Source organism: Actinoplanes sp. NPDC049599 (genome assembly GCF_044465625.1).
Classification (GTDB): Bacteria; Actinomycetota; Actinomycetes; order Mycobacteriales; family Micromonosporaceae; genus Actinoplanes.
In genome coordinates this window covers 1-43,660 of sequence record NZ_JBITLX010000020.1, presented here as the reverse complement: position 1 = coordinate 43,660, position 43,660 = coordinate 1, and the positions used below count along the sequence as shown (strand labels likewise).

Annotated in this window: 43 protein-coding genes; 16 read left to right on the top strand and 27 right to left on the bottom strand. The window is 72.8% G+C overall.

Translation table 11 applies throughout. The annotated features are described in order from the left end of the window. Window positions 1–526 precede the first annotated feature (526 nt). From ACIBQZ_RS29310 to ACIBQZ_RS29255, 12 genes are all read right to left on the bottom strand, one after another. The gene (locus tag ACIBQZ_RS29310) at window positions 527–1,555 is read right to left on the bottom strand and encodes an AraC family transcriptional regulator (protein WP_396092036.1); all 1,029 of its coding nucleotides are present in this window, start codon (window positions 1,553–1,555) and stop codon (window positions 527–529) included. Between the two features lie 36 nt (window positions 1,556–1,591). Then, a complete protein-coding gene (locus tag ACIBQZ_RS29305) occupies window positions 1,592–1,921 on the bottom strand; it encodes a phospholipase (RefSeq protein ID WP_396092035.1) in 330 nt (109 codons plus the stop codon). Between the two features lie 8 nt (window positions 1,922–1,929). Next, window positions 1,930–3,339 (bottom strand): DUF4331 domain-containing protein, encoded by a 1,410-nt coding sequence (locus ACIBQZ_RS29300; RefSeq protein ID WP_396092034.1) that lies wholly within the window; start codon window positions 3,337–3,339, stop codon window positions 1,930–1,932. A 48-nt stretch (window positions 3,340–3,387) separates the two neighbouring features. Next, entirely contained in the window at window positions 3,388–3,591 is a 204-nt protein-coding gene (locus ACIBQZ_RS29295) for a hypothetical protein (protein ID WP_396092033.1), read from the bottom strand. A gap of 337 nt (window positions 3,592–3,928) precedes the next feature. Next, window positions 3,929–4,975, bottom strand: coding sequence for a hypothetical protein (locus ACIBQZ_RS29290; RefSeq protein WP_396092032.1), 1,047 nt, complete (start codon window positions 4,973–4,975; stop codon window positions 3,929–3,931). After that, window positions 4,972–5,370 (bottom strand): DUF6232 family protein, encoded by a 399-nt coding sequence (locus tag ACIBQZ_RS29285; RefSeq protein WP_396092031.1) that lies wholly within the window; start codon window positions 5,368–5,370, stop codon window positions 4,972–4,974. Before ACIBQZ_RS29285 ends, ACIBQZ_RS29290 begins: the two co-directional genes overlap by 4 nt. A gap of 43 nt (window positions 5,371–5,413) precedes the next feature. Continuing rightward, a complete protein-coding gene (locus tag ACIBQZ_RS29280) occupies window positions 5,414–6,445 on the bottom strand; it encodes an ABC transporter ATP-binding protein (RefSeq protein WP_396092030.1) in 1,032 nt (343 codons plus the stop codon). Further along, entirely contained in the window at window positions 6,442–7,236 is a 795-nt protein-coding gene (locus tag ACIBQZ_RS29275; RefSeq protein WP_396092029.1) for an ABC transporter permease, read from the bottom strand. The genes ACIBQZ_RS29280 and ACIBQZ_RS29275 overlap by 4 nt, the downstream gene beginning before the upstream one ends. Next, on the bottom strand, window positions 7,224–8,144 hold the full coding sequence (locus ACIBQZ_RS29270) for an ABC transporter permease (protein ID WP_396092028.1): 921 nt from the start codon (window positions 8,142–8,144) through the stop codon (window positions 7,224–7,226). Before ACIBQZ_RS29270 ends, ACIBQZ_RS29275 begins: the two co-directional genes overlap by 13 nt. Window positions 8,145–8,146: 2 nt before the next feature. Then, on the bottom strand, window positions 8,147–9,274 hold the full coding sequence (locus tag ACIBQZ_RS29265; protein ID WP_396092027.1) for an ABC transporter substrate-binding protein: 1,128 nt from the start codon (window positions 9,272–9,274) through the stop codon (window positions 8,147–8,149). 96 nt (window positions 9,275–9,370) lie between these two features. Then, complete coding sequence (locus ACIBQZ_RS29260; RefSeq protein WP_396092026.1) at window positions 9,371–10,471, bottom strand: serine hydrolase domain-containing protein; 1,101 nt, start codon at window positions 10,469–10,471, stop codon at window positions 9,371–9,373. A gap of 110 nt (window positions 10,472–10,581) precedes the next feature. Next, complete coding sequence (locus tag ACIBQZ_RS29255) at window positions 10,582–11,070, bottom strand: MarR family winged helix-turn-helix transcriptional regulator (RefSeq protein ID WP_396092025.1); 489 nt, start codon at window positions 11,068–11,070, stop codon at window positions 10,582–10,584. A 73-nt stretch (window positions 11,071–11,143) separates the two neighbouring features. On the opposite strand from ACIBQZ_RS29255, the gene ACIBQZ_RS29250 reads away from it, so the two are divergent. Both ACIBQZ_RS29250 and ACIBQZ_RS29245 read left to right on the top strand, forming a co-directional pair. Beyond that, window positions 11,144–13,213, top strand: a complete 2,070-nt coding sequence (locus tag ACIBQZ_RS29250) for an MMPL family transporter (RefSeq protein WP_396092024.1) — start codon at window positions 11,144–11,146, stop codon at window positions 13,211–13,213. Further along, complete coding sequence (locus ACIBQZ_RS29245; RefSeq protein WP_396092023.1) at window positions 13,210–14,052, top strand: polyprenyl synthetase family protein; 843 nt, start codon at window positions 13,210–13,212, stop codon at window positions 14,050–14,052. Before ACIBQZ_RS29250 ends, ACIBQZ_RS29245 begins: the two co-directional genes overlap by 4 nt. On the opposite strand, the gene ACIBQZ_RS29240 is transcribed toward ACIBQZ_RS29245, so the two are convergent. Together ACIBQZ_RS29240 and ACIBQZ_RS29235 are read right to left on the bottom strand one after the other, a co-directional pair. Beyond that, complete coding sequence (locus ACIBQZ_RS29240) at window positions 14,042–14,728, bottom strand: anti-sigma factor (protein ID WP_396092022.1); 687 nt, start codon at window positions 14,726–14,728, stop codon at window positions 14,042–14,044. The two genes, ACIBQZ_RS29245 and ACIBQZ_RS29240, sit on opposite strands and share 11 nt — an antisense overlap. Next, complete coding sequence (locus ACIBQZ_RS29235; RefSeq protein ID WP_396092021.1) at window positions 14,682–15,254, bottom strand: RNA polymerase sigma factor; 573 nt, start codon at window positions 15,252–15,254, stop codon at window positions 14,682–14,684. The genes ACIBQZ_RS29240 and ACIBQZ_RS29235 overlap by 47 nt, the downstream gene beginning before the upstream one ends. Window positions 15,255–15,400: 146 nt before the next feature. Between ACIBQZ_RS29235 and ACIBQZ_RS29230 the strand changes: the two genes are divergently transcribed. From ACIBQZ_RS29230 to ACIBQZ_RS29210, 5 genes are all read left to right on the top strand, one after another. After that, window positions 15,401–16,222, top strand: coding sequence for a DUF4397 domain-containing protein (locus ACIBQZ_RS29230; protein WP_396092020.1), 822 nt, complete (start codon window positions 15,401–15,403; stop codon window positions 16,220–16,222). Then, window positions 16,219–16,878: a class F sortase gene (locus tag ACIBQZ_RS29225; RefSeq protein WP_396092019.1), complete on the top strand. Its 660-nt coding sequence runs from the start codon at window positions 16,219–16,221 to the stop codon at window positions 16,876–16,878. Before ACIBQZ_RS29230 ends, ACIBQZ_RS29225 begins: the two co-directional genes overlap by 4 nt. A gap of 314 nt (window positions 16,879–17,192) precedes the next feature. After that, window positions 17,193–18,725 carry a hypothetical protein gene (locus ACIBQZ_RS29220; RefSeq protein WP_396092018.1) on the top strand — a complete coding sequence of 511 codons (1,533 nt, stop codon included), beginning with the start codon at window positions 17,193–17,195 and terminating at the stop codon, window positions 18,723–18,725. A 128-nt stretch (window positions 18,726–18,853) separates the two neighbouring features. Beyond that, window positions 18,854–19,198: a hypothetical protein gene (locus ACIBQZ_RS29215; protein WP_396092017.1), complete on the top strand. Its 345-nt coding sequence runs from the start codon at window positions 18,854–18,856 to the stop codon at window positions 19,196–19,198. Between the two features lie 85 nt (window positions 19,199–19,283). After that, the gene (locus ACIBQZ_RS29210) at window positions 19,284–19,886 is read left to right on the top strand and encodes a class I SAM-dependent DNA methyltransferase (RefSeq protein WP_396092016.1); all 603 of its coding nucleotides are present in this window, start codon (window positions 19,284–19,286) and stop codon (window positions 19,884–19,886) included. 53 nt (window positions 19,887–19,939) lie between these two features. On the opposite strand, the gene ACIBQZ_RS29205 is transcribed toward ACIBQZ_RS29210, so the two are convergent. Both ACIBQZ_RS29205 and ACIBQZ_RS29200 read right to left on the bottom strand, forming a co-directional pair. Then, entirely contained in the window at window positions 19,940–22,147 is a 2,208-nt protein-coding gene (locus ACIBQZ_RS29205) for a putative bifunctional diguanylate cyclase/phosphodiesterase (protein ID WP_396092015.1), read from the bottom strand. Between the two features lie 64 nt (window positions 22,148–22,211). Then, window positions 22,212–23,192, bottom strand: a complete 981-nt coding sequence (locus tag ACIBQZ_RS29200; RefSeq protein WP_396092014.1) for an aldo/keto reductase — start codon at window positions 23,190–23,192, stop codon at window positions 22,212–22,214. Between the two features lie 177 nt (window positions 23,193–23,369). Here ACIBQZ_RS29200 and ACIBQZ_RS29195 point away from each other — a divergent pair, with 177 nt between their 5' ends. After that, complete coding sequence (locus ACIBQZ_RS29195; protein WP_396092013.1) at window positions 23,370–24,233, top strand: ArsR/SmtB family transcription factor; 864 nt, start codon at window positions 23,370–23,372, stop codon at window positions 24,231–24,233. A 152-nt stretch (window positions 24,234–24,385) separates the two neighbouring features. On the opposite strand, the gene ACIBQZ_RS29190 is transcribed toward ACIBQZ_RS29195, so the two are convergent. The 10 genes from ACIBQZ_RS29190 to paaN form a co-directional block, all read right to left on the bottom strand. After that, on the bottom strand, window positions 24,386–25,084 hold the full coding sequence (locus tag ACIBQZ_RS29190; protein ID WP_396092012.1) for a cutinase family protein: 699 nt from the start codon (window positions 25,082–25,084) through the stop codon (window positions 24,386–24,388). Window positions 25,085–25,967: 883 nt separating this feature from the next. Then, window positions 25,968–27,026 (bottom strand): 1,2-phenylacetyl-CoA epoxidase subunit PaaE, encoded by a 1,059-nt coding sequence (gene paaE, locus ACIBQZ_RS29185; RefSeq protein ID WP_396092011.1) that lies wholly within the window; start codon window positions 27,024–27,026, stop codon window positions 25,968–25,970. 1 nt (window position 27,027) lies between these two features. Next, complete coding sequence (gene paaD / locus ACIBQZ_RS29180; protein WP_396092010.1) at window positions 27,028–27,519, bottom strand: 1,2-phenylacetyl-CoA epoxidase subunit PaaD; 492 nt, start codon at window positions 27,517–27,519, stop codon at window positions 27,028–27,030. Beyond that, entirely contained in the window at window positions 27,513–28,613 is a 1,101-nt protein-coding gene (gene paaC / locus ACIBQZ_RS29175; RefSeq protein ID WP_396092009.1) for a 1,2-phenylacetyl-CoA epoxidase subunit PaaC, read from the bottom strand. Before paaC ends, paaD begins: the two co-directional genes overlap by 7 nt. A gap of 9 nt (window positions 28,614–28,622) precedes the next feature. Continuing rightward, entirely contained in the window at window positions 28,623–28,919 is a 297-nt protein-coding gene (gene paaB, locus ACIBQZ_RS29170; protein WP_396092008.1) for a 1,2-phenylacetyl-CoA epoxidase subunit PaaB, read from the bottom strand. Then, a complete protein-coding gene (paaA, locus tag ACIBQZ_RS29165; RefSeq protein ID WP_396092007.1) occupies window positions 28,916–29,863 on the bottom strand; it encodes a 1,2-phenylacetyl-CoA epoxidase subunit PaaA in 948 nt (315 codons plus the stop codon). Before paaA ends, paaB begins: the two co-directional genes overlap by 4 nt. Further along, on the bottom strand, window positions 29,860–30,744 hold the full coding sequence (locus ACIBQZ_RS29160) for a 3-hydroxyacyl-CoA dehydrogenase family protein (RefSeq protein WP_396092006.1): 885 nt from the start codon (window positions 30,742–30,744) through the stop codon (window positions 29,860–29,862). The genes paaA and ACIBQZ_RS29160 overlap by 4 nt, the downstream gene beginning before the upstream one ends. Next, complete coding sequence (locus tag ACIBQZ_RS29155) at window positions 30,741–31,502, bottom strand: enoyl-CoA hydratase/isomerase family protein (protein ID WP_396092005.1); 762 nt, start codon at window positions 31,500–31,502, stop codon at window positions 30,741–30,743. Before ACIBQZ_RS29155 ends, ACIBQZ_RS29160 begins: the two co-directional genes overlap by 4 nt. Next, the gene (locus tag ACIBQZ_RS29150) at window positions 31,502–32,716 is read right to left on the bottom strand and encodes a thiolase family protein (protein ID WP_396092004.1); all 1,215 of its coding nucleotides are present in this window, start codon (window positions 32,714–32,716) and stop codon (window positions 31,502–31,504) included. The genes ACIBQZ_RS29155 and ACIBQZ_RS29150 overlap by 1 nt, the downstream gene beginning before the upstream one ends. Then, window positions 32,709–34,397 (bottom strand): phenylacetic acid degradation protein PaaN, encoded by a 1,689-nt coding sequence (gene paaN / locus ACIBQZ_RS29145; RefSeq protein WP_396092003.1) that lies wholly within the window; start codon window positions 34,395–34,397, stop codon window positions 32,709–32,711. The genes ACIBQZ_RS29150 and paaN overlap by 8 nt, the downstream gene beginning before the upstream one ends. A gap of 83 nt (window positions 34,398–34,480) precedes the next feature. Between paaN and paaI the strand changes: the two genes are divergently transcribed. From paaI to paaK, 3 genes are read left to right on the top strand one after another with little or no spacing between them, the layout of a single operon-like run. Continuing rightward, a complete protein-coding gene (gene paaI, locus ACIBQZ_RS29140; RefSeq protein ID WP_396092002.1) occupies window positions 34,481–34,894 on the top strand; it encodes a hydroxyphenylacetyl-CoA thioesterase PaaI in 414 nt (137 codons plus the stop codon). Continuing rightward, a complete protein-coding gene (locus ACIBQZ_RS29135; RefSeq protein WP_396092001.1) occupies window positions 34,891–35,553 on the top strand; it encodes a TetR/AcrR family transcriptional regulator in 663 nt (220 codons plus the stop codon). Before paaI ends, ACIBQZ_RS29135 begins: the two co-directional genes overlap by 4 nt. Window positions 35,554–35,568: 15 nt before the next feature. Continuing rightward, window positions 35,569–36,876 (top strand): phenylacetate--CoA ligase PaaK, encoded by a 1,308-nt coding sequence (paaK, locus tag ACIBQZ_RS29130; protein WP_396092000.1) that lies wholly within the window; start codon window positions 35,569–35,571, stop codon window positions 36,874–36,876. 137 nt (window positions 36,877–37,013) lie between these two features. Here paaK and ACIBQZ_RS29125 read toward each other — a convergent pair whose 3' ends face one another. After that, window positions 37,014–38,039, bottom strand: a complete 1,026-nt coding sequence (locus tag ACIBQZ_RS29125; RefSeq protein WP_396091999.1) for a LacI family DNA-binding transcriptional regulator — start codon at window positions 38,037–38,039, stop codon at window positions 37,014–37,016. 136 nt (window positions 38,040–38,175) lie between these two features. Between ACIBQZ_RS29125 and ACIBQZ_RS29120 the strand changes: the two genes are divergently transcribed. From ACIBQZ_RS29120 to ACIBQZ_RS29100, 5 genes are all read left to right on the top strand, one after another. Next, window positions 38,176–39,345, top strand: coding sequence for a Gfo/Idh/MocA family protein (locus ACIBQZ_RS29120; protein ID WP_396091998.1), 1,170 nt, complete (start codon window positions 38,176–38,178; stop codon window positions 39,343–39,345). A gap of 24 nt (window positions 39,346–39,369) precedes the next feature. After that, window positions 39,370–40,392, top strand: coding sequence for a sugar phosphate isomerase/epimerase family protein (locus ACIBQZ_RS29115; protein ID WP_396091997.1), 1,023 nt, complete (start codon window positions 39,370–39,372; stop codon window positions 40,390–40,392). A 424-nt stretch (window positions 40,393–40,816) separates the two neighbouring features. After that, on the top strand, window positions 40,817–42,346 hold the full coding sequence (locus tag ACIBQZ_RS29110) for an OmpA family protein (protein WP_396091996.1): 1,530 nt from the start codon (window positions 40,817–40,819) through the stop codon (window positions 42,344–42,346). A gap of 291 nt (window positions 42,347–42,637) precedes the next feature. After that, entirely contained in the window at window positions 42,638–42,844 is a 207-nt protein-coding gene (locus tag ACIBQZ_RS29105; protein ID WP_396091995.1) for a hypothetical protein, read from the top strand. A 242-nt stretch (window positions 42,845–43,086) separates the two neighbouring features. Beyond that, on the top strand, window positions 43,087–43,551 hold the full coding sequence (locus tag ACIBQZ_RS29100) for a transposase (protein WP_396092161.1): 465 nt from the start codon (window positions 43,087–43,089) through the stop codon (window positions 43,549–43,551). Window positions 43,552–43,660 lie beyond the last annotated feature (109 nt).

The window sequence follows — 43,660 nt, the reverse complement described above, 5'->3', positions numbered from 1 at the left end:
CGACCCTAGCGCCACCCTCCGACAACTTTGCGCCGCGCCGCCCACCCTGCGCCGCCCTACTTCGCGTCGCCCTACTTCGCGCCGCCCCGCCTCAACCCGGCCCCTCGCGGATCTTGTCGCGTTGGGGTGCGGAGCTGACCGCCACGCAACAAGGTCCACACCGAAGCGCCTTGCCATGGCGAATTCGCCTCCATCGACCCCTTTGTCGCGCGATGAGTGGATCTTGTCGAAGTGGAAGCGCACAGGAGGTGTGGGGGCGGGTTTCGCCGGGGCTCGAGCGCAACGCGATTCCGCAACGCGATTCCGGCGCTCGGGGCGAGCTCGGACAGGCGTGCCAGGTCCGCGCGGAGGTCACGGGTTGTGGCCAGGGTGAGCGCGGGGCCGCACGTCGCAGCCGGGCCGACGCGAGGCCATAGTTGCGGCCTGGCCAGCGCGGGGCGTGGTCGCAGCCCGGCCAGCGCAGGGCATCGTCGCAGCCGGGCCAGCGCAGGGCATCGTCGCAGCCACGCCAGCGCAGGGCTGGGGGTCAGGTGCGGTCGCGGAGGGTTTGGCTTGGGGTTACGCCGTAGCGGTCCCGGTAGGCTCCCGCGAAGCGGCCCAGGTGGGTGAAGCCCCAGCGGGTTGCCACCTCGCTCACGCTCACCACGCCCGGGCCCGCCCGGCTCAGTTCCGCGTGGACGCCCTCCAGGCGCAACCGGCGCAGGTACGTCTGCGGGGGCACCCCCACGTGCTGGCGGAAGGATTCCTGGAGGACCCGGATCCCCACCCCCGCGATTGCCGCCAGTTCGGCTGCGGTGAACGAGCGGCCCGGTTCCGTGTGCATCGCGTCCAGGGTGCGTTTCACCGTGCGGGGGCGGCGGGCCGTCGGGCGGCCCGCCTGGCCTGTGGAGAACGGGTGCTCGACCGCCTGGGCCAGGCCGCTGACCGCCAGTTCGCGCCAGCGGCGCAGCAGGGTCGGCAGCAGCGTCAGGCCGTCCGGCTGGCGGACCTCGCCGAGCAGCAGCCGGATCAGCCCGAGCCAGCTGCGGCCCGGGCCGCCCGCCAGGCCGAAGGTCGCGCCGAGCGGGAGCGGGGAGCCGACCTTGCGGTCCAGGGTCGCGTCCAGCTCGCGTTCCAGGGCCAGCCGTTCGATCTTCACGCTGATCAGCCGGCAGTCGGCCGACCAGCGCAGCGAGATGTCGCCGAGCGGGCGGAAGACCGCCGCCTGGCTCGGGTCCGCTGTGGTCGCCGCCGAGCGGTGCAGCACCTGGACCGCGCCGGTCAGCGGCGCCAGTACGTGGTACGCCGTTTCCAGGTCGCCGGTGGACAGGCACATCTCGGCGCCGTAGCTGATGTCGCCGATGGTGATCGGGCCGATCTGCGCCACGTCGCCGGAGAACGCGATCGGCTCGCCGCCGCCGGCCGCGGGCTTGATCTCCAGCGGGCCGTAGAACATCCGCCGGCAGAACGAGCCCGCCTCTTCCACGTCCGTCGTCCGGAGGCTGGCGCAGACCGCCACGTCGCCGTCCGGCGTGCCCGGGCCGGGTTCCGGACCGGGCGCCCCTGCCGTGTCCATCCGCTCACCCTAGACCGACAGGGGCGTCACCGCCGGTTACGCGATGGCGGGCACCGGCCAGTCGTACTCGGTGACCGCGCCGCTGCGGACGTCCACCTCGGCCAGCGGGGTCACCGGGTCGCGCCAGACCACGTAGCGGCCCTCAGCCAGATCGTCGATGACCACACTGAACAGCACGCCGTCGCGGACGTACCGGGCGCGGACCGCGGCGTGGGTCCGGGCCGACGCGTCGCCGACCGGGCTCACCTCGATCTCGTGGCCGTGCAGGCCGCCCGGGGTGTAGATGACCAGCGCGCCGATGCCGGCGCCGATGTTGAGCACCACGGTGCCCTGCCCGGACGGGTCGAGGGTGTGGTGGTGGTGCACGCCCGCGCTCACTTGTCCGCCGGCTCGGGGTTGTTGAAACCGTCGAACGGTACGCCCAGGTACGGGAACTTCTTCAGCAGCTTGGAGCTGGCGTCCTTGGCGGACAGTCCCTGCTCGACCAGCGCGGCTGCGGCGTCCGGCTCGAACTTCTCGTCGACCAGCGGCACTGTCACGCCCGCGATGGCCCGCAGCGAGATCGACACCACGTCGTCGGCGACCCGCCGGCCGTTCGGGAAGCCGGCCAGGTCGCCGCCGAGGATGCCGAACGCGTTCGGGTCCTCCTTGGTCGGCGGAATGGCGGTGTTCAGCCGCAGCATGTCGGCCTGGACCTCGCCGGTGTTGTTCTGGAAGTCGTCGATCAGGCCGTCCGGGATGCCGGTCAGCAGGATCGCCACCAGGTCGGCCCGGGCCTTCTTGGCCTTGTTCAGCTCGGCCAGGTTGTCGAACAGGCCCGGGTAGAGCACCGGCAGCAGCGCGCCCAGCTCCGGCTGCTCGACGAACTCGGCGAACCGCTTGTCCTCGCTCGGCGGCAGGCTGTTCCACAGGTCCTTCTGCGCCATCGGCACGATGACCTCGTTGAACAGCGGGTTGCCCAGCCGCGACACTTGGACCTGCGGGCCCACGTACACGTCGTCGTTGTCCTTCTTGCCGTGCCGGACCTGCACCTGGCGCCGGCTCGCGGAGGTCCAGACGCCGATGACGGCGCCCGGGTCGCGCCCGCGGACCTTCTTCTTGCCGTCCTTGCGCACGTAGTGCAGCGGCAGCTGGATGGCGATGCTGTGCACGTTCATCTTGTCGGTGGCGTTGACCGCCTTGCCGGCGTAGTTGAACAGCTTCTGCCCGACCAGGTGCTTGTCCTGGAACGGCCGCAGCGTGCCGAGGTCGAAGATCGCACCGAGGTCGACGAAGAACGGGTCGGCGCGCTGGCCGGCGAAGACCTTCTCGCCGGTCTTCAGCTTGTGCACCGCGTCCTCGGCGAGCTTGTCGTAGTCGGGGATCGACAGCGGGCCGACGTTGCACGGCGGGCACGGCAGCTTCTCGGCGAGCACGGTCTGCTTGCCGCTGGCGTCCACCCGGGTCACCGAGTAGAACTGCCGGCGGTTCCAGTTCTCGCTGTCCAGCGACTCGATCGGACCGGTGTTGTAGAGGAACGTCCGGTCGTTGCGCAGCTCGGTCCGGAAGCGGAACTGGTACGTCAGGTCCGGGCGCCCGTCGCCGTTGGAGTCCACGTGGATCTCGTAGAGCACGTCGTCGCCGAACTCGAAGAAGTTCGGGCCGCTGGCCGGGAGCTGCAGCGGCACGTAGTTGGCGATGAGCGTCACGGTGTCCGGGTGGTCCGGGCTCACGAACGCGTACAGGTCGGCGCTGTCGGCCACCGGGTCCTTGCTGATCTCCGGCGCTTCACGGTGCGATGACATGAGTCTTCTTCCTTACTCAGGAATCGGGGGGCTGGGTGAGGAAGCGATTCAGGCGCGCTTGACGGCCTTGAGGAGTTTCTCGGCGAGGTCCTTGTCGGTCAGGGTCACCTTGGAGCCGCCGGAGAACACGTCGAACGTGCCCTTCTTCGCGTCCCGCAGCGAGATCACCAGCGGCTCGCCGTCGGCCTTGCCGGGCTTCTCACCGGCGAGGCTCAGCCCGGCGACGCTGGCGCCGGCGGCACCGACACCCACGGTGGCGGCGATGGCAAGAACCCGACGACGCGACAGGCGGTTAACCGCCCGCGTGCCGTAGTGGACACGACTCATGCTCGGCCTTTCGTCAAACGCTCCGGCGGTCTCCCACCGGCGCGCGAATCGGGGTTATTGCCCGGGACAAACGTCGTCGACGTCCATCAGTACGAGGCGGCCACCGCAGGAGTTCAAAGCAATTTCCCAGCAAAGGTTTCCTTCAGGTTGCGGCCCGCCGGAACGCGAGGAATGCGCTGCTCAATGCCGGTGAGAAGCATTTTCCGGGGCCGCCGGAAATGGCGACGCACCGTTCCGTGCCGACTCCGCCGAGTGATCTTGGTCAGCCGACGACGGCGAGCAGGCGCTGCGCCGCCGGGGCCGGGGTCTCCGCCAGGGCCGCCACGATGTGAGTGGTGCCGTACGCCTTGGCGCCGTTGCGCCGGGCGACCCGGCCCGCCTCGGTCAGCAGGGCGATCGCCTCCCGGGTCCACACCGGATCCGCCGGCGTCCCCGCGCCGAACATCGGGCGGGCCGGGTCGCCGGACGGCGGGGCGGCCCGCTCCAGCACGATCGGCTCGGCGGCGCGCCGGGCGGCCTCCAGGGTCAGGCCGCGGGCCGCCAGCCGGGCGGCGCCGTCGTTGGTGCGCCAGTAGCGGCCGGTGAAGTGGCAGTCGGTCAGCCGCATCTGCTCGTCGAGGCCGAGGATCGCCAGCAGCACCGTGCTGCTCTGCACGACGTCGTGGCCGAGCCGGACGGCCTGCCGGCGCGCCTCCTGCTCCAGCATGACGAAGATCGGCCCGCCGGTGGCCGGCTCCCGGAAGCGGCCCAGCACCCGGCTCACCCAGGGTGTGGTGGCCGCCTCGCGGGTCTCGATCGCGCCGAGCGGCTCCGCGCCGGCGAAGTACGGCGCGTACGGCGTGGTGTCCGCCGCGAAGCCGCCGGCGTGCAGCCGCTGCCAGGCCGGCGCCGTGTCCGGGCCGTCCAGCAGGCCGAACAGCAGCTCCGGCATGCCCAGCCAGCGGCCCACCGCGACCGACTCCGCACGGTCCAGCGCGGCGCAGAACTCCTTGCCCCACACCGGATCCGGCATCACCAGCGGCTCCTCGCCCGCGCCGGCCGCCGCCCGCCAGCGTGCCTCGCGCAGCTCCGCCGCGTACCGGAAGGAGGGCTCGACCGGGGGCTCATCCGGCGGCCGGGGCAGCCGGAGGAACCGGTAGCGGGTCTCCGCCGCGCCGCGGCCCAGCACCGGCAGCGCCCAGACCGGGTCGGTGCGCGCGGCGGCCATCCGGGCGAGCGCCGTGGTGACGACCCCGTGGCCGTCCACCATGGCGTGGTACGCGATCACCCGCAGCACCTCGGCCGCGGTCTGCGTCAGCACGAGCGTCACTGGCGGGCATCCTCCATCGCACGCCGCAGGGCGCGGCTCACCTGGTGGAAGACCCGGGGATCCCCGGAGGTGTAGAGCGTCACCTCGTCGTCACCCCGGTACGCCGCCTTCAGCGCCCACAGCCGGGTGTGCGGCGGCCAGCCCGCGACCGCCAGGCCCACCACGAGCGCGCCGATCCCCACGTACCAGCGGGCCGGCAGCTCGAGCTGCACCCAGCCCGCGCCGGCGACGGCCAGCAGCACCGCCACGACCACCCGGCCGAGCCGGCTGTGCTCCTGGCGTTCCATGCTCACCCGGCGCAGCTCGGCCACCACGAAGGACCGGGTGGACCCGGCCTGCCAGATGAACAGCTCGTCGGTGACGGCCGCGTCGGGCCCGCGGTAGTAGGTGCGCACATGTCAGTAGAGCAAGGCACGCGGCGTGATCGCCATAAGCCGGTCAGTCCTGCAGCGACACCGGCACCGGGCGCAGCTCCACCCGGACCGGGGCGCCGACCGTCAGGTCGGCCAGCAGTTCCCCGCTGACCTGGGCGACCACGACGCTCTCCCCCACCTCGACGGTGACCCGGCTGGTCGGGCCGAGGAACGCCGTGGAGAGCACCCGGGCGGCGCCGTCCGGGTCCGGCACGATCCCGACCGATTCCGGGCGCACCAGCGCGGTCACCGCGGGCCCGCCGGTGGCCGGCTGGACCAGCGGCAGCCGGGTGCCGAGCACCGTGACCGTCGCGCCGTCGACGTGGCCGGGCAGCCGGTTGCTCAGCCCGACGAAGTCCGCGACGAACGCGCTGGCCGGGCGCAGGTACACCGCGGCCGGCGCGGCCAGCTGCTCCAGCCGGCCGTCCCGCATCACCCCGACCCGGTCGGCGACGGCGAGCGCCTCCTCCTGGTCGTGGGTGACGAACAGGGTGGTGGTGCCGACCTCGGTCTGGATCCGCCGGATCTCGTCGCGCAGCTGCACCCGGACCTTGGCGTCCAGCGCCGACAGCGGCTCGTCGAGCAGCAGCACCTGCGGCTCGATCGCCAGCGCCCGGGCCAGCGCCACCCGCTGCTGCTGGCCGCCGGAGAGCTGATGCGGGTAGCGGGCGGCGTGCTCGCTGATGCCGACCAGGTCCAGCATCGCCGCGGCCCGGTCGCCCCCGGCCCGCTTGCGCAGCTTGAGCCCGAACTGGACGTTCTCCAGCGCGGTCAGGTGCGGGAACAGGCTGTACGCCTGGAACACCATGCCCATGTCGCGGCGGTTCGCCGGCAGGCCGGTGATGTCCTTGCCGCCGACCAGGACCCGGCCGCTGTCGGCGTCCTCCAGCCCGGCGAGCACCCGCAGCGCCGTGGTCTTGCCGCAGCCGGACGGGCCGAGCAGGGCGACCAGTTCGCCGGGCTCGATGTGCAGGTCGAGGCCGTCCAGGGCGTGCACGGCGCCGAACGTGCGGCGCAGGTCGTTGAGGTGGACCGCGACGCCGTTCGTGCCGTTCATCGGGACGCCTTCCGTCGATCGCCGAACAGGGACAGGAGCAGCAGGAGCACGAACGCCAGGATCAGCGCGGCGAGCGAGACGGCCACCGACATGGTGGCGCTGCTCTTGCCGAGCAGGTTGATCGCGACCTGCAGGTTGGTGCGGTTCAGCAGCGAGGCGATGGTGAACTCGCCGAGCACCAGCGCGACGGTCAGGAACGCCGCGGACAGCACGGCCGAGCGGATGTTCGGCAGCACCACCCGGGCCATCACGGTGAACCAGCCCGCGCCGAGGCCGCGGGCGGCCTCGGCGAGCGTCTTCACGTCGATCGCGGAGAGCCCGGCGTCGATCGCCCGGTACGCGTACGGCAGCACCAGGATCGTGTACGCGAAGGTGAGCGTCAGCGACGAGCCGCCGAGGAAGTAGTTGACCCAGGCGTACACCGGGGCGAGCCCGACCACCAGCACGATCGCCGGGATGGTCAGCGGCAGCAGGCAGATGAACTCGACCAGCGGCCGCAGCCCGGGCAGCCGCAGCCGCACCCAGATCGCGGTCGGCACCAGCAGCGCCAGCATCAGCAGGGCGGTCAGCAGCGCCTGGCCGAGCGACGCGATGATCCCGTCGGCCAGGTCGGGGTAGGTCTCGCTGAGCTCCGGCCAGTTCACCAGCAGCGACCAGGTGCCGCTGTCGCCGCGGGTGGTGAACTCCACCATCGCGGCGAGCGGCAGCAGGAAGAACACGCCCATGACGGCCAGCACGCTCCAGCGGAACACCGACTGCCGGCGGGCCCGGCGCGCCCTCAGCCCAGCCATCGGGCGGTCCGCTTCTGCAGCAGGGCGTACAGGGTCATCACCACGGCGACCACCACGACCATGCCGAGCGCCATCGCCTTGCCCAGGTTCTGCTGGCCCAGCACCACCTCGCTGGTCAGCGCGGTGCGGATCTGCAGCGGCACGATCGGGTTGCCCTGGCTGACCAGCGCGGCCGCGGTCGCGTACGCGGAGAACGCGTTGGCGAACAGCAGCAGCGTGGAACCCAGGAAAGCGGGCGCGAGCAGCGGCCCCGCCACCCTGGTCCAGTACTGCCAGGTGGAGCCGCCCAGGCTCTCGGTGGCCTCGCGCCACTGCGGCCGGATGCCGTCCAGGGCGGGCAGGAACACGATCACCATGAGCGGGATCTGGAAGTAGGTGTAGACCAGCGCCAGACCCGGCAGCTCGAAGAGCCAGACGCCGCCGGAGTAGATGTCCACCCCGAGCCGGTCGCGCAGGAACACCGTGACGAAGCCGGACAGGCCGATGGTGGCGATGAACGCGAACGCCAGCGTGACACCGCCGAACTGGGCCAGCACGCCGGAGGCCGCGGTCACCACCCGGCGCAGCAGCCCGCCGGGCTTGGCGGTGGCCAGCGCGTATGCCAGCACCGCGCCGAGCACCGCGCCGATGAGCGCCGTCACCGCGGAGAGCAGGATGCTGCGCCCGAACGCGTCCAGCACGTACGAGTCGCCGAGCGCGGTCACGTTCGCCGTCGTGAAACCGCCGTCGCCGGCGAACGCGCCGATGGCCACCACCAGCGTGGGGATGACCAGGAACACCACGACGTACGCGAAGAACGGCAGCGTGCCGAGCAGGCTGCGGACGTCGTGCAGCCGCAGCCCCCGGCGGGGGGCCCGGACCTGTGGCACGGGTGCCAGCAGGCCCGGGTCGTCCGTGACGGTGGCCATGCTCAGCCGATGGCCTTGGCCCAGTTGGCCGCCAGGTACTCCTTGGCCTTGGTGGTCTGCGCCTCGGTCTGGAAGACAGGGGTGCCCTCGGCCTTGGGCAGGGCCGCGAACGCGGTGGCGTCGATGGTGCCCGCCTTGGCCATGGCGTCGGCGCGCACCGGGCGGGCGCCGCCCTTGAGCCACAGGTTCTGGCCCTCGTCGGAGTAGAGGAACTCCTGCCAGAGCCGCGCCGCCGCCGGGTGCGGGGCGTCCTTGCTGATCGCCTGCACGTAGTACGAGCCGAGCACGGCGTTCGCCGGCACGACGGTCTTCCACTCGGTCTTGCCGGTGAGCTTGGCGCCCTGCGAGACGTTGAGGTAGTCCCAGTCGATGACCACCGGGGTCTGGCCGGACTCGATGGTGGCCGGGGTCGGGTCGACCGGCAGGAAGTTGCCCGCCTTCTTGAGCTTGCCGAAGAACTCCACGCCGGGGGCGATGTCGTCGGCGGAGCCGCCGTTGCCGAGCGCGGCCATCACCACGCCGGCGAACGCGGCGCCGGCCTGGGTCGGGTCGCCGTTGAGCGCGACCTTGCCCTTGTACTCGGGCTTGAGCAGGTCGGCGACGCTCGCCGGGGCGGGCACCTTCTTGCTGTCGTAGCCGATCGACATGTAGCCGCCGTAGTCGTTGGTCCAGGTGCCGTTGGCGTCCTTGAGCGCGTCCGGGATCTCGGCCCAGGTCGCCACCTTGTACGGGGCGAACCTGGCCACGTTCGCGGTCGCGACGGCGCTGCCGAGGTCGAACACGTCCGGCGCCTTGTCCTGGCCCTTGAGCTGGTCCGCGGCGTTGATCTCGTCCTGGCTGGAGGCGTCCGGCTGGGCCGAGTTGACCTTGATGCCGTACTTGTCGCCGAAGGTCTTGATGATCTCGCCGTAGTTGGCCCAGTCCGGGGGCAGCGCGATGACGTTCAGCTGGCCCTCCTTCTTGGCGGCCGCGACGAGCGCGTCCATGCCACCGAGGTCGGCGGCGCTGGCGGCGGTGGCCGCACCGGTGCCGCTGGACGCGCTCTCCTTCTCGGGCGGCGAGCAGGCCGTGAGGCCGGCGAAAGTCGTGACCGCCAGCAGTGCCGCGGCGGTACGGGCAAGGGTCCGCACTGGGTTCCTCCATCTCATCGGCGTCCGCCGGTGGGCGGCGCCGCTGCGTGGATCATGAAAGTACCGGATATCCGGCGGGCGTGCGGCAGACCACGATCAGGCGTCGGCGGCCTGAATGACAGCCGCCACGAACTGATCGTTCTCCACCGCGCCGCCGCCGTGGGGCTGGGCGAGGCGGTCCCGGGCGTAGCCGTACGCGATGCCGCTGCGCGGAGCCGCGAAGCCGAGCGAGCCGGCCGCGCCGAAGTGACCGAACGCGGCCGGGCCGAGGAACGGATAGGGAGTCGTCATGGCCTCGAAACCGAGGCCGAACTGGTCACCGGAACTGCCGGACAACAGGTCCGGGGCGGGGCCGCCGGCAGTGCCGAATTCGACGGTCGTCGCCGGGCGCAGCAGCGGTTCCCTGCCGTTGAGGCCCGACAGAGCCGCAGCATACAACCGCGCGATGCCACGCGCGTTGCCGACACCGCCGACCGACGCCTGGCCCAGGGCACGGACCGTGCGGCTGTTGGCGAAAACGGTCAGGTCGGTCGGCGGGTCGGCGTGCAGGTTGAGCGCGATGCCGGTCAGGCCGGCCGGGTCGGGGCCCGGCTCGTTGCCGACCGGCGGGCGCAGCAGGCGGAACCGCGGCTCCAGCTCCGCGGGCAGCCCCAGGTACAGGTCGATGTCGTACGGCGCCCGCACCCGCTGCTCGTAGGTCTGCTGCAGGGACCGCCCGGTCACCCGGCGGACGATCTCGCCGACCAGCGCGCCGATCACCAGCGCGTGGTAACCGTAGCCGGAGCCGCGCGGCCAGAACGGCCGCTGCTTGGCCAGCCGCTCGGCGATGATCCGGTCGTCGGCCAGCTCGCCCGGGCCGAACCCGCCGTCCACCCCGATCAGCCCGGCCCGGTGCCCGAGCAGCTCGCGCACGGTCACGTCGGGGGTGAACTGCGGCCAGTAGTGCCGCACCGAGCGGTTCAGGTCGATGACGCCGTCCTGCACCAGCAGCGCGACGACCAGGAAGGCCGCGCCCTTGGTCACCGACAGCAGCCCGGTCAGCTCCCGCGGGTCGACGGTCCAGAGGTCGACCACCGGCCGGCCGTGCCGGAGCACCGCCAGCTGCGCGCCGAGGTCACCGAGCCGGGCCAGCTCCGCGGCGAAGACCTCGCGGACCTTCTCGTATCCGGGGGCGACCGTGCCGTGCACCATTGCCATCGGGGTCTCCTTCCCGCCGCTCCCATCGTGACGCAGACCCGGTGCGGAAGTCTCCCCCTGTCACGCGGCGCGCCGGGCGGCACGGCACCACATCGGACGGTGCGGCCGGGTCAGTCGCCGGCGCGGACCTCGGTGCGGTGCTCCGCCAGGGCCTCGTTCATGCCCCGCAGGAAGCGGCCGACCAGGGCCAGGTCCTCGTCGGTGAAGTCCGCCATCACCTTGTCGGTGCGCTTGCCCAGCGGGCCGAAGAACTCCATGGCCAGCTTCATGCCGGGCTCGCCGTACCGCAGGTGGACCACCCGGCGGTCGGTGCTCTCCCGGGTGCGGCGCAGGTGGCCGGCGCGTTCCAGCCGGTCGATCGCCGCGGTGGTCGCGCCCGAGGAGAGCCCGATCGCCTCGCCCAGCCGGCCCGGGGTGAGCGGGGCGCCCCGGCCCTCGGCGTGCATCACCGCGATCAGCGCCTGCAGGTCGGTCGGGTGCAGCCCGTGCCGCTGGGCGAACGCGTGCCCCACGTGCTGCGCCTCGACGCTGTACGAGCGCATCAGGTTGACGATCTCCTCACGGAGCCTGTCCCGCTCCGACTTCCGCGCCCGATACACGCGTTCAGTGTTGCAGATGACACCACATTCGTGGAGACTCTCGATGGTCGAGATTCTTTTCCGTGGAGGAATGATGGTGCTTCGGACACTCACCGGACGGCTCACCGCCTGGCTGGTGCTAGCCGTCGCCCTGCTGGTCGGGGGCTCGGTCATCGCCGGTGCGGGCGAGACCCGGACCACCAACGACCCCACCGCGGCGCTGCCGGCGGCTGCCGAGTCGACCAAGGTCGCCGCCCTGCAACGGCAGCTGCCGTCGGGGCAGGAGAACCCCGCCCTGGTGGTCTACAGCCGCGGCGGGCAGGCGCTCACCGACGCCGACCTGGCGAAGATCGCCGCGGACGGCAAGGCGTTCGGCACCCGGGCGCCGGCGATTCTCTCCGACAAGCGCGACGCGGCGCTGCTAGCCGTGCCGCTGCCGGCCGACCTGTCCAGCGACGACATCATCGCCAAGGTCGCCGGCCTGCGGGAGACCGCCCGCGCCGGGCTGCCGGACGGGCTGACCTCGCAGGTGACCGGCGGGGCCGGGTTCGCCGCCGACATCGCCGACAGCTTCACCGGCGCCAACACCAACCTGCTGCTCGTCACGGTGGTCGTGGTGGCGCTGCTGCTGCTGATCACGTACCGCAGCCCGGTGCTGTGGCTGGTGCCGCTGGCCGTCGTCGGCATCGCCGACCGGGTCGCCGGCGGCCTGGTCGCCGTGGTCTCCCGGCACACCGACCTGACCATCGGCCCGTCCACCGTCGGCATCGTCACGGTGCTGGTCTTCGGCGCGGGCACCGACTACGCCCTGCTGCTCATCTCGCGGTACCGCGAGGAGCTGCACCAGCACGCCGACCGCCGCGAGGCCATGCGCCGGGCGCTGCGCGGGGCCGGCCCGGCCGTCGCCGCCAGCGCCGTCACCGTCGTGCTGAGCCTGCTCACGCTGGCGCTGGCCAGCCTCAGCGACACCGTGGCGCTGGGGGTGACCTCGGCGCTGGGCATCGCCGTCGCCGCCCTGTTCGCTCTGATCGCGCTGCCGGCCGCGCTGGTGGTCTGCGGCCGCGGGCTGTTCTGGCCGTTCATCCCGCGCGTCGGCGAGGGCGGCGCCGAACAGGAACGCGGCATCTGGGCCCGGGTCGGCCGCGGCGTCGCCCGCCGGCCCGGCCTGGTCACGATCGTCTCGCTGCTGGTCCTCGGCGTGCTGTCCACCGGCCTGATCGGCACCCGGCTCGGGCTCTCGCAGACCGAGCAGTTCCGGGTCGAGGCGGAGTCCGTCGACGGCCTGACCACGCTGAGCCGCTACTTCCCCGCCGGGGCCGCCGACCCCACCGTGGTGATCACCTCCCCGGAGCGGCAGGCCGCGGACCTGGCCGCCGTCCAGGCCACCCCCGGCGTGGCGCAGGCCCGCGTCGACGAGCAGGCCGGCCGGATCGTCAGCATCAGCGCGGTGCTGACCGCGGCGCCGGACACCCCGGAGAGCTACACCGCGATCCGCGCGCTGCGCGCCGCGGTCGGCGACGACGTCCTGGTCGGCGGCAGCGTGGCGATCGGGATGGACACCAAGGACGCGGCCCGGCGGGACCTGCGGGTCATCGTCCCGGTGATCCTGCTGGTCGTGCTGCTGGTCCTGGGCGTGCTGCTGCGCGCGGTCGTCGCCGCGGTGCTGCTGATCGGCACGGTCATCGCCAGCTTCGTGGCCGCCCTGGGCGCCGGCTCCTGGCTGTTCCGCGAGGTGCTGGGCTATCCCGGCCTGGACAACCAGGTCCCGCTGTACGCGTTCCTGTTCCTGGTCGCGCTGGGTGTGGACTACAACATCTTCCTGGTCACCCGGGCCCGCGAGGAGGCCGCCACCCGGGGCACCCGGGCCGGCATGATCCACGCGCTGGCCGCGACCGGCGCGGTGATCACCAGCGCCGGCGTCCTGCTGGCCGCGGTCTTCGCCGTGCTCGGGGTGCTGCCGATCATCACGCTCACCCAGATCGGCGTCATCGTCGGGCTCGGGGTGCTGCTGGACACGCTGCTCGTGCGTACCGTCCTGGTGCCCGCGCTGGCGACGCTGCTGGACGACCGGTTCTGGTGGCCGGCGGATCCCGCCGCCGCGCACCGGGCGGGCCGGGTGGGCCGGGTGGGCCGGGTGGAGCCGCCGGCGGCGGTGGCCGGGTGACGGATGACGGCCTCGCCGTCACCGAGGCGATACTGACCGAGGCACTCGACAGCGTGCCGGAGTCGCTGCGGGAACCGTGCCGGCGGATCGTGGCCGCCGAGCACCAGCGGCTGCGGGCCGGGCTCGTGCTGGCGGTCGCCGGCCGCGCCTGGCCCGGCACGTCCCGGCGCACCGCCCGCGCGGCGGCCGCGGTCGAGCTGCTGCACCTCGGCACGGCCGTGCACGACGACGCCCGGCTGCTGCAGGGCGTGCCCAGCATCGACGCCAAGGAGGGCGCGGCCGTCGCGCTGCTCGCCGGCAACGTGCTGACCGGGCTGGCGTTCCGGCTGGCCGCGGCCGCCGGGGCCGGCGACCTGCTCGGCGAGGCCGTGGTCGGCCTCAACGCCGGGCGGGCCCTGGCGGCCGACCACCAGCTGCCCTCCGCCGACCTCGCGCTCGGCATCGCCGAACTGCGCACCGGCACGCTGTTCGGCGCGGCCGCCCGGCTCGGCGCGATCGTCACCGGTACGCCGGAGGACGGCTTGGCCGAGTGCGGGCTGGCCTTCGGCACCGCGGTGCAGCTGCTGGACGACGTGCTCGACCTGCCGGACGACTTCGCGGCCGGCCGGGCCACCCTGCCCGTGGTGCACACGCTGGCCGCGCGTCCGGACCTGCGCCGGCTCCAGGACCCCGAGCTCGACCCGTTGTGCGCCGGCGTGCCGGCGACCCTGCGCACAGTCGGCGAGCTGGTCGACCGGGCCGCCGCCGCCCGGCCGGAGCTCGGGGACCTGATACGGCAGTACCGGGACGCCCAGCTCGCGCTGATCGCGTCCCGGTACCGCGCCGTGCTCAGCTCGTGAGCGTGCCCCGCAGCAGGCTCTTGCCGGAGTGCGCGGCGTCGCCGTCGTTCGGCTCGGCCGACACGTCGACCAGCCGGTAGCGGTTGAGATCCGCGTTCGGCGGCAGCGGGAACACCACGTCGACGGCGTCCTTCGGCAGGCTGCCCATCGCCATCATCTTGGTGGTGTCGTCCGGGTCGATCAGCCACACCTCGTAGAAGCCGGTGGTCAGCGGCAGATTGCGCACGTCGAGGCGCAACCGGTTGCCACCGAGGACCTCGGCCGCGCCCTCCGCCGCCGCCGGCGCCCCGCCCAGCCGGGACAGGCTGGCCCGGGCGGTCACCGGTGTCGGTTCGGTGCGCTCGGTGAGCTGCTGCACGGTGACCGTGCCGGCGATTGCCAGCACCGCGGCAGCCGCCGCGGCCAGCACGGGCAGCGCCCAGCGCCGCTGCCGCCGTTGCGGCAACCGGCGCACCGGTGCCGTGGTCGCGGCCTCGATGCCGGCCCAGACGCGTTCGGGCGGCGGCGGCAGCGCCCGCAGGCCCTGCGTCTCCGCGCCCAGCTCGGCGACGTGCCGGAGCTCGTCGATCTCCGCGCTGCACCCGGGGCACTCGGCCAGGTGGACGGACTCGTCGGTGTCGGCGGCCTCCTCAGAGAGCGCGAGAAGGACCAGCCGATCGGGATCCAGATGCTGCACCGTCCACCTCCCACCGTCGTCGTAGATTCGCCATGCCGCGCCGGATGTGACTCTTCACCGTGCCCAGCGGCAGCCCGGTCAGCGCCGCTATCTGGGGATGGGTCAGGTCGTCGTAGAAGGCCAGCTCCAGGCTGCGGCGCTGCTCCGCGGGCAGCTGGGCCAGCTCGTCGGCGACGACCAGGCGGTCCAGCACGCGTTCCGGGCTCTCCTCGTCGGCCATGGGCTGGGCCCGTACCGTCGTGGCCACCCGCTCCTCGCGGGCCGCCGAACGCAGCCGGTCGACCGCCTTGCGCCGCGCGATGCCGAGCAACCAGCCGAGCATGCCGCCCCGCTCCGGGTCGAACGTACCCCGGCCCTGCCAGGCCGCCACGAAGGTCGTCTGGGTCACGTCCTCCGCGTCGGCCCGGTTGCCCAGCAGGCGTACGCCGAGATAGAGCACCGCGCCGCCGTATCTGTCGTACGCCAGGCGCAGCGCATGCTCGTCGCCCGCCCGGAAGCGTTCGGCGAGTTCGTCGTCGGGTTTCATCGGCCCCCTTTCCACCTGCTCATTCGCTCCCCGGCCGGGCCGTGGATGCAGCGAAATCAATTTTTTCGCGGTGCATCCGGCCGCGCCGGAGCGAACGAAACCACCGGGTGTCCGACCCCGGACCCGAAACCCCGAGGAGAACTTCGATGCGCTTGTCGCCCCTGCGCCGCGCCGCCGCTGTCGGTACGGCCGCCCTGGTCACCTTCGGCGGCCTCGCCGCCCTGACCGCCACCCCGGCGTTCGCCGCCACCTCCCAGGTCTCCGTCGTGCACGGCATTCCCGGGCAGAACGTCGACGTCTACGTCAACGGCGAGAAGACCCTGCCGGACTTCGCGCCCGGCAAGGTCGCGGGCCCGCTGTCGCTGGAGGAGGGCAGCTACGACATCGCGCTGACCAAGCCCGGTGACGATATCAGCAAGGCCCTGCTCACGGTCGACGATGCCGAGATCCCGGGCGGCGCGAACATCAGCCTCGTCGCGCACCTGAGCGAGGCCGGCGAGCCCGCGCTCACCCCGTTCGTCAACGACGTCAAGAAGGTCGCCGCGGGCCAGGCCCGGATCATCGTGCGGCACACCGCGGCGGCGCCGGCCGTCGACGTGCGCGCGGGCGGCAAGCCGGTCTTCGAGAACCTGACCAACCCGAACGAGGCCAAGGCCGACCTGCCCGCCGGCAGCGTCGAGGCCGACGTGGTGCTGGCCGGCACCGACACCGTGGCGATCGGCCCGGCGGACCTCGACCTGAAGGAGGGCACCGCGACGATCGTCTACGCCATCGGCTCGGCCGAGGACAAGACCCTCGACCTGGTCACCCAGTCGATCACCGGGCTGCACTCCGCGCCGGGCGGCGTGCCGAGCGGCACCGGCGGCGCGGCCGGCACCGGCCTGGGCCTCACCTGGTACGCGGTCGCCGCGGCCGGCCTGCTGATGCTGGCCCTCGGCGCACGCCGGCTGGTGCCGGGCCGCCGATGAGCCCGGGCTCACGCGGGCGCGCCCCGCTCCTCATCGTCGCCGGCCTGGTGCTGGTGACGGTGGTGGGCGTGGCCGCCTTCCTCGCCCGGCCGGCGCCGACCGTGGGCGCCGCGGCGGTCACCGCCCTGGCGTCGGCCGCACCGGCGCCGTCCACGCCCGCTTCCACCACCGCTTCCTCCGCCGAGGCGACCGCCCCGGCGGAGGAGGCGGCGCCGGCCCGGCTGCGGATCCCCGCGCTGAAGCTGGACGCCACGGTCGCGGCGGTGGGGGTGGACGCGGAGACCGGCGAGTTCGACGTGCCGCCCAGCGTCGACCGGGTCGGCTGGTACCGGTTCGGGCCCGGGATGACCGCGACGGCGGGCTCGATCGTGGTCGCGGGCCACGTCGACAGCGCGGACCAGGGCGAGGGTGCGTTCTTCCGGCTCAGCAGCCTGGAGCCGGGCGACACCGTGAGCCTGGCCGGGACCGGCGGCGCGGACCGCGAGTTCACCGTGGTCGCCCGGGAGCGGTACCGCAAGACGCGCATTCCGCTGGACAGGTATTTCGCCCGGGACGGGGCACCGCGATTGACGCTGATCACCTGCGGCGGACCGTTCGATGCCAAGACCCGCCATTATCGCGACAACATTGTCGTCACCGCCGAACCGGCGTCCTGACACGTGGTCTGCCCGCCCGGGTGATCCTCGGGCGGGCTTTCCCTGGGTACGCTCGGCACGCGTCCCCCAGCCCGGCCACCTCCACCGTTCGGAGGAGGCCGGACATCGGCCGAACGACCGATGCCAGGAGTTCACCGCGGGACCCATATTTTTGCATTAATTCCACCGTAAGAATGCCTCAAGTTTCGCTGGGAAATTGGTGTCAGCAGCGGCCGGCTCCTAACGTCTGGGTGCCGGTGGCGCGCGGGCCCGGATAGGGCTCCCCGCAACCGGCACACCCGCCACCGAAATTGGTTACAGAAGAGGTGCCACCCATGCGAAGGCCGACTTACCGTCGGGCCGCCCAACGCCGGGGCCCGGACCGTCGCATCATCGCCGCGGTCGCCGTACTGATCGCCTTCGGCGGGGTGATCGGTGTCACCCAGATCTCCAACGCGGACGAGAGCAAGACCGTGGCCTGCCAGGCGCCCGCCGCCGACGCGGCCGCGCCGGCCGGCAAGGGAGCCGCGACCGACCCGAAGGTCGGCACCTACACCGACAAGGACGGCGACGTCCAGCACAAGGGCGACGGGCAGCTGGCCAAGGGCGAGAAGGCCCCCGCGCCCGAGCCCGCGACGGAGTGCACCACCGGCAAGACCACCGTCACGCAGGTCAACGGGCTGCAGATCCTCGCCGACAGCTGCGAGGACAGCGACCTGGACGCGCACGACGGCTTCCAGAACGGCAACCGCTGCGTCTCCACCGAGTTCGGTGAGGTCGGCGACCAGGCCCGCAACCCGACGCTGCTGATCACCGAGTTCCCGCGGGAGGTCCGGGCGAACACCCCGTTCACCCTCAAGGTCAGCACCCGCAACCTGGTCCGCGACCGGTTCCTCGCGGCCGGGCAGGGCGGCTACTACGTGGAGAGTTCGGTGCTCACCGGCGAGGGCCTGGTGCGTGGCCACTTCCACACCGCCTGCCGGATGCTGTCGGCCACCGACGAGGCGCCCGACCCCGCCCCGGTGCCCGCGTTCTTCGTCGCCACCGAGGACAAGAAGGGCGGCGCCCAGCCCGACACCGTCACCATCCAGGTCCCGGGCCTGCCGCAGGAGGGCATCGCCCAGTGCGCCTCGTGGGCCGGCGACGGCTCGCACCGGATCCCGATGATGCAGCGCGCCAACCAGACCCCGGCCCTGGACGCGGTCCGCGTCAGGGTCGCGGGCGGCGGCCAGGACGAGGAGCCGCCCGCCGAGGAGGAGCCCCCGGCCACTCCGCCGGCCGACAACGGCGGCGGCGACAACGGCGGCGGCGACAACGGTGGTGACAACGGCCAGGACGAGGGCGGCAACGGCGGGGACAACAACGGCGGCGGTGACCAGGGCGAGGAGCCGAACCCCGGCGCCACCGCGACGCCGAGGACCGAGACCGGCACGACGCCGCCGAAGACCGGCACCGTGACGATCCCGCCGAAGGCCGGCACGACCGCGCCGAAGCCCGCCAAGACCACCAAGCCCGCGACGGCCACCGGCAACGAGGACGAGGACGAGGCCGACGCGGACGCGGACGCCGACGCGGACGCCGACGCCGAGAGCCCCGCGCAGGCCGTGGCCGGCAAGACCGCCGAGCCGACCCCGACGAAGAAGAAGACCACCGCACCGGCCGCCGAGAGCGTGTCGAACGCCGACAGCGGCGACGACGGCGCGCCGGACCTGCAGGCGGAGCCGAACGTGCAGACCGCCGACCCCTCGAAGCTCGCGCTGACCGGCGCGAACTCGATGACGATCATCCTCGGCGGGGCGCTGCTGGTGCTCTCCGGCCTGGTCATCATCGGCGCGACCCGGCGCCGCCGGGCGGGTGCCCGGGACTGACGACAGCGACAACCCGTTCGCGCGGTCACCGGTTCGGTGGCCGCGCGACCTGTTGTCTGCGCCTCTCCGCCGGGCGGCACCGGCCGCCACCGGCTAAGGTCCAGCGGGTGCCGGCAACGAGGAGAACGATGACACCGGGCTGCACGGTCACGGTGTGCCGGGACTGCTGCTGCGGCAACCCGCGCAAGCACCCGCAGGTCGACCACGACGGTCAGCTGGTCCGGCTGCGCGAGGCGCTGCCGGCGCCGCACCGGGTACGGGTGAGCGAATGCCTCGACGCCTGCGCGGAGGCCAACGTCATCGTGGTCCACCCGGAGCCCGCCGCCCGCCGCCAGGGGGTCCGGGCCGTGTGGTTCGGGCTGGTCGCGGACGACGCGATCGAGGAGGACATCACCGCCTGGGTCCGCGCGGGTGGCCCGGGCGTGGCCCCGATGCCGGCGATCCTGGAACTGTCGGTGCTGCGCCGCCCCTGACCGCCGGACGGCACCGGCCGAAGATTCGTCCACTAAGGACGTACGGTGGTAGATCTTCGCCGGTCCGTACCGTAGGTTGCGGCGCATGGAGGCATTCGATCAGCTCGCCGAGCTCTACCAGGGCGAGCACAGCCACAACCCGTTCCAGGCCGCGGCGATCGCGCAGATCGACACCCTGGCGCCGGCCGGCTCGCCCGTTCTCGACCTGGGCTGCGGCACCGGCGTGCCGACCGCGCGAGCCCTCACCGCCGCCGGGCGCCGGGTCGTCGGCGTGGACATCTCCGAGGGCATGCTCAAGCTGGCCCGCGAGCAGGTGCCGGCCGCCGAGTTCGTGCACGCCGACGTCCGCAAGCTGGCCGCCGACTTCGGCACGTTCGGCGCCGTCACCGCGTTCTTCTCGCTGCTCATGCTGAGCCGCGCCGAGATCGAGCAGACCCTGGTCGCGATCAAGGGCTGGCTGGAGCCGGGCGGCTGGTTCGCGCTGAGCATGGTCGACATGGACACCGACAGCCTGCCGCTGGAGTTCCTGGGCGTGCCGGTGTTCGTGACCGGGTACCCGCAGGACCAGCTCGCCGCGAAGCTGACCGAGGCCGGCTTCCGGGTCGAGAGCATCAAGACCGTGCAGTTCACCCCCGCGGGGACGCCGCCGGAGAGCCAGATCTTCGCCCTCTGCCAGCTCCCGGCCTGACAGCGGCGCGCCTGCTCGCCCGCGGCCGGGCGGCACCGTCCGGCCGCCCGGTGTCAGCGTTCGGCGGTGGCCGGTTCGCGGGTCAGCAGGCCGATCACCGACGCCGCGTCGCCCGGGCGGCCGAACAGGTAGCCCTGGCCCTGGTCGCAGCCGATCTGCCGGAGCATCAGCCACTGCCCGTCGGTCTCGATGCCCTCGGCCACGGTCTGCAGCCGCAGCGCCTGGCCGAGCCCCACCACCGCGTCCACCAGCGCCACGTCGTCCGCGTCGGTGTCGACCTGGTCCACGAAGGTCTTGTCAATCTTGATGATGTCGACCGGCAGCTGCTTGAGGTAGTTCAGCGACGAGTACCCGGTGCCGAAGTCGTCGATCGCCAGCCGCACGCCCAGGGCCCGCAGCGCGCCCAGCGTCTCGATCGCCCCGGTGACGTCCTCCATCAGCATCGACTCGGTGATCTCCAGCGTCAGCGCGCCGGCCGCGATGCCGGCGTCGGCGATCGCCGCGGCCACGTCCGCGACCAGGCCGGCGTACTGGAACTGCCGCGCGGACAGGTTGACGTTCATCTTCAGCCCGGCCGCGGCCGGGGTCTCGCGCTGCCAGCGCGCGAGCTGCGCGCACGCCTCGCGCAGCACCCACCGGCCCAGCGGCACGATCAGGCCGTTCGCCTCGGCCGTCGCGATGAACTGGTACGGGCTGAGCAACCCGTCCTCGGGGTGCCGCCACCGCACCAGCGCCTCGACCCCGGCGATCCGTTGCGTGATCAGGTCCACCACGGGCTGGTACAGCAGCACGAACTGGTCCTGCTCCAGGCCCCGTTCCATGTCGACGCGCTGCTGGGCCTCCTCCAGCACCGACCGTGACATCGACGGGTCGAACACCGCGTAGGCGTTGCGGCCGTTGCGCTTGGCGGCGTACATGGCCAGGTCGGCATCGCGCAGCAGTTGCTCGGCGGGGCGGTCGCCGTGGGCGATGCCGATGCTCAGCGAGCAGGCGACGTCGCGGCTGTCCAGCCGGACCTGCTCCCGGCCGGCCCGCAGCAGCCGTTCGGCGAGCGCCTCGGCCTCGCCCGGCGCCAGGTCCTCGACCAGGATGGCGAACTCGTCGCCGCCGAGCCGGGCCAGGGTGTCGCCGGGACGCATCTCGGCGCGCAGCCGCCCGGCGAGCGTGGCCAGCAGCTGGTCGCCGGCGCTGTGCCCGAGGTTGTCGTTGACCAGCTTGAAGTCGTCCAGGTCGATGAGCAGCACGGTCACCGCCGCGCCGGCGCGGCGCTCGACGGCCTGCGCCAGCCGGTCGCGGAACAGCGCCCGGTTGGGCAGCCCGGTCAGCGAGTCGGTGAACGCCTGCCGGCTGAGCTGCTCCTCCAGCTCCTTGCGCCGGCCGATGTCGCGTAGGCTGATCACGGCGGCGCGCAGGGCCGGATCGTCGACCCGGTTGGTGCCGATGACGTCGAGGTGCAGCCAGCTGCCGTCGGGGCGGCGCAACCGCGCCTCGGTGCGCGCGGTGCCGCCCGGCACGGCGAACAGCGACCCCATCCAGGCGCGCAGGCCGGCCAGTTCGTCGGGGTGGGCCAGCGCGACCATCGCCTTGCCGGTGACCTCGGCGCGGGTGAGCCCGAACAGGCGCTGGGCGGACGGGCTGGCGTACCGGAAATTGCCGTTGCCGTCGATCGCGAACACGGCGTCCGACGCGGCCTCGAGCAGCATCTCGGTGCGGTGCTCGGCGGCCTTGCGCCGGGCGTCCAGCCGCCGCCGGCTGCGCGCGTTGATCGAGTTGAACGTCACCAGGCAGGACATGATGGCGACCAGGGAGACCACCGAGACCGCGTTGACGCCGGTCACCGCCGGCAGCAGCGCGAGATAGCCGGCCACGGCCAGCACGCCGAGGCTCACCACCACCGCGGGGCCGTAGAGCGCCGCGGCGGTCACCATGATCAGGGCCGAGCCGGGCAGGTAGAGCATCAGCCCGTCCCGGTCGATCCGGGAGAAGACGAAGAGCATCGGCAGCTCGGCGACCCACCAGAGGATCAGCCAGCCGCGCAGCGCCGGGCGGCGGACCAGCCGGACCCACGGCAGGAACGCGGCCACCACCTGCACGACGGCCGCGCCCAGCACCGGGACGATCAGCCAGCGCTGATCCGCGCCCCAGTCCACGCCCACCCGGACGCAGCCGAGCAGCGTCACCCCGGCGGCGACCGCGGCGCCGATCCGGATCTGCCGCGCCCAGTACTCCGCGTCGCTGTCGTCGAACTCCGCAGCTTGCACAAGCCCAGGTATCGGCGCGGCACGGCCGCTCGTGAGGGAAACCGGGCCCTGAGGCGTACCCCCGTCACCACGCCCACGCCTCAGGGCCCGGACCGCCGTTGCCGACGGGCGGGAAGATCAGGTCCAGCGCGTCCAGGGTCTCCGCGGACAGCTCGGTGTCGAGCGCGAGCAGCGGCAGATCGAGCTGCTCCGGCGTCCGCGGCCCGAGCACCGGCGCGGTGACGCCGGGCCGGCCCAGCAGCCAGGCGAGCGCGACCGTGGTGGGCTCCTGGCCGAGGCCGGCGCACAGCTTCTCGAACCGTTCCAGGGCGTCCCGGTGCGGCTCGACCCGCTCCGGCGCGTGCAGGACGCTGCGCCCGGCGACGCCCTCGCGCTGCTTGCGCAACGCGCCGGACAGCGCGCCGAAGTGCAACGGCGAGTACGGCAGGATGCCGATGCCCAGCTCCCGGGCCGCCGGCAGCACCTCCAGCTCCACGTGCCGGGTGAGCAGGTTGTACTTGGGCTGCTCGCTGACCAGCCCGAGATAGTGGCGTTTGTCGGCGGCGGCCTGCGCCCGGGCCAGATGCCAGCCGGCGAAGTTCGACGAACCGGCGTACCGGATCTTGCCCTGCCCGGTGAGCGTCTCCAGCGCCTGCCAGATCTCCTCCCACGGGGTTTCCCGCTGCACGTGGTGCAGCTGGAAGATGTCGATCCAGTCGGTGCGCAACCGGCGCAGCGAGGCCTCGCAGGAGGCGATCAGGTGCCGGGCGCTGAGGCCGCCGTCGTTGGGCCAGTCGCTCATCGGCGCGTAGGCCTTGGTGGCGAGCACGATCTTGTCGCGGGCCCCGGACCGGTCGAACCAGCTCCCGATGAACCGCTCGCTGAGCCCGTCGCCGGTCTCCCGGCCGTACATGTCGGCGGTGTCCACGAAGTTGATCCCCGCGCCGAGGGCGCGGTCGAGGACCGCGTGGGACTCGGGCTCGCCGATCTGCCAGCCGAAGTTCATCGTGCCGAGGCAGAGCCGCGAGACCCGCAGACCGGTACGGCCGAGGTGCACATATCGCATGCCGCGACCGTACGGTCGCCGACCCGATGGCCGGAGCCGTTCGACCGTGCTCGAATGGACGGATGATCCGGCTCGCATTCGCCCCCGCCGATCTCGCGGGCGTCCGGTTCGCCCACTCCCCGATGGCGGAGGTGATCGCCAGCAGCGTGGCCCTGACCAAACCGGACCAGTTCTTGGATGTACGCCTCCTGGCGCGCGCAGGTGCGCCCGGTGCTGGCCACGGCCCGCCCGGAGACGTTCCTGGCGGTGGTGTCCCGCCCGAACGGCTGGGTGCCGGACTTCCTGAGCCCGGTGCCACCGGTCGCCCGCCCGCTGCTCCGCGACGAGCTGGCGATGATCGCGGCCACCCCGCTGGACCGGGTGGCGTACGAGGTGACCCACGCCTGGCGCGGGACGGCGGACGTGCCACCGGTCATCGCCCGCTTCACCCGGGACCCGGCGGGCGGGCTGGCGGTGCTGCTCCGGGAGATCCGCCAGTACTTCGACCTGGCGCTGGCGCCGTACTGGCCGCGGCTGCGCGCGGCGGCGGAGGCGGAGATCACCCACCGCGCCCGCTCGGCGGCCGAGCACGGCCCGAGAACCCTGGTCCGGGACCTGCACCCGAGCCTGAGCTGGGACGAGACAACCCTGCGCATCGGGTACGGCGACCAGGCGGACGACCTCGGCCTGGACGGCCACGGGCTGACCCTGTTGCCGTCCAGTTTCGCCGGGCCGAAGGTGTTCGCGCTGACGGAACCACGGCAGGCAAGGGCGTTGTGGTATCCGCCGCGGGGGTACGGAGCCCTGTGGGACGGGAGCGTGCGCAGCTCGCCGACGGAGGCGCTGGCGGCGTTGCTGGGGCCGACCCGGGCGGCGGTGCTGACGCTGCTGGCGGTGCCGCACAGCACGGGGGAGGTGGCGGAGGCGCTGGGGCTGGCGGCGGCCACGGCGTCGCATCATCTGACGACCCTGCGCGACGCCGGGTTGGTCACGGGGTCTCGGGTGGGGCGGAGGTTGGAGTATCTGCGGACCGGGTTGGGTGAGCAGCTGGGTGGGGGTTGAGGCGGGTCTGCTGCGTGGCTTGTTCCGGGCCGAGTGGCTCCGGTGTCCATTGCGGACCGGCGGGCAGCGCGGCAAGGCCCCCGCCGCCTGGGGCTGCGGGGGACTTGCCCGGGTTCAGGCTTCTGCGCTGACGGGTCCCAGTTCTGTGGGTCTCAGTTCAGTTGTTGGGAGACGAAGTCGGTCGCGTCGTCCAGGAACTTGGTGTAGTCGAGGTGCGCGGCCAGGCTGGTGCCGCCCTGGCAGAACCGGTCGTTGCGGTTGCAGAAGGACTGCGTCCGGTCCGCGAACGCATCCAGACCGCCGGCCCCACGGGGAAACACCCCGGACCGGGTGCCGTCGCCGACGTTGAAGTCCTCCCCCGCCGTGAACGTCGGGTCGCCGAAGAGCAGCACGGCGACCACCCGGTCGGCAAGCGCCGCGGGAATCGCCGGCTGAGCGACGGCCCGGCCCCGGACCGCCCCGCCGACGAGCGCGTCACCGACCACATCGGCGCCCTGTGAATAGCCGGCCAGCACGAACTTGGTGCCCGCACAAGCCGCCGCGGTCTCCCGGACATCCGCGGCGAGGCTGGTCACGCCCTGCCGCACGCTGGCCGTGTAGTTGAAGGAGGCCGGATAGTCGACGGCGGTGGACCGCACCGTCTGGGGCAGCTCACGGGTGATCCGCTGGGCGAGCGGCGTGAGCAGCACCCCAAGACCGGGCCGTTCGGTAGTGCCCCGGGCACCGATGACCTCGACGTCGGGACAGGCATTCCCGGGCGCCTGCGCGGCGAACGTCAACGGCGCGACAAGCAGACCGGCGGCGCCGACGACCCCGGTCGCCGCGATGGTGAGAACAGTGCGTAAACGCATTCTGTCTTCCCTTCCTGAGGGCGGAGGACTATATGCATTCCGTACGCAGAAACCCGCCGACCCGCCCAGCCCTGAGGATTAACTCACAATCAGTGCAGAAATGATCCGCAGGTCGGCGCGGTCCGTAGCGCGGCTTCGGGGTGGGGAAGGGCGATTTCGCGCTTATCCGGTATGGCAGAAAGGTCGCCAGGAGGAACACGCCGGCGGCCCGCCGAAAGGACGGAGAGTTGCGGGCAGGATGCCGGAGGGAGATCGGCATTCCCGGCCCGAGGGCGTAGCTGCGCCGGATGGGATCGCGATCTGCACCCGCCAGTGATGATCGTGGTGCTGCACTCCGGGCGGCCCGGCAGTTCTGGATCCGGCGCAGCTCGGCGAAGAGTCTGGCGGCGGGACGTTCGGAGGCGATTCGCGGCCGATCGCCGTCGCCGCAACACATGGGTGTGCTGTCTCGTGCCAGCGCCAACCCGCGATCGGCCCATGCGCCGCACCAGCCACCACGGCCGCGCCGATCCGCGCCCATCCGCACCGATCCGCACCGATCCGCACCAGCCAACCCCGGCCACCCGGGTCCGCACCATCACTGGTTGCCCTGGTCGCACCAGCCGCTCTGGCTCCCCTGGTCGCACTCCTCGGAACCGGACCGCACCGGCCACCCCGGTCGTCGTCGGTCCGCACCGGGTCATGATCCGCGCCGGCCGGACCGGTCACCCTGGACCACGCCGACCCCTCTGATGCCGCCGGTCGCCCCGGCCGGCCGGCCGGTCACGCTGGACCACGCCGACCGCCCTGATGCCGCCGGTCACCCCCGCCGGACCGGACCGGTCACCCTGGACCACGCCGACCGCCCTGATGCCGCCGGTCGCCCCGGCCGGACCGCCCTCCCTCAGTCGTCGAAGTTGACGGTGACCTTCGCCGACGTGGGCGTCGACTGGCAGGTCAGCACGAACCCGGCCGCCACCTCCGCCGGCTCCAACGCGAAGTTGCGCCGCATCACCACGTCGCCCTCGACGAGCCGGGCCCGGCAGGTGCCGCACACTCCCCCCTTGCACGCGAAGGGCAGGTCCGGCCGTGATCTCTGCGCTCCTTCGAGGATGGTGTTCCCCTCCGGCACGGTGACCGTGGTCGACCGGCCGTCGAGCATTACGGTCACCTCGCTGCTCGGCCCGTCCGGGGTGCGGTCGGCGCGGATCGGTTCGGGTGGCGCCTCGTCCACCCAGAACAACTCGCGGTGCACGCGCCGCGGCTCCACGCCGTGTTCGCCGAGGACCTCCGTGGCCGCCGTGACCATGCCGAACGGCCCGCACAGCCACCAGTGGTCCACCGCCGGGACGTCGATCAGCAGCGGCAGCAGCGTGCGCAGCTTGTCCGCGTCCAGCCGGCCGGTCAGCAGGTCGACCTCGCGGGGTTCGCGGGAGAGCAGGTGCACCAGTTCGAGCCGGGCCGGGTGCAGGTCCTTCAGGTCGGCGAGGTCCTCGGCGAACATCACCGTGTCGGCGCGCCGGTTGCCGTAGAGGATGCTGACGCAGGCGTCCGGGTGCCGGAGCAGGGAGGCGGCGATCGACAGCACCGGGGTGATGCCGGAGCCGGCGGCGATCAGCACGTGCCGCCCGCCGGCCTCCAGGTCAGGGGTGAAGGAACCCGACGGCGGTGCGACCTCGATCTCGTCGCCGGCCCGCACGCCGTGCACCAGCCAGGACGACACCACGCCGCCGGGCACCTCCCGCACGCCGATGCGCGGGCGGGCCCCGGCGGGCGCGCAGATCGAATAGGTGCGGCGCTCGTCGGCCCCGCCCGCGGTGTGCCGCACGGTGAGCGACTGGCCGGGCCGGAAGGCGTACCGGTCGGCCAGCTCGCCGGGCACGTCGAAGGTGACGGCCACCGCGTCGTCGCAGAGCCGTTCCACCGCGGCGACGCGCAAGGGGTGGAACTCGCGGACCGCCACGTCAGATCTCCTTCACGTGCTCGAACGGCTCCCGGCAGACCGGGCAGCGGCGCAGGGAGCGGCAGGCGGTCGCGCTGAACGCGGCGATCTCCTCGGTGTCGGGATGCCCGCACTGCGGGCAGCCGATGACCTGCCGGCGGGGCGAGAGGGTGAGCGGCACCGGCCCGGCGGCACGGCGCGGCGCCGGCCCGGGCGGGGAGATCCCGGCGGCGGCGAGCTTGTCCCGCCCGGCGGCGGTGATCCAGTCGCTGGTCCAGGCCGGGGTCAGCACGGTACGCACCTGGACGCGCGCATACCCGGCGCCCCGCAACGCGTCGGTGAGGTCGTCCTCGATGGTCTGCATGGCCGGGCAGCCCGAGTACGTCGGCGTGATCGTGACGACCACACCGTCACCGGACTCGTCGACGGCCCGCAGGATCCCGAGGTCGGCGAGCGTGAGCATCGGCAGCTCGGGATCGGCCACCCGGGCGGCCACCGCGGCCGCGGTCACCACACACCCCCGGGCAGCGCCCGCGCCACACTCTGCAACTCGGCGAGAATCTCGGCCAGGGCATCCGTATGCACCCCGTCCCGACCGGTTCCGGACCCGGCCTGCGCACCCCCGACGGCCCCCGCATCCGGCAACGCACCGGCAACGGCCGCACCCGGCAACGCACCGGCAACGGCCGCGCCCGAACCCGACGCCGCAAGCGGCAACGCTTCCGCGGGCACCTCGCCCGGCGGCCCACTCTCGGGTGCCGCACCCGAACCAGACGCCCCACCCGAACCAGACGCCCCACCCGAACCAGACGCCGCACCCAAGCCGGACGACGCCGCTCCCGAGCCGGGCGCAGGGCGCAGGGTGGCGGCCTCGAGCACCTGGGACCACACCGCGTCGAACTCCGGCCGGAGCGTCGAGGGGTCGACCGCCATGGCGTCCCGCGCCAGTCGCAGCTCGGTCGGGTGCGGCCGGAACAGTTCGCCGATCAGCGGCGTCACCGCGTCCGTCGCCGCCTGCATCCGTTCGTGGGAGAGGTCGGTGCCGTCGCCGAGCCGGACCACCCACTGCGCCGCGTAGTCGCGGTGGTAGGTCACCTCCTTGACGCCCTTCGCGCCGATCGCCGCCAGCACCGGGTCGCCGGAGCCGGTCAGCCTGTCCAGCAGCGCGAGCCGCCACGTCGCGAACACCAGCAGCCGGGCCACCAGGTGCGCGAAGTCGCCGTCCGCCCGTTCCACCAGCCGCACGTTGCGGAAGTCGGCGGGCTCCCGCAGGTACGCGAGCGCGTCCTCGTCGCGTCCCGCTCCCTCCACCTCGGCCGCCCGGGTGAGCAGCAGCCGGGCCTGGCCTAGCAGGTCGAGGGCGATGTTGGCCAGCGCCAGCTCGTCCTCCAGCTCGGGCGCGCGGGTCACCCACTGCTGCAGCCGGTGCGACATGATGAGCGCGTCGTCGCCGAGCATGAGGCAGTACGCGGCCAGCTCGCCCCGGTCGACGCCCACCGGCACGGTGCTGTCCACACCGGCCAGCGGATCGGCGAAGCCGGTGCCGTACGCCCACCGTGTGTCGTCGTCGTGGTCGGTGAGCGCCTCGTAGGCGTCGTCGAAGGACATGGGATCGCCTCAGATGTGCGGTACGGAGTCGGGGATCGAGTAGTACGTCGGATGCCGGTAGACCTTGTCGCCGCTGGGGGCGAAGAAGGCCTCCTTCTCGTCAGGGCTGGACGCGGCCACGTCGTCGGAGCGCACGACCCAGATGCTCACGCCCTCGTTGCGCCGGGTGTAGAGGTCGCGGGCGTGATGCAGCGCCATCTCGTGGTCGGCGGCCCGCAGCGAGCCCACGTGCACGTGGTTGAGCCCCCGCTTGGCCCGGACGAACACCTCGAACAGCGGCCACTCGTGCTTGATGTCCTCGGTCATGCCCCACCCTCCTGACGCCGTGCGGCGTGTGCGGCGGCCGCCTCGCGGACCCAGGCGCCGTCCTCGTCGGCGCGCCGCCTGTTGCCGATCCGCAGCGTGTTGCACGGCCCGTCGCCGGAGATCACGCGCTGCAGCTCGGACCAGTCGATCGGCCCGAAGTCCCAGTGCCCGCGCTCGTCGTTCCAGCGCAGGTCCGGGTCGGGCAGCGTGACGCCGAGGGCCTCGGCCTGCGGCACGCTCATGTCGACGTACCGCTGGCGCAGCTCGTCGTTGCTGTGCCGCTTGATCTTCCAGGCCATCGACTGGGCGGAGTTCGGCGACTGGTCGTCGGGCGGGCCGAACATCATCAGCGAGGGCCACCACCAGCGGTTGACGGCGTCCTGCACCATGTCGCGCTGGGCCGGGGTGCCGCCCATCATCGTCATCAGCAGCTCGTAGCCCTGCCGCTGGTGGAAGGACTCCTCCTTGCAGATGCGGATCATCGCCCGCCCGTACGGCCCGTACGAGCTGCGGCACAGTGGCACCTGGTTGCAGATGGCGGCGCCGTCGACCAGCCAGCCGATGACGCCCACGTCCGCGAACGACAGCGTCGGGTAGTTGAAGATCGACGAGTACTTCTGCCGGCCCTCGATGAGCCGCCGGGTCAAGTCACCGCGGTCGGCGCCCAGGGTCTCGGCCGCCGAGTACAGGTACAGCCCGTGCCCGGCCTCGTCCTGCACCTTGGCCAGCAGGATCGCCTTGCGCCGCAGCGACGGCGCCCGGGTGATCCACTCCCCCTCCGGCTGCATGCCGATGATCTCGGAGTGGGCGTGCTGGGCGATCTGCCGGATCATCGTCCGGCGGTAGCCCTCCGGCATCCAGTCGCGTGGCTCGATGCGCTGATCCCTCGCGATGGTCTCGGTGAAGGACCGCTCGTTGGTCTCCGCGAGCGACGTGTCGGTCATCGGGTCACCTCCCAGGTGTGGAAGCCCTGTCCGGTCTTGCGGCCCAGCTCGCCGCGGGCCACCTTGTCGCGCAGCAGCCGCGGTGGGGCGAACCGCTCGCCGAGCTCCCGGTGCAGGTGCTCGGCGATGGCCAGCCGGACGTCGAGGCCGACCAGGTCGGTCGAGCGCAGCGGGCCCATCGGGTGCCGGTAGCCGAGCTCCATGGCGCGGTCGATCGACGCGGCGTCCGCGACACCCTCCTCCAGCATCCGGATCGCCTCGAGGCCGAGCAGCACGCCGAGGCGGCTGGTGGCGAAGCCCGGGGAGTCCCGGACCACGATCGCGGTCTTGCCGAGGCCGGCGGCCCACGACTGCGCGGCGTCGCGGACGGCGCCGGCGGTCTGCGGGCCGACCACGATCTCCACGAGGTCGCTGGCCGGCACCGGGTTGAAGAAATGCATGCCGACGAAGCGGGCGGGCCGCGTGAGGCCCTCGGCTAGACCCGCGATGGAGAGCGAGCTCGTGTTGGTCGCCAGCACGGTGTGCTCACCCACGACGCGCTCGGCCGCCGCGAGCACATCGATCTTGAGCCGGGCGTCCTCGGGCACGGCCTCGACGACCAGGTCCGCGCCGGCGGGCAGCCCGGCGACATCGTCGGTGAAGGTGATCCGGTCGAGGACGCCCGCGGGGTCCTCGACCAGCTTGCCGCGCTCGGCGGCGCGGCGCAGCGTGGCGCCGAGGCGTTCGAGGGCGGCCGCGCCGGCGGCACGGTCGGCTTCGACGACGGTCACCGAGGCTCCGGCGGCGGCGAAGACCTGGGCGATCCCGGCACCCATCCGTCCACCGCCGATCACGCCGACGCTCTTCGGCACCTCCGCCCCAGGCGGCACCACGCCGGTCATCGACGTTCCCCGGCCAGGAAGGCGTCCATCCGGTCGTGCTTGTCCTGCGACTCGAACAGGATCGCCTGGGCGAGGTCGTCGGTGACCGGGTGACCGCCCGGCGCGTCGGTGACCAGTTTGGTCAACCGCAGCGCGAGCGGGCCGGACCGGGCCATCCGGTCGAGCAGGGCATGGGCCCGCGCGAGCAGCTCGCCGGCCGGCACGATCTCGGCCACCAGCCCGAGCCGGTAGGCGTCGTCCGCGCCGAGGCGCCGGCCGGCCAGCAGCACCTGCTTGGCGACGGAGGCGCCGAGCAGGTCGCGCAGCCGCCAGCAGGCGCCGGCCGCGGCCAGGATGCCCAGGCCGGGCTCGGGGTTGCCGAAGGTCGCCGTGGGCGAGGCCAGCCGGACGTCGCACGCGTACGCCAGCTCGGCGCCGCCGCCGAGTGCCCACCCGTCGACCGCGGCCACCGTCGGCAGCGGCAGCCGGGCGATGCGATCGAACAGCCGGCTGTTGATGCCCTGCAGGGCCTGCTCCCGGCCCCGGTCCCGCAGCTCGCCGATGTCGGCGCCGGCGGCGAACGTGCCCCCGTCGCCGGTGAGCAGCAGCAGTCTCGGCCGCTCCTCCAGGCCCGCGCAGACCTCGTGCAGCTCCCGGACCATGGCCGCGTTGATCGCGTTGCGGGCCTGGGGCCGGTGCAGCGTCACGACCACGCGGTCGGCGGACTCCTCGACCTTGATGGTCGTGTGGCCCGGGACGGCGGCGGTGGCTTCCGGCATCAGACGCGCTCCACCAGCATCGCCACGCCCTGGCCGACACCGACGCAGAGGGTGGCCAGGCCGCGCCGGGCGTCCTCGCGTTCCATCCGGCCGAGCAGGGTGACGGTGAGCCGGGCACCGGAGCAGCCCAGCGGGTGCCCGAGCGCGATCGCGCCGCCGTCGGCGTTGACGCGCTCCTCGTCCAGCTTGAGCCGGCGCAGCACCGCCAGCGACTGCACGGCGAACGCCTCGTTCAGCTCGACCGCGTCGACCTCACCGATGCCCCAGCCGGCCCGGGCCAGCGCCTTCTCGGTCGCGGGCACCGGGCCGAGCCCCATGAGCTGCGGTGGCACACCGGCGCTCGCGGAGGTGACGATGCGGGCGCGCGGGGTCAGGCCGTACCGGCTCACGGCCTCGGCGCTGGCCACCACGACGGCCGCCGCGCCGTCGGACAGCGGCGACGACGAGCCCGCGGTCACGACGCCGCCGGCGCGGAACACCGGGCGCAGCGCACCCAGCCGTTCCAGGCTGCTGCCGCGGCGTGGGATCTCGTCGACGGCCACCTCGCCGTCCTTGACCGGCACCGGGGTGATCTCCGCGGCGAAACGTCCCGCGTCGATCGCGGCGATGGCCCGCTCGTGGCTGCGCAGCGCGAACGCGTCGCTGTCGGCGCGGCTGATCCCGTCGAGGGTCGCCACCTCCTCGGCGGTCTCCCCCATCGCGAGGGTGACCCGGCGGTCCTCCGGGCCGCTGCCGGCCTCCTTGTCGTGCGCGGTGAAGCGCGGGTTGGTGAAGCGCCAGCCCAGGGAGGAATCCACGACCTCGCCGGGGCGGGCCCAGGGCGTGCCCGGCTTGGCCATGACCCACGGCGCCCGGGTCATCGACTCGACCCCGCCGGCCACGATCAGGTCGGCCTCGCCGCTGCGCACCGCCTGCGCCGCGGAGACGATCGCGGTCAAGCCGCTGGCACAGAGCCGGTTGACCGTGTAGCCGGGGACCGTGTCGGGCAGGCCGGCCAGCAGCGCCGCCATCCGCGCCACGTTGCGGTTGTCCTCGCCGGCCTGGTTGGCGGCGCCGAGGATCACCTCGTCGATGGCGTCGGCGGGCACCCCACCGCGGCTGACGGCCTCGCGCACGACCAGCGCGGCGAGATCGTCGGCGCGCACGCCGGAGAGCGCGCCGCCGTACTTGCCCTGCGGGGTGCGGACGCCGCCGACCAGGTAGGCCTCAGGCATTGGTCTCCTCGGTGACGTGGTGGCGCGACTGGAGCGTGAAGTAGCGCCCGGTGACGAACTGCGCGTCGCTCAGCGAGGCGGTCGCGGCCGGGTTCGCCGCCGTGCCGTGCAGGTCGCTGAACGCGGCGGTCTGGTTGACGAAGACGCCGCCGGTCAGGTTCTCCGAGAGGTGCACCCCGGCCTCGAGGGCGGCCTCGCGGGCCGCCGCCAGCACCTCCGGGGAGGTCGAGTAGACCGAGGCGGTGAGCGCGCCGTGGTGCCGCACGGTGTCGGTGAACAGCGCGAGGCTGTGCACGGTCGACTCGGTGGTGATGACAAACGAGACCGGCCCGAACCACTCCCGGGTGTACGCCTTCTCGTCGGCGGCGTCGAGCCGCAGCACCACCGGCGTGCGGATGGTCGCGCCGGGGAACTGCTCGTCGGCGACCGGCGCGGACGCGTGGATCACGTTCGGGGCGTTGCCGGCCTCGGTGAGCCGGGCCAGGACACCGTCGTTGACGATCGCGCCGAGCGTGCCCGCGGCGCGCTTGGGGTCGCCGAGCAGCCTGTCGAGGGCGCCGGACAGGTCGGCGCCGAACTCCGCCGCGCTGCGGTGCCCGGCGTCGGTCTCGATGCCGGTGGCCGGGACCAGCAGATTCTGCGGGGTGGTGCACATCTGGCCGCTGTAGAGCGAGAGCGAGAACGCCAGGTTGCGCAGCAGGCCCTTGTAGTCGTCGGTGGAGTCGACGATGACCGTGTTGAGCCCGGCCTTCTCGGTGTAGACGACGGCCTGGCGGGCGTTGGCCTCCAGCCAGTTGCCGAACTCGCTGGAGCCGGTGAAGTCGACGATCCGCACGTCGCGGTGGGTGGCCAGGGTGGCGGCGATGCCGTCGCCGGGCTCCTCGACCGCGAGGGTGACCAGGTTGGGGTCCTGCCCGGCCTCGGCGAGCACCTCGCGGGCGACCTGCACGGTGATGGCGAGCGGCAGCACCGCCCCGGGGTGCGGCTTCACGATGACGGCGTTGCCGGTGACCAGACTGGCGAACAGGCCGGGATAGCCGTTCCAGGTGGGGAAGGTGTTGCAGCCGATCGTCAGGGCGACGCCGCGGCCGACGACCGTGCTCGTCTTGGCCAGGCGCAGCGGATCGCCGCCGCGCTGCGGCTTGCTCCAGGTCGCCGTCGCCGGGATGCGCGCCGACTCGGCGAGCGCGACCGCGACGGCCTCGAGGCCACGGTCCTGGGCATGGGCGCCACCGGCCTGGAAGGCCATCACGAAGGCCTGCCCGGTGGTGTGCTGGACGGCGTGTGCCATCTCGAAGATGCGGGCGTTGATCCGCTGGAGGATCTCGGCGGCCACCCCGGCGCGGCCCTGCGGGCCGACGGCGCGCCAGCCGGGCGTGGCGGCGCGAGCGGCGGCGACCAGGGCGGCCGGGTCGGCCTTGGGATAACGGATGTCGAGGGCGATCCCGTACGGCGAGCGCTCGGTGGCCACCGAACCGGTGGCGCCGGGCACCTCGATCGGGAAATCGGTGCCCAGCAGCTCCTGGAACGCGCGCTCGCCCGAAACGGCGGCGTCCTCGCCGTAGACCGACTTGCTGGGCGACTCGGGATAGGCAGACCAGTAGTCGCGCGTCGCGGCCGCCTCGATCGCCTTGTCGAGCAGCTCGCGGTGCTTCTCGTAGAACCCGGCGGGGGTTGTCATCGGCGCTCCTGTGCGGTTGGCTGTCTCTCATATTTACCGTCCGCTCGGTCGGTAATCAAGCCCGGGCTGGAAACGGAGGGAACATGGCACGGGGTGACGGGCGCTCGGCGCGGGAGATGTTCGACCGCGACAAGGCCTCCCAGGTCCTCGGCATCGAGCTGGTCTCCGTAGGTGAAGGCGCCGCCGTCGCCCGGATGCGGGTGACCGCCGACATGGTCAACGGGCACGGCATGACCCACGGCGGCTACGTGTTCCTGCTGGCCGACACCGCCTTCGCGCTGGCCTGCAACACCGCCGGCCCGGTCACCGTCGCGGCCGGCGCCGACATCACGTTCCTGCGGTCCAGCGCGGCGGGCGACGAGCTCGAGGCCCGGGCCACCGAGCGCGCGACCAGCGGACGCAGCGGCGTCTACGACGTCACCGTGACCCGGGCCGGCGACGTGATCGCCGAGTTCCGCGGCCGCAGCCGCGCCGTCAGCCCGGGCCGGCCCGCATGACCAGCGAGCGCGAGGCCCCGGCGGCCGCGCTGGCCCGCGCCGCCCGTGTGGTCGACCACCTCGAGGAACGCAACCGGCCGAAACGCGGCCGGCCCGGCCACGACCTGGGCGCGGTGCTCGCGGCGGCGGTCCGGCTGTTCAACGAACGCGGGTACGAGGCCACCAGCATGGACGACGTGGCCAAGCGGCTCGGCATCACCAAGTCCAGCCTCTACCACCACGTCACCGGCAAGCAGGAGCTGCTGCGGATCGCGGTCGACCAGGCACTGGACGGGCTGCACGAGGTGATGGACGAGGTGGAAGGGCTGCAGGCGCCCGCCCTCGACCGCCTCGAGACGCTCATCAGGGGCAGCGTGCTGGTGCTGGCGGAGCGGCTGGAATACGTGACGCTGCTGCTCCGCGTACGCGGGAACACCGCGGTGGAGCAGCAGGCCCTGCTGCGCCGCCGGATCTTCGACGCCAAGGTCACCGAGCTGGTCAAACAGGCACAGGCCGAGGGCGCGATCCGCCCGGATGTGGACGCGGCCACCGCCGCCCGCCTGCTCTTCGGCATGGTCAACTCGCTGATCGAGTGGTACAGCCCGCAGCGCGGTGGCGCTGCGGAGCTCGCCGGCACCGTCACCACCCTCGCCTTCGACGGCCTGCGCACGAGGCGGTGAGCAGAGGAGGACGCCATGCAGGAACGCACGCCCCGCCCGGAAGACCTGGACCCGATCGAACGCGCGTCCGTGGACGAGCTGCGCGCGCTCCAGCTCGAGCGCCTGCGCTGGTCGCTGCGCCACGCCTACGACAACGTCCCGCCATACCGCACGATGTTCGACGAAGCCCAGGTCCACCCCGACGACCTGCGCGAGCTGGCCGACCTGGCACGGTTCCCCTGCACCGACAAGGCCGTGCTGCGCGCTGATTACCCGTACGGGATGTTCGCGGTCCCCCGCGACCAGGTCGCCCGCCTGCACGCCTCGTCCGGCACGACCGGACGGCCCACGGTCGTGGGCTACACCCCGCGCGACGTGCGCACCTGGGCCGAGCTGATGGCGCGCTCGATCCGCGCGGCCGGCGGCCGCCGCGGCGACCGGGTCCACGTCGCCTACGGGTACGGGCTGTTCACCGGCGGCCTCGGCGCCCACTACGGCGCGGAGGAGCTGGGCTGCACCGTCATCCCCGTCTCCGGTGGCATGACCGCACGCCAGGTGCTGCTGATCAAGGACCTCGAGCCGGACGTCATCATGGTCACGCCCAGCTATCTGCTGGCCATCGTGGACGAGATGCACCGCCAGGGCGTCGACCCGCGCCGCACGTCGCTGGCCGTCGGCATCCTGGGCGCGGAACCCTGGACGCAGGACCTCCGGCAGGAGATCGAGCAGCAGCTCGACATCCACGCGCTCGACATCTACGGCCTGTCCGAGGTGATGGGGCCGGGGGTGGCGACCGAGTGCGTGGAGACCAAGGACGGCCTGCACGTCTGGGAGGACCACTTCTATCCCGAGATCATCGACCCGCTGACCGGCGCGGTGCTGCCCGACGGCGAGACGGGCGAGCTGGTCCTCACCTCGCTGAGCAAGGAGGCGATGCCGGTCGTGCGGTACCGCACCCGGGACCTCACCCGGCTGCTGCCGGGCACGGCCCGGCCGATGCGCCGGATCGAGAAGATCACCGGACGGACGGACGACATGATCATCCTGCGCGGGGTGAACCTGTTCCCGACCCAGATCGAGGAGCTGATCCTGCGCACCCCGCAGCTGGCGCCACACTTCCGGTGCCTGCTCACCCGCGAGGGCCGCCTCGACGCGATGACGGTGCGGGTGGAGCGCCGGCACGGCGTCGAACCGGCAGCCGCCGAGCAGGCGGGGCGCGAGCTGGCCGCACTGGTCAAGAACACGATCGGCGTCAGCGTGGCGGTGGACGTCATCACACCGGACGGGGTGGAGCGCTCGATGGGCAAGATGCGCCGGATCGTCGACGAGCGGTCGACCGGCTGACCGCCGACCGTCGCCGCCATCCACGGCCGGCGCCACGATCGCCCACAGGCCGGAATCGCGCACCGCGTCCACGAGCCGGCATGTGCACGGCCGGGACCGGGCAACGGGACGGCCTCACGCCGGCTCGCGGCAGGCCATCACGATCTGGCCGTGGGCGCTCCTTCCGTGGGCGGCACCGGGGCCGTGGTCCCCCGGACCACCAGACGCGGATTGAGCACCACCTCCAGCCGTTGCTTGCGTCCCTCGTCCAGCCGCTGGACCGCGGCGAGCACCGCGTTGCGGGCCTGGGCGGCCGCGTCCTGGTTGACCGTCGTGAGGTCGATGTGGACCAGGTGCGCGAGCGTGCTGTCGTCGTACCCCACGATGGAGATCTGCCCGGGCACCTCGATGCCGGCGCGGGCGAACGCATCCATGACCCCGACGGCGCAGCGGTCGTTGGAGGCGACGACGGCCGTCGGCCGGTCGGCGCCGGCGGCGAGCAGCCGCCCGGCGCGGATGCCGCCCTCCTCGGTGTGGTCCCCCGCGATGATGCGGATCTCGTCGGCGAGCCCGGCGCGGCGCATGCCGTCGCGATAACCGCGCCGGCGGGCCGTGGCGACGACGCCGCGGCCGCCGTCGACGAAGGCGATGCGCCGGTGTCCGAGACGGATCAGGTGATCCAGCGCCTCGGCCACCCCGACGTGGTCGGCCGAGCGGACCACGTCGACGTCGCCGGTGGCGACGCGCCTGCCGAGCGCGACCACCGGTGCCTGTGCGGTCAGTGCGGCGAGCCGCTGATCCGGCGCGTCCGGCCCAAGCAGGAGTACGGCCTCACAACGGAAGTCGAGCAGCGTCTCGATCGCCCGATTCTCATCACGGTGCCGGGTGAGCGTGGAGAGCACCACCTCGTAGCCGACCCGGTCCGCCTCGGCCTGGATCTCCTCGACCAGCTCGGCGTGGAACGGGTTGCGGATGTCGAGCATGACGCCGAGCAGGTGACGCCGCCGGCGGGCCAGCATGCTCGCCGTGCGATCGGCCCGGTAGCCCAGCTCGGCGGCCGCTTCCAGGACCCGCCGGCGGGTCTCGGCGCTCGGGCCCGGGGCGCCGCGCAGCACCAGCGAGACCGACGCCGTCGAGACGCCGACCCGCGCGGCGACGTCATCGAGCCGGGGTCGTTGATCCACTGCGAAACCTCCGGTACCGCCCTTGACACACATCGAGCCTTGACACACATCGAGATCGACTTGGATAGTACTCGGAGTTAAAGCGCTTTAAAACATCGGGCACCACACTCCGCTCCCCTCAGCCGGAGGTCCACCCATGACACATCCGTCTCCCGGCGTCGCCGTCATCGGCGCGGGCATGGTCGGCCGCGCCCACGCGAACGCCTACCGCAACGCCGCCACCGTCTACGAGCTCGGCCGGCCCGCCCCCCGCCTGGTCGCCGTCGCCGACACCCACGAGCCGTTCGCGGCCGACGCCGCCGCGCGATACGGCTTCGCCCGCAGCGAGACCGACTGGCGTGCCGTGATCGACGCGCCCGACGTCGACGCAGTCACCGTCGCGGTCGCCAACAGCTTGCACCGCGAGATCGTCGAGGCCGCGCTCGCGGCCGGCAAGCACGTGCTCTGCGAGAAGCCGCTGGCCCCGAGCATCGCCGACGCGCAGGCCATGGTGGACGCCGCCGCGGCCGGCGACCGGGTCGCCGCGGTCGGCTTCACCTTCCGCCGCTCGCCCGCGGTCAACGCCATCCGCGAGCAGATCCGCAACGGCGGCCTCGGCCGGGTCCGGCACATCGTCGGCAACTACTTCACCGACTACGGCTTCGACCCGCAGCGGCCGATGAGCTGGCGTTATCTCGGCGGCCCCGGCTCCGGGGTGCTCGCCGACATCGGCAGCCACCTGGTCGACCTCGCGGAGTTCCTCTGCGGGCCGACCACCGGCGTGCAGGGCACCTCGATGAGCACCCTGGTCACCTCCCGGCCGAAACCGCTCGGGGTGGCGGTCGGGCATGCCGGCGGCGTCGCGCTCAGCGACGAGCGGGTCCCGGTGGAGAACGAGGACATCTGCACCTTCACCACCACCTATGCGGGCGGCACCCTGGGCACCTTCTCGCTGTCCCGGGTGGCTTTCGGCCACGCCAACACCCTGCGGCTGGAGCTGTTCTGCGAGAACGGCACAGCGTCGTTCGACCTGACCCGGCCGGGCGAGTTCAGCATCATCGACGGCACCCCCGAGCAGAGCGTGAACGGCGCCCGCCAGGTCTTCATCGGGCCCTGGCACCCGTACGTGGCGCGCGGGCTGCCGATGGACTTCCCCACCGTCAGCCACGGGCAGAACGACTTCTTCGTGTTCCAGGCGCGCGCGTTCCTCGACCAGATCGCCGGCGTGGAAGGGCTGCCGCCGTGCCCCGACCTGGCACACGGCCTGCACAACCTGCGCGTGCTCGACGCGGTGGTCTCCGCCATCGACAAGCCTGTCCAGCTCTGACCCCCCGCCCGGAAAGGCAAAGCCATGAAGCTCGGCGCCTACACCGCGTGCCTGCACGACCGTTCCCTCGACGAGACCCTGAAGATCCTCGGCGGGCTGGGCCTGACCAGCGCCGAGATCAACGCGGGCGGCTTCATCCCCGCCCCGCACCTGCCGATCGACGACATCCTGGCGAGCGCCGGCGCGCGCGAGGACTACCTTGGCCGCTTCGCCCAGGCGGGCATCGCACTCACCGGCCTCAACGTCAACGGCAACCCGCTCAACCCGAACCCGGCGGTGGGCCCGCGGCACGCCGCCGACCTGCACCGCGCCATCGACGTAGCGGCGGCGCTGGGAGTCAAACGCGTCGTGACCATGTCCGGCCTGCCGGGCGGCGAACCCGGCGCCAGGACCGCCAACTGGGTGGTCAACCCCTGGGACAGCCAGTATCTGGACACCCTCGACTACCAGTGGCAGCAGGTGGCGATCCCGTTCTGGAAGGACGTGAACGCCCGCGCGTCCGCCGCGGACGTCAAGGTGTGCATCGAGATGCACCCACACAACCTGGTCTTCAACCCGCCGACCCTGCAACGGCTGGTCGAGCAAGCCAACGCCACCCACGTCGGCGCCGAGATGGACCCGAGCCACCTGTTCTGGCAGGGCATGGACCCGGTCGCCTGCGTGCAGTACCTGGGCGACCTGGTCTTCCACGCCGCCGCCAAGGACACCCGGATCAACCCCGCCAACGCCAAGGTGTACGGCGTCCTGGACGACCGCTTCACCCGCACCCCGGCCGACGCGAACCCGCTGAACCTCGGCGGCACCAACACCCTGAACCAGTGGCCACAGAATCCGGCGTGGGAGTTCGTGGCGGTCGGTCGCGGGCACGGGGTGGAGGACTTCTGGGTGCCGTTCCTGCAGGCGCTGCACACGGTCGACCCGGACATCGCGGTCAACATCGAGCACGAGGACCAGGCGTTCGACCAGGTGGAGGGGCTGCGCCTGGCGGCGGAGAACCTGCTCGCCGCAGCCGCCAAGGCGGGTGTGCAGGAGGCGGCGCGGGGTTGAGGAAAGCGGTCGCCGCCGCCGACAACGACGTCGGCGATGGCGACGTCCGACCTGGACGGACGGAGTGAGCCGCCGGGCTGGACAGGCAGCCGTGCCGGGCGAGCCGCCGGGCCGAGCGAACCAGCGGGCCCAGCGAACCGCCGGGCCGAACAGGCCGCTAGGCCGGACAAGCCAGCCGGGCCGGACAAGCCGCCGGGCCGAGCATGCCGCCGGGCCGAGCATGCCGCCGGGCCGGACAAGCCGCCGGGCCGAGCATGCCGCCGGGCCGGACAAGCCAGCCGGGCCGAGCATGCCCTCGGGCCGGACAAGCCAGCCGGGCCGAGCATGCCGCCGGGCCGGGCCGGGCGCCGGGCCCGGCGAACCACCGGGCCGGGCGGGGCGCCGTTAGGCTGGGCCACGGTCGTCGACGGGAGCGGGAGGTCACATGCGGCGTGCGCTTGCCTGGGCTGCGTCCGGGTTGCTCCTCGTCGCGCTCGGCGCGTGCACCGACGAGACTCCTGTTGCCAAGCCCGCGGCTTCCGCCTCGGCCGGGGCGGTCGCACCCTCGGCGTCGGCGGTGCCGGTGGTGACCCGCACTGTTGACGCGGCCGGCGACGTTCTCGGCATGAGTGTCGGGCCGCTCGTTCGCTCCGGTGGTGCCGTGGTGCTCACCGTGCAGACCCGGCTGGAGCGGTCCGCCACCGGCGGCGCCAGCGTCGTCGGCCGGCACTTCTCGTCGATCCTGACGAACTCCTTCGACGCGGTCCGGCTCGTCGACGAGAGCGGGCGGCGGGTCTACCTCGTGTCCGAGGGTCGGGACGGCGGCAACTGCGTGTGCACGGGGCTGGTGCGCTTCGAGGTCGGGGAGACCCGGCCGCTGCAGGCTGTCTTCGCGGGCGTGCCGGCCGATGTCGAGCGGGTGTCGGTGATGCTTCCCTACGCCGGGGTGTTCACCGACGTTCCGGTTGTCGACGGCAGCGTGCCCGCGCCGCCGGCCGGGCGCACCAAGGCCGGGGACGTGCAGGAACCGCTTGATCCGGCCACCGCCGCTCCCGCTTTCACCGCCGCGCTCGACTCGTACACCGAGCGGCTTGATGTCGCCCTGCGGACCCGGCGGACCGAGGACCAGGTCGACATCAGCCTCGACACCGACGTCCTGTTCCGGCTCGACAGCGCGAAGCTCACTCCCGCCGCCGGGAAGTCGATCGCCGCCGCGGTTGCGGACCTGCGGGCCGCCGGGCCCGGACCGTTGAATGTCACCGGCCATACCGACAACACCGGCTCCACCGCGCACAACCAGGCACTGTCGCAGCAGCGCGCCCAGGCCGTCGCCGGTGCGCTGCGCAAGGCGCTGCCCGACGGCGAATGGCCGAAAACCGTCGCCGCCAAGGGCGAGAGCGAGCCCGCCGTCGCCAACGACTCGGACGCCCACCGTGCGCTCAACCGCCGGGTCGCCATCACCTACCAGACCCGGGCGCAGGCAGCGGCGCCGCCTGTCCCCACCAGAGCGGTGCTGCCGAAGACCAAGGGCAAGCAAGGCCGGGCGCCCGACGGCGTCGAGGTCGCCATGCCGCTGAACCGGGGCACCATCCGCTTCGTGCCCGGCGCCGCGACCGTTCGCGGACCTTTCCTGCTGGTGCCCCTCACGGCCCGCAACACCGGCGGCACCAAGGCGACCATCCTGGACTTCCTCGGCCAGGGCGTCTTCACCGTCCGAGACGAGTTCGACCCCTACGCCCGCTACGGCACTGCGGGCGTCCGCCTGCTGCAGGGCGACACCGCCGCCTACGGACTCGACTACGAAACCGCCCCGGGCGACCACCGCTGCCTCTGCGACCGCATCCTCAGCACAGCGATCCCGCCAGGCAGCGAACAGGTCCTGTCCCTGTGGTTCCCGGCCCCACCACCCGGCACGCCAACCGTCACCCTGGACGTTCCCAACCGCCTCCGAATCACGGACATCCCGATATCCTGACCACCGCAAACGCGCCCCCGGACAAACCCCAGAATCAAGTCCCGCCAACACCCCCGCCCAAGAACAACCCACGCCCCACCGCAGCCGCAGCCGCAGCCCGGAGCCGGAGCCCGGAGCCGGAGCCGGAGCCGGAGACCCTGACAAATAAGGGGTTTCCGGTGACCGGCGGGAGGGCGGCCATCGATATCAGTGCCCGCGTTCGGTGTGGCGTCGTGACATGACGAACGGCCTTCGGTAATAGCGAAGGCGACCAAACCAGCATGACCGAAGGCCCAGCCCCGTCTGTATACAGTGGGACGCGTCGCCGCTGACTTCCCGCACCCGAAACTCGTCCACCACTACTTCAAAGCCTGGGCCGCCGACGGCACCCTCAATCGGATGCACAACCACGTCCCGGCAGGGACCGGCCGCGGCCGGCCGATCATCTGTCCGCGCCGCGACATCGTCGACGCGATCCGTCACCTCGACCCGGACCGGCCGCCAGGCGGGAATGACTGATGCGGCGACCCCGGGCGACCAGGTGCTGGGCGACCACTCCCGGTTCTTCCGGGACAGCTACGAAGGTACCTGTGAGAACAGGTCCGTCAGCAGTGCGAGGACCGCGACAAGCAGCCGACCGCGGCGCTGGTCGGCTCACAGTCCTCGCGCGGCGCGGAGACCGTCGCCAGGCCCAGCAGCGGCTATGACGCCGGAAACGCGTCAACGACCGGAAACGCCACACCGCCGTCGACACCTGCGGACTGCTCCTCACGATCCTGGTCACCGACGCACACGTCCAAGACCGTGACGGCGCCCGGCCCCTGCCCTGGGCGCAGCACCCCTGCTTCCCAGGCATCCGGCTGCTCCGGGCCGACTCCGGCTACGCCGGGCAACTCGTCGGCTGGACCGCCACGCAACTCCGCCGCACTGTACAGATCGTGGCGAAACTCGCCGGCCAAACCACCTTCGTCGTGCTGCACCGCAGGCGGGCGGTCGAGCGCACATTCTCCTGGATCAACCGATGCCGACGCACCGTCCGCGACCACGAACGACAACCCGAGCACCCCGCCGCAATGGCCCAATGGGCAATGATCATCATCATGACCCGCCGCCTGACCCGCCACCACAAAACCCGAAGCCCTTATCCACCAGCGCAGCCCGAAGCGCTGAGCCCGAAGCGCGATGCCCGAAGCGCTGAGCCCGAAGCGCGATGCCCGGAGCGCTGAGCCCGAAGCGCGATGCCCGAAGCGCGATGCCCGAAGCGCGATGCCCGAAGCGCGATGCCCGAAGCGCGATGCCCGAAGCGCGATGCCCGAAGCGCGATGCCCGAAGCGC

What these genes read in the sequence shown, in the direction of transcription:
- ACIBQZ_RS29235 (WP_396092021.1), bottom strand. Translation starts at nt 15,254, where the DNA reads ATGAAACCCGACGACGAACTCGCCGAACGCTTCCGGGCGGGCGACGAG.
- ACIBQZ_RS29230 (WP_396092020.1), top strand. Translation starts at nt 15,401, where the DNA reads ATGCGCTTGTCGCCCCTGCGCCGCGCCGCCGCTGTCGGTACGGCCGCC.
- paaI (WP_396092002.1), top strand. Translation starts at nt 34,481, where the DNA reads ATGGCACGGGGTGACGGGCGCTCGGCGCGGGAGATGTTCGACCGCGAC.
- ACIBQZ_RS29215 (WP_396092017.1), top strand. Translation starts at nt 18,854, where the DNA reads ATGACACCGGGCTGCACGGTCACGGTGTGCCGGGACTGCTGCTGCGGC.
- ACIBQZ_RS29225 (WP_396092019.1), top strand. Translation starts at nt 16,219, where the DNA reads ATGAGCCCGGGCTCACGCGGGCGCGCCCCGCTCCTCATCGTCGCCGGC.
- ACIBQZ_RS29280 (WP_396092030.1), bottom strand. Translation starts at nt 6,445, where the DNA reads ATGAACGGCACGAACGGCGTCGCGGTCCACCTCAACGACCTGCGCCGC.
- paaN (WP_396092003.1), bottom strand. Translation starts at nt 34,397, where the DNA reads ATGACAACCCCCGCCGGGTTCTACGAGAAGCACCGCGAGCTGCTCGAC.
- paaA (WP_396092007.1), bottom strand. Translation starts at nt 29,863, where the DNA reads ATGACCGACACGTCGCTCGCGGAGACCAACGAGCGGTCCTTCACCGAG.
- ACIBQZ_RS29210 (WP_396092016.1), top strand. Translation starts at nt 19,284, where the DNA reads ATGGAGGCATTCGATCAGCTCGCCGAGCTCTACCAGGGCGAGCACAGC.
- ACIBQZ_RS29195 (WP_396092013.1), top strand. Translation starts at nt 23,370, where the DNA reads ATGTACGCCTCCTGGCGCGCGCAGGTGCGCCCGGTGCTGGCCACGGCC.
- ACIBQZ_RS29270 (WP_396092028.1), bottom strand. Translation starts at nt 8,144, where the DNA reads ATGGCCACCGTCACGGACGACCCGGGCCTGCTGGCACCCGTGCCACAG.
- paaB (WP_396092008.1), bottom strand. Translation starts at nt 28,919, where the DNA reads ATGACCGAGGACATCAAGCACGAGTGGCCGCTGTTCGAGGTGTTCGTC.
- ACIBQZ_RS29135 (WP_396092001.1), top strand. Translation starts at nt 34,891, where the DNA reads ATGACCAGCGAGCGCGAGGCCCCGGCGGCCGCGCTGGCCCGCGCCGCC.
- paaK (WP_396092000.1), top strand. Translation starts at nt 35,569, where the DNA reads ATGCAGGAACGCACGCCCCGCCCGGAAGACCTGGACCCGATCGAACGC.
- ACIBQZ_RS29120 (WP_396091998.1), top strand. Translation starts at nt 38,176, where the DNA reads ATGACACATCCGTCTCCCGGCGTCGCCGTCATCGGCGCGGGCATGGTC.
- ACIBQZ_RS29275 (WP_396092029.1), bottom strand. Translation starts at nt 7,236, where the DNA reads ATGGCTGGGCTGAGGGCGCGCCGGGCCCGCCGGCAGTCGGTGTTCCGC.
- ACIBQZ_RS29220 (WP_396092018.1), top strand. Translation starts at nt 17,193, where the DNA reads ATGCGAAGGCCGACTTACCGTCGGGCCGCCCAACGCCGGGGCCCGGAC.
- paaC (WP_396092009.1), bottom strand. Translation starts at nt 28,613, where the DNA reads ATGTCCTTCGACGACGCCTACGAGGCGCTCACCGACCACGACGACGAC.
- ACIBQZ_RS29310 (WP_396092036.1), bottom strand. Translation starts at nt 1,555, where the DNA reads ATGGACACGGCAGGGGCGCCCGGTCCGGAACCCGGCCCGGGCACGCCG.
- ACIBQZ_RS29155 (WP_396092005.1), bottom strand. Translation starts at nt 31,502, where the DNA reads ATGCCGGAAGCCACCGCCGCCGTCCCGGGCCACACGACCATCAAGGTC.
- ACIBQZ_RS29200 (WP_396092014.1), bottom strand. Translation starts at nt 23,192, where the DNA reads ATGCGATATGTGCACCTCGGCCGTACCGGTCTGCGGGTCTCGCGGCTC.
- ACIBQZ_RS29250 (WP_396092024.1), top strand. Translation starts at nt 11,144, where the DNA reads ATGGTGCTTCGGACACTCACCGGACGGCTCACCGCCTGGCTGGTGCTA.
- ACIBQZ_RS29110 (WP_396091996.1), top strand. Translation starts at nt 40,817, where the DNA reads ATGCGGCGTGCGCTTGCCTGGGCTGCGTCCGGGTTGCTCCTCGTCGCG.
- ACIBQZ_RS29115 (WP_396091997.1), top strand. Translation starts at nt 39,370, where the DNA reads ATGAAGCTCGGCGCCTACACCGCGTGCCTGCACGACCGTTCCCTCGAC.
- ACIBQZ_RS29150 (WP_396092004.1), bottom strand. Translation starts at nt 32,716, where the DNA reads ATGCCTGAGGCCTACCTGGTCGGCGGCGTCCGCACCCCGCAGGGCAAG.
- ACIBQZ_RS29190 (WP_396092012.1), bottom strand. Translation starts at nt 25,084, where the DNA reads ATGCGTTTACGCACTGTTCTCACCATCGCGGCGACCGGGGTCGTCGGC.
- ACIBQZ_RS29160 (WP_396092006.1), bottom strand. Translation starts at nt 30,744, where the DNA reads ATGACCGGCGTGGTGCCGCCTGGGGCGGAGGTGCCGAAGAGCGTCGGC.
- ACIBQZ_RS29260 (WP_396092026.1), bottom strand. Translation starts at nt 10,471, where the DNA reads ATGGCAATGGTGCACGGCACGGTCGCCCCCGGATACGAGAAGGTCCGC.
- ACIBQZ_RS29300 (WP_396092034.1), bottom strand. Translation starts at nt 3,339, where the DNA reads ATGTCATCGCACCGTGAAGCGCCGGAGATCAGCAAGGACCCGGTGGCC.